Genomic DNA, 57,671 nt, shown 5'->3' with positions numbered 1-57,671 from the left:
CGTACTCGCCGAACGTGCTGATCCGCAGTTGGCCGCCGAACACCGACTGGTAGAACTCCATGGCCTCGCGAGCGTTGCCGTCGAACGTGAGGTACGGGTTGAGACGGGACGTCATCACCGGGCTCCCTTGGCTGAATGACCGGGTCACCTCAGACGCTAAGCCCATTCACCGACAAAGCAGGCCTACCGGACGATCGACACCCCGACCAGGGGAACAACATTGCGCCGTTCCGGGAACAGAATCACCCGAGAGGAGGCGCGGTGTGGCGGTGAAGCAGTCCAGGTCGTCGTGAGTGGCCCTGTCCCGCCGGGCGGCCATGCGTTGGGATTGACCTGCTCCCGTCGACGTGCGGGGCGCCGGGGAACGGCTTCCTCTGCTGTCGGAAGGCCTTGATGACTATGCCGCGCTCACGCCCGTTCGCCCAGGTCGACGTGTTCTCCGCGACCCCGTACCTCGGCAATCCGGTTGCCGTCGTCCTCGACGGCACGGATCTGACCGACGAGGAGATGCAGCGCCTGGCACGCTGGACGAATCTGTCCGAGACCACGTTCGTTCTGCCCCCTACCAGGCCGGAGGCGGACTACCGGCTGCGGATCTTCACCCCTGGAAGCGAACTGCCGTTCGCCGGGCACCCCACCCTCGGGTCCGCGCGCGCGTGGTTGGACGACGGCGGCACACCGCGACATGCCGACCGTATCGTGCAGGAGTGCGCCGCTGGCTTGATCAGCGTGCGCCGCGGCGACGGCATCCTGTCCTTCGCCGCCCCGCCGCTCGTCCGCGACGGCGCGCTCGACGAAGAGTTCGTCGACCAGATCGTCGCCGCGTTCGGCATCACGCGTGACCGTGTCCTCGCCCACCAGTGGGTCGACAACGGACCCGGCTGGGCTGTGGTCCAGTTGCCCACGGCGGAGGAGGTCCTGGCTCTCGAACCCGACCTGGCCCTCATCCCGACCGCGATGGTCGGCGCGATCGGGGCCTACCCCGACGGGTCCGAGCACGCCTTCGAACTGCGCACCTTCGCCCCCGGTGGCGGTGTGGCCGAGGACCCCGTGTGCGGCAGCATGAACGCCTCGGTCGGGCAGTGGCTCACCGCCACCGGCGGCGCGGCCCCCACCTACCGAGTCTCCCAGGGCAAGCGCGTGGGCCGGGCCGGGACCGTCGAGATCACCGCCGACGCGGACGGCACACTCTGGGTCGGCGGCGCTGCCACCAGCTACATCCGCGGCACCATCACCCTCTGACCTACCGAGGGTCTGTGGCGACCGGGCTGGTCACCGCCACTCGTCACACGAGCAGGACCGGATCCTCGGCGTCGATGACGTCCTGCTGTTCCGCACGGCACCCACGGGCCGACCGGGGGTGTGGTCGGCCGCGACCGAGGCCCTGCTCGCGAGCGCGCACGATCGCCTGCCCACGGTCGCTCACGCCGAGCTTGACCAGCACGTTCGAGAGGTGGTTGCGTACCGTCTTCGGACTGAGCGCCAACCGCTGCGCGATCGCGCGGTGGTCCAGCCCGCACGCCACGTGGTCGAGGACCTCCCGCTCCCGCTCGGTGAGCTGCGGGAAGGGCGGCACGGTGCCGGTTCCCCGGGTCAGGAAGCCGACCGTGCGCGCTCCCACCTCCGGCCCGAGCAGCATCTCGCCGCCCGCGACGGCCGCACCGCCCGCTCCACCTGCGTCGGCGACGCTCCCTTGAGGAGGTAGCCGGACGCGCCGGCCCGCAACGCGCCGAAGAGCGAGTCGTCGTCGAACATCGTGATCACGAGCACGGCGACGCCCGGGTGCCGGGGGGCGCCCGCACCCGACCGGCGTGGCGGGTGCGGGCGCCCCGGCGTCAACCGTTCTGCCCGTCCACCCTCAGCTCCGCTCGAAGACCAGCGCTCCGCCGATCCAGGTCTGCGCGACGGTGAGGGCGGCCAGATCCGTCGGCTCGGTCTCCAACGGGTCTGCCGACAGGATGACGAAATCGGCGAACTTGCCCACCTCGAGCGAGCCGATCCGGTCCTCCCAGCCGATCGAGAACGCCGCCCACTCGGTGTACATCCGCAGCGCCTCCTCGACCGAGACCGCCTCCTGGGCGGCCAGCACGTCGCCGTCGTTGGTACGCCGGGTGACGGCGGCCCGCATCGCCGGGAACGGGTGGTGCTGGTCCTCGGTGATGCCGATCGCGTCGGAGTTGCCCGGAATCGGCAAGCCGTGGTCGATCAGCGTGCGGAACGGCATCACGGTCCCGATCCGGTCGGTGCCCAGGTGCGCGACGTATCCGGCCGCGGTGGTCATGAGGAAGGCCGGCTGCGGAACGGGGATGACTCCGGCGGCTGCCAGCCGCTTGATCCGTTCGTCCGTCATGAACATGTTGCCCGCGTGTTCGATGCGGTGCCGGGCGACGCCGTGCCGTTCGACCGGCAGGGCCAACGCGCCGTCGAGAGCCTGGTCCAGGGCACGGTCGCCGATCGCGTGCATGGCGATCTGGAGTCCGGCGTCATCGGCGGTGGCGACCAGGGCGGCGACCTCCCCGTCGGTGAACGCGAGCTCGCCGCGGTAGCCGGGCTGGCCGGGGTAGTCCTCGTGGAGGGCGGCCGCCCCGGCGGTGAGCCCGCCGTCGAGGAAGACCTTGAAACCGGCCATCGCGAGATGGTCCGGGTCGAGGGCGTCGATACGGTCCCTGGTACGGCCGGTGCGCACGTCCTCGGCCGACACCACAGCCTCCAGCTTCGGGTACACCGCGGCGCGCAGCACCAGGTCACCGTCGGCGGCGACGGAGGCGATCGCTTCCAGCCCCGCGCGGTGCAGGGGGATGTCGCCGACGGTGGTGACGCCGACGGCGAGGTAGCGGTCCTGCACCCGCTTGATCGCCGCCGCGAGCTCCTCGACCGGCGGCTGCGGGCCGCCGAGCGGCTCGAACATGTCGTAGGTGCGGCCGGTGGCGACGCCGGTGGCCGGGTCACGCTCGATCCGGCCACCGGGCGCGTCCGGGGTGTCGTCGTCGACACCCAGCAGCTCCAGCCCCCGCGAGTTGAAGACGTTGAGGTGGTAGCTCGCCCGGTACATCACCGGGTGGGTGGAGCTGACCCGGTCCAGGTCGTGTCGATCGGGATAGCGCCCCTCGGCGAGCTTGAGGTTCTGGTAGTGCTCACCCTGACCGAGGATCCACTCGCCGGCGGGCGTGGAGCCGGCGCGCTCCGCGAGCACGGAGACGATCCCCTCGACGCTCGACACCCGGGACGAGCGGCAGTCGACGGCGAGTTCCCAGGAGTAGGCGAGCAGCTCCAGGTGGGAGTGGCAGTCGACCAGTCCGGGGATCACCACCGCGCCGGCCAGGTCGACGACCCGCGCCTCTCCGGCCCCGGCGAGGATCTCCTCCGTCGTCCCGATCGCCACGATCCGGCCGTCCTCGGCGCGGAACGCCTCCGCGACGGTTCCGGTCCGGTCCATGGTGCGGACGCGGCCGCCGACGAAGCACACGGTCTCTGTTGGCACTGCTCTACCTCTTTCCGGGCAGGGTTGTGAAGCCGCCGTCGTGGGGGAGGTCGACGGTGGCGGTCAGGAAGCGCGTCAGCGGGCGGACGGCATCTGCAGGGTCTTGGTCTCCAGGTACTCCTCGACGCCGAGCCGCCCCCGCTCCCGTCCGAGGCCGCTGCTGCGCATGCCACCGAACGGCAGGGCCGGCTCGCTGACCAGCGGAGCGTTGACGCCGACCGAGCCCGCCCTGAGCTTCCGGGCGACCGCGGTCGCGGCGGCCTGGTCACCGCCGAACACGTACGCCGCGAGGCCGTACTCGGTCGCGTTGGCCAACCGGACAGCCTCGTCGACGTCGACGCAGCGGACGACGCTGAGCACCGGGCCGAAGAACTCCTCGCCGAGCACGGCGGGCTGGCTCTTTCCCTCGGCGGTCAGCAGCGTCGGCGCCAGGAACGCGCTCGCCTCGTTCTCGACCGTCCGGACACCGCCCGCGACGACGGTCGCACCGTCCGCAACGGCCTCGGCCACCTGCGCCTCGATCCGTCCCACGGCCGCGTGGTCGATGAGCGGGCCCATCGTGGTCGCCGGGTCGCGCGGGTCGCCGAGGACGATCCGGTCGACCGCCGCGGTGAGTTCGGCGACCAGATCGCCGGCGTTCGACTCGACGACGTACACCCGGTTGACGGCCACGCACGCCTGGCCGGAGTTGAGGAACCGGGCCCGGACCAGGTCATGGGCGGTCCGGACGACGTCCGCGTCGGGCAGCACCACGGCGGCGGCGTTGCCGCCCAGCTCGAGAAGGACCCGCTTGATCGACGACGCGGCCTTGCGCATGACGAGTTCGCCCACCCGGCGCGACCCGGTGAGGCTGACGCACGCGACCTCGGGGGAGTCCAGCAGGGCGTCGCTGACCCGCTGCGGATCGCCGGCCACGACGACGTTCAGGACACCGGAGGGGAGACCCGCCTCCTCGAAGCAGCGGGCGATGGCGAGCGCGGTGAGCGGTGTCTGCGGGGCCGGTTTCAGCACGACCGTGCAGCCGGCCGCGACCGCGGCGCCGACCTTGCAGGCCACCATGAACGCCGGGAAGTTCCACGGCGTGATCGCCAGGACCACCCCGATCGGCTCGTGCAGCACGAGGGCGTCGCGTCCGGGCGCGACGTCGGACCATGCCTCGCCGGGCAGACGCAGTGTCTCGTGGCTGAACCACTCGAAGAAGCGGACCGTGTTGCGGGCCTCGCCGACCGCCTCGGCCAGCGGCTTGCCGGTCTCCGCGCTGATCAGCTCACCGAGCGCCTCGACCCGCTCCCCGAGCAGGTCGGTCGCTCGGCTCAGGATCTCGAAACGCTGCCAGCCGGTCGCCGACGACCACCCGTCGAGGGCGGCCGCCGCCGCAGCGACCGCCGCGGTGGCCTGGTCGGCGTCGGCGTCGGCGACCGCGCAGATCGTGGCCCCGGTGGCCGGGTCGTGGACCTCGAACGTGTCCGGGGAGGTCACCCAGGTGCCGTCGATCCACGAGCCCGGACGGTCGCCCACGAGCCGTGCGACCAGATCGGCCGGCCGGCTGCTCATCGGGTGTCCCCGGCGCAGCAGGCGGCGTACTCGGCCTCGTCGACCTCTCCGGTCCACTCGACGTCGCCGAAGTGGAGCACCAGCTGGACCAGCTGGGCGGACGCGGTGGCACCATGCCAGTGCTCGACCCCGGGCTCGGTCCAGACGACGTCGCCCGGACGCATCACCACCACCTCGCCGCCGCGCTCCTGGATCCAGCCCTCACCGGAGACGGTGTAGAGCATCTGGCCGCCCGGGTGCCGGTGCCAGTGCGTGCGCGACCCGGGCGCGAAGAACATGTTGAGGGCGCGGGTCCCGTCCTCGGCCAGGACGATGTCCGACCAGACCTGTCCGGTGGTGGTCGCCGACCGCATGGCCGACACCCGGTCCGCGGGAATGCCTCGTCCGATGATCATCGTGCTCCTCTGGTTCGTGGGGTCGGGTCAGTCGGTGGCACGGCGGACGTCGGCCAGCACGCGGTCGCTCGCGTTGTAGCCGGTGACGCCGCTCATGAAGTTGCCCGGCCAGTTGCCGACGCCGGTCAGGTAGAGCCCCTCGACCGGGGTCCGGTAGTCGGCGCAGCCCGGGATCGGGCGCGAGTCGAAGATGTGTCCGGGCACGATGTCGCCGTGGGCGCCGTTCCCCTCGACGAGGGCGAACTCGCGTTCGAGGTCCAGTGGCGAGTAGACGTGCACGCCGGCCAGGATCTCGGGCAGGTTCGGGATGTGCTGCTCCAACGTGCTGACCACGGCCTTGCCCAGGTCGTCGCGCTGCTCGTCCCAGGTGCCCTCGGCCAGGTGGTACGGGACTCCTCGGACGCTGATGCTCACGAAGTGGCATCCCGGTGGGGTCAGCGAGGGGTCGTGCGCCGAGTCGATCATCGCGGTGACGGTGGGTCGCCTGCTCCAGCGCCCGAGCACCGCCTCGTTGTAGGCGTTCTGGAGCACGTCGATGCTGGCCGCGATCCGGAAGTTGGTGCCGAGGAAGAGCCGGTTCTCCTCCTCGTCCCGCGCGGCGGCGAACCGTGGGGTGCCGTCGAGCGCGAGGTGGACCTTGGCGGAGGTGCCCTTCATGCTGACCGCCCTGGCGAGGTCGTACAGCTCCTCGCCGATGTCCTCGGGTCCGACCAACTCGGTCAGGGTCAGCTTTGGGTTCGCGTTGGAGACGACCCGGGGGGCGCGGAACTCACGCCCGTCGCGCAGGGCGACACCGACGACCCGCTGGTCCTCGCAGAGGATGCGCTCGACCTCCGCGCCGGTGAGGATCGTGGCTCCGTGGGCGCGGGCGGATTCCGCCATCGCGCCGGTCACGGCACCGATGCCGCCCAGCGGCGCGGCGTTGCGCATCATCAGCTCGTTGTCGTCGTGGCTGCCGACACTGCGGAGCGACTCCTCCCACAGCGGTCGCTGAAGCAGCAGGTAGCCGCTGCCCGGGGTACGCGGGCCGACGAAGTTGGTGGCGACCGCGGTGCCGGCGAAGAACGCCTGCAGTTGCGGCGACGAGAGGCGCTCCTCGAGGATGTCCGCGACCGGACCGAACATGATCGACTCGAAGTCGCGGCGCTGGCGCGGGGTGGTGAAGCGCGCGGCCACCTCGGCGAACGACGGCGGCGGGTCGTAGAAGGAGACCTTCATCTGCCGGGCCACGGAGGCGTACAGACTGATGACCGAGGCGTAGCCTTCGAGGTCCGCCTCCCCGTGCGCGAACTGCTCCATGGTCGCCCGGCGCTTCGCCCGGTCCGGCCAGGCCGGCAGGGCCCGGCCGTCCTCGAAGAGGGTCAGGGATCCGAGCGGCGGGTGGGCGAAGCGGAGTCCGTGCTTCTCCAGCTCGAGTTCCCGCGCGATGCGCGGATCCAGGCTGTGGCTGGCGTTGGCCACGCTGCTCCCGCGGTAACCCGGGAAGATCTCCTCGGTGACGCAGGTGCCACCCACGATGTCGCGGCGTTCCAGGGCAAGCACCCTCAACCCCGCCCGAGCCAGGTACCCGGTGGCCACCAGGCCGCTGTGCCCGGTCCCGACGACGATCACGTCGTACGCCTGCTCCATCCGCTTCCTCTCGTTCCGTCGCCGTTGCGGGGTCAGCCCAGCGGACTGATGCGTCGAGCCGAGATGCGCCATCCCGCGTCGGTGCGGGTCACGGTGTCGCGATAGATCGCGGCGGTCACCGCCCCTCCGGCCCGCAGGGCGAGCGCCTTGCTGAGACATTCCGCGGTGTCGTCGTCGACGCCGTCCACCACCACGTTCGTGATGTGGTGACTGACCGCGGGCGTCGCGATCGCCTTGAAGGCCGCGATCACCTCGTCGAGCCCGCTGGCCGTGAGACGGCCCGGGTTGTCGAAGGAGACCCCGGGCGCGAACACCTCTCCGAGCCGGTCGTAGTCGTGGGCGTCGAGGACGTAGGCGACCCGGTTGAGGAGGTCCTCGATCGCTCGGGCATCGGCCGGGTTCACGGGTTGGTGGGTCACTGGACTCCTTCACGTATTCCGTACAGTGGAAGTCTGACTTCCGTACCATAGGATGCCCTCGAATCTGAACCCGGTCAAGCGCCACCAGGGCATCCGCGAGAGCGGTCGGAAGCAGACCCCGAAGGAGACCTCGAATGACCATGCGCGAGCCGGCCCGTGTCGACCGGACCTGGGTCGACGAGGCGATCCGCCGCGTCGAGGCCGACGCCAACCGCAGTTCCGACACCCACCTGCTGACGTTCGACCTGCCCGGTCGGCACGGCATCGACCTCTACCTGAAGGACGAGTCCTCGCACCCGACCGGGAGCCTGAAGCACCGGCTCGCCCGCTCGCTCTTCCTGTACGCGCTGTGCAACGGCTGGATCGGCCCGACCACGACGGTGGTCGAGGCGTCCAGCGGCTCGACCGCGGTCTCCGAGGCATACTTCGCCCGCCTGCTGGACCTGCCGTTCATCGCCGTCGTCCCGGCCGCGACCAGCCCGGCCAAGGTCGAGCTCATCGAGTGGCACGGCGGGCGCTGCCAGGTGGTGGACCATCCGGGGCAGGTGTACGACGAGGCGCGACGTCTCGCCGCCGAGTTGGGCGGCCACTACCTCGACCAGTTCACCTACGCCGAGCGGGCCACCGACTGGCGCGGCAACAACAACATCGCCGAGTCGATCTTCGAGCAGATGTCCGGCGAGGCGCACCCGGTGCCGGCCTGGATCGTGGCCAGCGCCGGGACCGGGGGAACGGTGGCGACCATCGGGCGCTACCTGCGTTACCGGCGGCACCCCACCCGACTGCTGGTGTCGGATCCCGAGAACTCCGTCTTCCTCGACGCCTGGCGTCTCGGTGATCGGGAACTGCGGTCGCCCGAGGGCTCCCGCATCGAGGGGATCGGCCGACCACGGGTCGAGCCGTCCTTCGTGCCCGAGGTGATCGACGAGATGGTCCGCGTGCCGGACGCGGCGTCGGTCGCGACGATGCTCTGGACCTCCCGCCGCCTGGGCCGCCGGGTCGGACCCTCGACCGGAACGAGCATGTGGGCGACCCTCCAGCTCGTCGCCGACCTGGAGCGCGCCGGCCAGCGGGGCAGCGTGGTGAGCCTGCTCTGCGACGCCGGCGAACGTTACGCCTCGACGTACTACGACGCGTCCTGGCGCGCGGACCAGGGCATCGACGTGGCGCCGTACGTCGCCGTACTCGACGAGTACGAGCGCTCGGGGTCGCTCGCCGGCGTCTTCGCCGGAAAGCCCGGCTGCGGCTCTTGACAGCCTGCCGCCCCGGCCACCAGCATCTGCAATGGAAGTCACACTTCCATTGTGCGGAAGCTTAATCCGAGGTGGTCCAGTCACTCAACCGGCCGCGATGACCAAGAAGGAACCGTTATGCGAACATATCTCGACGTGACCAGGGGCCGACGTCTGGTCGGTGCCGTGCTGGCGACGGTCGTCGTGGCTGTGGGCAGTCTCACGGCCTGCTCGGAGGCCGGTGGCGAGAAGGGGTCGATCACGTACGCCGGCTTCGGCGGCACCTACGAGGAGGCCGTCAAGGCGGCGCTCTTCGACCCGTACTCGAAAGACACCGACGTCAAGGTTCTCTACGACAGCAGCGGCTCCGACGTCGCCAAGTTGGTGCAGATGTCCAAGTCCGGCTCGATGAACCTCGACCTGATCGACGCCGAGGACTCCTCGCTCGCCCAGTTCATGGCCGCCGACATCCTGCAGCCGATCGACACCAAGGGCCTCGAGGGCTTCGCCGACCCGAGTGCGGTCACCGAGTACTCGGTGCCGTGGTACACGTTCTCGCGGAACCTGTTCTGGAACAAGGACGAGGTGTCCGGTGGCCTCGACTCCTGGGCCGACCTGTTCGACACGAAGCAGATCCCCGGCAAGCGCGGCCTGGTGGCGCTGCCCTGGGGGATCCTCGAGGGCGCCCTGATCGCCGACGGCGTCCCGGTCGACCAGCTCTACCCGCTCGACCTCGACCGCGCCTTCGCCAAACTCGAGACCATCCGCAAGGACACCGTCTTCTTCCCGTCCAACGGTGACCTGCAGAACGCCATCTCGCAGGGCGAGATCGCGCTGGGCTACGGGAACCTCGCGCGGATCAAGAGCATCGCCGAGAGCGGAGCGGTGCCGTTGGACTACACCTGGGAGGGCGCCGTCCTCTCCGTCCAGCAGCTCGTCATTCCCAAGGGAGCTCCGGGCCAGCCGGACGCCTTCGAGGCGATCAAGTACTCGCTGAAGCCCGAGGTCCAGAAGGCGATGATGGAGAAGCTCGGGTACACGCCGTCGCTGAAGTCGGCGCTCGACGGTCTCGACGCCGAGACCCGCGCCGACCTCCCCGGCACCCAGGAGACGGCCAGCGACGAGACCTTCCGCATCGACGTCGACTGGTGGGCCAAGAACGGCGCGGACGTGCTCAAGCGCTGGCAGGACTGGCAGAACGCGTGACCACCACTCGGACGTCACCGGACCTGGCGGGGCCGGCCTCCCGTACCACGGGGGGCCGGCGCCGCCCGCGCGGCTGGGACCTGAGCGGGGTCCCCGCAGCCGTGGTCGTGGCCCTGGTCTTCGTGCTTCCGGTCGCGATCCTCTGCCTGCGCAGCGTGACCGAACCGACCTTCGGCCTGGAGAACTTCACCCGACTCCTCGGCCACTCCGGCTACCGCGACAGCATCGTGCGGACGATCCTGATCTCCGCGGTCGCGACGTTCCTGGCGCTGCTCTTCGGCTACCCGATCGCCTACCAGATGGTGCACGGCGGCAAGTGGCTGCGCACCTTCCTGACGGTGGCGATCATGGCGCCGTACCTGACCTCGATCCTGCTGCGGTCGTTCTCCTGGCTGGTGATCCTCGGCCGCCAGGGCCCGGTCAACAAGCTGGTCGAGCAGTTCGGGCTGGAGCCGATCAGCATGGTCTTCACGCCGATCGCGGTGGTCGTCAGCCTTTCCCACTACCTGCTGCCGCTGATGATCCTGCCCCTGGCCGCCACCATGCGCTCGCTCGGCGACTCGCGGACGCGCGCCGCGACCAGTCTGGGCGCCGGGCCGGCCCAGGCGTTCGTCCGGATCTACCTGCCGTTGACCAAGCCCGGCATCCAGGCGGGAACGGTCCTGTGCTTCGTCTACGGCATCGGCGCGTTCGTGATCCCCGCGCTCCTCGGCGGCTCCGAGGGCAGCATGCTCGGCTCGCTGATCCACAGTGCGATCAAGCAGAGCGGCGACTACGGCCTCGCCTCGGCCGCCGCTCTCGTGCTCGGCGCCCTGGTCCTGGCCATCGTCCTCATCTTCCAGCGGCTGACCGGGATGTCGACGACCGAGCTCGCCGGGCGATCCGGCACCGCGGCCATCCGCTCCGCCAAGACCAGGCGCGGCGGCGGGCACGTGCTCAAGCTCGCCGGACGCGCGGCCGGCGTACTCGACCGCCTCGGCGTCACCCGCAGCAACCGACTGCCGAAGGTGCTGGCCGCCGTCCTCGGTGCCCTCGTGCTGGCGCCGCAGTTCATCGTCATCCCGATCTCGCTCGCCTCCACCAAGGCGCTGGTCTTCCCGCCGGTCGGGTACTCGACCCGGTGGTACACGGAGTTCTTCACCGCGAGTTGGCTCGATCCGCTCGCGGTCAGCGTCCGGATCGCGTTCTTCGTGACCGTCATCGCCGGAGTGCTCGGGACGCTCGCCGCGATGGGCGTCGTCCGGGGAACGGTCCGCAGGTGGGGAACGCTGACCTCGACGCTGATGATGCTGCCGCTGCTGTTCCCGACGGTGGTCGCCGCTGCCGGTTTCTACGTGGAGTTCGAGCGGATCGGGCTCGTCGACACCGAGCTGGGGATCGTCCTGGCCCACGTGACGCTGGCCCTGCCGTTCGTGTTCAGCGTGGTCAGCGCGGGACTCCGCTCGCTCAGCCCGGTCTACGAGCGCGCCGCGTCCAGCCTGGGTGCCAGCCGGACGGTCCAGCTCCGCCGGATCGTGCTGCCGCTGATCGCCCCGTCCATCGCGACCGCCGCCCTCTTCGCGTTCCTGACCTCGTTCGACGAGTCGACGGTCGCTATCTTCCTCTCCGGCGTCCACGTCAAGACGCTTCCCAAGCGGATCTTCGAAGCGCTCTCCCTGGAGACCAACCCGACCGTGGCGGTGATCTCCGTCTTCGTCATGGCCTGCGCCGCCGTCATCTGGCTCGGCTATGTGCTGTTCCGCCGCCTCACCCAGACTTCGAGGAGCAACCCGTGACCGTCAGCCAGGGCGCGATCCACTTCGACAACGTCCGCAAGGAGTACGGCGACCACGTCGCCGTCGACGACCTCACCCTCACAATCGAGCCGGGTGAGTTCTTCACCGTGCTCGGCCCGTCCGGTTCGGGGAAGACCACCACCCTGATGATGCTGGCCGGTTTCACCGAGCCGACCTCGGGGGCCATCCGCGTCGACGGCACCGACATCGCGCATGTGCCGAGCGACAAGCGCAACATCGGGGTCGTCTTCCAGGACTACGCGCTCTTCCCGCACATGTCGGTCCGCGACAACCTCGCGTTCCCGCTGGAGATGCGGAAGGAGCCGCGCGAGGTCATCGCCGAGCGGGTGCAGCGGGCGCTCGATCTCGTCGACATGTCCGCCGCGGCGGACCGGCTGCCCGACCAGCTCTCCGGGGGGCAGAAACAGCGGATCGCAGTGGCGCGGGCGGTCGTGTTCGACCCGGCGTTCCTGCTCATGGACGAGCCGCTGGGCGCCCTCGACCGCAAGTTGCGACAGCGTCTCCAGGTCGAGCTCCGGCAGCTCCAGCAGGCGTTGCAGGTGACGATGGTCTACGTCACCCACGACCAGGAGGAGGCGATGTCGATGTCCGACCGCGTCGCCCTGATGAACCACGGCCGGATCGAGCAGATGGGGACGCCACGGGAGCTGTACGAGCACCCCCGGTCGGCCTTCGTCGCGGACTTCCTCGGCACCAACAACATGCTCGCGGTCCGTCCCGAGGCCCCGGGCCGACTGAGTGTCGAGAACGGCGGACTGCTGTCCCTCGACGACGCCAGGAGCGTGCCCGCCGACGCCGCCGTGGCTGCGGTGCGTCCGGAGCGGATCGCGCTGACGGACACCGCAGCCGCCCCACCTCCCGGGTTCGACCACTGCACCGGGAAGGTGACGCATCGTCTGTACCTCGGCTCGCACACGATGTACACCGTCCACTCTGAGACACTCGGCCCGGTGCGCGTACAGATGCAGCACGATGACGGCGAGCACCCCTACCGCACGGGCGAGACGGTCGGCATGATCTGGCGGACACGTGATGTGAACGTCTTCGGCTCCACGGCCGAACGATGAAGGAGGCCCCGGTGACCGAGCTGGAATGCGAGCCGACGGAGCAGCGTGGCGTCAGGTCAGTGATCCGTGCGCTCAACCTGCTCTCCGCGGCCGCTCGCGGGAGCCGGACCCTCACCGAGCTCGCTGGCGCGGCCGGTGTCAGCCTGAGCACCGCATCGCGGCTCCTGGCCACCCTGAAGATGGCTGACTTCCTGCAACAGGACGAGGACGGCCAGTTCGTGCCCGGGCCCCAGCTGACCACGCTGCTGTACGCCAGCGACCAGTGGTCGGGGATCCGCAAGCTCGCCGGAGAAGCCGCCTCCAGCCTCCGGGACGAGCTCGACGAGACCGTGGCGTTCTTCGTCCGCGCCGGGAACGACCGGGTTTGCATCGAGTCGGCCGAGTCCGGCAGGCTCGTGCGGAGGGTCTGTCACCCCGGCGAGCGCGGGCCGGTGTACCTGGGCGCCGCAGGTAAGGCCCTCATCGCCTTCAGCGACGCCGAGCACGGCTACCTCGGTCTGCCGCCCGGCACCGACGAGTTCACGACGGAGTCCGGGGCCGTGCGCACCCTGGCCGATCTGCGCGCCGAATGCGCCACCATCCGGGAACAGGGGATGGGCTACAGCGGTCGCGAGTCGACCGAGGAATCGTGGGCGGTCGCGGCACCGGTCTTCCGGGGCGACGTCCTTCTCGGCGTCCTCGCCGTGGTCGTCCCGATGACCCGGTCGGACGAGCAGTACGTCGCGAAGGTCCAGGCGGCCCTGCGGCGAGCGGCGGCCGCCGCCAGCCGCTGAGCCCCCTGGGCGGCCACCGCCACCTGCGCCCGGAGCCGCCGGGTCCTCGATCGGGTCGCCGGACCCGGCGCGGCTGTCCACACCCGACAATTCCGAGGAGTTCAGTCGCTCATGCCCGGACGCATTCTGCCTGGACCCGATCAGCGCGGCCTCTTCGTCGGTGGCCGTTGGCGCGAGGCGGAGGAGGGAGCCACCTTCACGGTGCGCGACCCGGCCGACGGGTCCGTCCTCGCCTCGGTCGCGGACGGCTCGGTCAAGGATGCGGTCGAGGCTCTCGATGCCGCCGTCGCCGCCCAGAAGGACTGGGCGGCGAGTGCGCCACGTGACCGTGGGGAGATCCTGCGCCGGGCGTTCGACCTGATCCGGGGCCGGACGGACGAACTGGCCGAGCTGATGAGCCTGGAGATGGGCAAGACCATCGCTGAGGCCAGGGGCGAGATCGCCTACGGCAACGAGTTTCTCCGGTGGTTCTCCGAAGAGGCGGTCCGCATCCACGGCCGGTGGATGCACGCCCCCGACGGAGCCAGTCGCCTGCTCACCGTCCGCAAACCGATCGGCCCCTGCCTCCTCATCACGCCGTGGAACTTCCCGATGGCGATGGGGACGCGCAAGATCGGTCCGGCGATCGCCGCCGGCTGCACGATGGTGGTCAAGCCGGCCGAGCTCACGCCCCTCACGATGCTGGCGTTGGCGGACATCCTCCACGAAGCCGGGCTGCCACCAGGTGTCCTGAACGTCGTGCCGACCTCCCGTGCCGCGGCGATGAGCGAGGCGCTGATGGCGGACCCGCGACTGCGCAAGGTGTCCTTCACCGGGTCCACCCCGGTCGGACGGCATCTCGTCCGTCAGTCGGCCGACCAGTTGCAGCGGTTGAGCATGGAGCTCGGCGGCAACGCTCCGTTCCTCGTCTTCGCCGACGCCGACGTCGATGCCGCGGTCGACGGCGCGATGCTCGCCAAGATGCGCAACATGGGCGAGGCCTGCACGGCCGCGAACCGCTTCCTGGTCCACACGGACGTGGCTGGCGAGTTCGCCGAGAAACTGGCCGACCGGATGGGCCGGCTGGTCGTCGGTCGTGGTCAGGACCCGGGTGTCGACGTCGGACCGCTGATCGACGAGCGCGCCGTCGACTCCGTCCACCGGCTCGTCACCGACGCCGTCCGCGACGGGGCGCGCCTCGTGGTCGGTGGCTCCGCTCCGGAGCGGCCGGGCTACTTCTACCACCCCACGGTGCTGCTCGACGTTCCGCAGGACTCGGAGATCAACAGCCAGGAGATCTTCGGACCCGTCGCCCCGGTCAGCGTCTTCACCACCGAGGAGGAGGCGGTACGCCGTGCCAACACGACCGAGTACGGCCTGGCCGCCTACGTCTTCACCCGGGACCTCGCCCGGACGGTCCGGTTGGCGGAGTCGCTGGAGTACGGCATGGTCGGCGTCAACACCGGGCTGATCTCGAACCCGGCCGCACCGTTCGGTGGCATGAAGGCCTCGGGATTCGGCCGGGAGGGCGGCTTCGAAGGAATCGAGGAGTACCTGGAGACCACCTACGTGGCACTGCCCGCCACCGTGCGACACGGTGGTTGACCGTCGTCGGTGTTGGTCGACTGACATAACCCGGGCGGGCCCGTGCGGCCGGGCCCTCGTCCCGACCGTCTCACCGGGGTCGGTGCGACGACGTCCACCCCTGCTGGTGCAGCCGTTCGATGCCGTCCAGCAGCAGGTCCAGCGCGAACTCGAACTCGAACTGGTCGTCGCAGCCCTGCCCCACGACCGACGCGTCGTCGTGGGACGCCGCCGTGGCGATCTCCGCAAGGTGCGGGAACCGGGCCGCGGCCTCCGGTGGTAGGCCCGTCGGCGGGTCTGCGCTGGTCGTGCCGGACCGGCCGGCGCGCCGGGCGGGGTCGAACAGTTCCTGGCTGAAGCCCAGGATCCGGCTGCCCATCGCGTGCATCACGTGGTGGGCGAGGTTGGCGGAGAACCCACCGGCCCGGAACGTCCCGACCATCGAGTCGAGGTAGGCGAGGACGGCCGGGGTCGCCATGTTCCGCGACTCGATCGCGAGCGGCGCCCAGGGGTGGCGCAGCAGCATCTGCCGCGCCGAGAGGACGCGCCTGCGGACCGTGGTTTTCCAGTCGGCGTCCGGCACCGACGGGCCGATCTCGCTTACGACCACGTCGATCATGCCGTCGAGCAGTTCGTCCTTGTTGGCCACGTGCTTGTAGAGGGCCATCGGCACGACGCCCAGGTCCTGGGCGAGGTTACGCATGCTGAGCGACTCGATGCCGGCCTCGTCGGCGAGCGCGACGGCGGCGCGCAGGATGCGGTCCCTGCTCAGCGGCGTCCGGCGCAGCGTCTCGGCCTGCTCAGCCATCTCAATCCCCGTCTTCCGGCAGCGGTGGAAAAAACCATAACCGCGTTGACAGGTGTACGCCGTACACCTACCGTCATTCCATGATGGTGTACGCCGTACACCTGAGGGAGGGAACGATGAAGGCGATCGTCCAGGACCGATACGGTCCGCCGGAGACGCTCACGCTCGCGGACGTCGACACGCCGATGCCGGCCGCCGGCGAGGTGCTCGTGCGGGTCGAGGCCGCCGCGCTCAACGCGTACGACTGGCATGCCATGCGCGGCGATCCGCGGATGGCGCGGTTGGCCATGGGGCGATCGAAGCCCCGCGCGCGGATCCGGGGCCGTGACTTCGCCGGCCGGGTCGAGGCCGTTGGCGCCCAGGTGCGAGAGGTGCGCCCGGGTGACGCCGTCTTCGGCGACCTCGGCGACGCCAACGGCGCGTTCGCGGAGTACGTCTGCGTGCCCGAGACCCTGGTCGCGCCGAAGCCGGCGAACCTGACGCCGCAGCAGGCGGCCGCCCTGCCGCTGGCCGGTGTCACCGCGCTCATGGGCCTGCGCGACGTCGGGCAGGTCGAGCCCGGCCACCGCGTCCTCGTCAACGGCGCCTCCGGCGGCGTCGGCACCCTGGCCGTCCAGCTGGCCAAGGCGCTCGGCGCGACCGTGACCGCGGTGTGCAGCACCCGCAACGTCGACCTGGTCCGCTCCCTCGGCGCCGACCACGTCGTCGACTACACCCGCGACGACTTCAGCCACGACGCCCACCGCCACGACGTCGTGTTCGACCTGGTCGGCAACCGCTCGCTCACCGCGCTCCGGCGGGCGCTGACCCCGACCGGCACGCTGGTGCTCTCCGGCGGCGGCGTGTACCGGGGTGGCAGTCTCGTCGGACCGGTCTGGCTTCTCACGCGCGGGCAGCTGCTGGCGCCCTTCATCCGACACCGCATCGTCACGCTCACGGCGGCACCCGGCCGACAGCACCTCGACACGCTCCGCAGCCACGCCGAGGCCGGCCGCCTCACCCCGGTCATCGACCGGACCTATCCGCTGCACGAGGTGCCCGAAGCCATCCGGTACCTCGAAGGTGAACACGCGCGGGCGAAAGTGGTGATCACCATCTGACCTGCCGCCCAGGACCTCGGTGGCACCGGCCTGGAGGGCGAGCCACCACCAGCAGGGCCGAATGCCGGCTGAGGGGGTTGTTCCTGGGCCCTCCGCGGCGCCTCGTTCAGTACATCATCGGATGTACTATCTGCGGTGTGGAGACGTTGACGTACGGGCAGGTGCTGGCCCGCTTCGGCCATGCCCTGTCGGATCCGACCCGGGCACGGTTGCTGCTGGCCCTGCGCGACGGGCCGGGATACCCGGCGGAACTGGCCGAACTGCTGGGCACGACCCGGCAGAACCTGTCGAACCATCTGTCCTGTCTGCGCGGCTGCGGCCTGGTGGTCGCCGCGCCGGAGGGCCGGCGGACCCGGTACGAACTGGCCGACGCGCGCCTGGCGCACGCCCTCGGTGACCTGCTGGGCCTGGTGCTGGCGGTCGACCCGGCCGCGTGCCCGGTCTCCGACGAGAAGGGCTGCTGCTGATGGCCCTGCCGCTGATCGACCTGACCCCGCCGGGACCGTCACCGGCACGGCGCGCGGTGCTCGCCCGCCGGGTGCAACTGCTGGTCGCCGCGACGATCACCTACAACGTCGTCGAAGCGGTGGTGGCCATCACCGCCGGCACGATCGCGTCGTCGACCGCGCTGATCGGCTTCGGGCTGGACTCGGTGATCGAGGTGTCGTCGGCGGCGGCGGTGGCGTGGCAGTTCGCCGGCCGCGACCCGGAGTCCCGGGAGAAGGCGGCGCTGCGCGTCATCGCGCTCTCGTTCTTCGCCCTCGCCGCGTACGTGACGGTGGAGTCGGTGCGGGCCCTCATCGGCGGCGCCGAGGCCGAACACTCCAGCATCGGCATGATCCTGGCCGCGCTGTCCCTGACGATCATGCCGGTGCTGTCGTACGCGCAGCGCCGCGCCGGCCGGGAACTCGGTTCACGCTCGGCCGTCGCGGACTCCAAGCAGACCCTGCTGTGCACCTACCTGTCCGCCGTCCTCCTCGTCGGCCTGGCGCTGAACAGCCTGTTCGGCTGGTCCTGGGCCGACCCGGTCGCCGCGCTGGTCATCGCCGCCGTCGCGGTCAAGGAAGGCCGCGAGGCGTGGCGCGGCGACGTCTGCTGCACGCCCGGGCTCACCCCGGCCGCTGCGGCGCCCGGCAGCCGCACGGACGGCTGCCCGGACAACTGCTGCGCTGACGAGGGTCCGCGATGACCGCCGGCCTGGCACTCGCCCTGTATCTGCTGGGTCTGGTGCTGGCGTTCGGTTGGCGCACCCTGGCGCAGTGGCGATCCACCGGCGACACCGGGCTGCGGCTGGACGCCGGCCCGGCCGGGTCGGTCGGTTGGTGGGCCAAGCTTCTGTTCCTCGCCGCGTTGTCGCTCAACGCGGCCGGCCCCGCCGCCGGTCTCGCCGGCCTGGCCCCGCTCGACGCGCTCGACCACGGCTGGCTGCGAGCCGCCGGACTGGCGCTGGCCGCCGTCGGCGTCGCGGCGACCCTCGCCGCGCAACTCTCCATGGGCGCCTCCTGGCGAATCGGCGTCGACCCGCACGAGCGCACCGCCCTGGTCACCACCGGCGCGTTCGCGCTGGCACGCAACCCCATCTTCACCGCGATGGCCGTCACCAGCCTCGGCCTGGCCGCGATGGTTCCCAACCCGATCTCGCTGGCCGCCACCGCGGTCCTCGTCGCGTCGGTACAGACGCAAGTCCGCGCGGTCGAGGAGCCCTACCTCATCCGCGCCCACGGTGCCGCCTACCGCGCGTATGCGGCCCGGACCGGACGGTTCCTACCCGGTCTCGGTCGCCTCGCCACCCCGGCCACCAGGGCGGTCACGACGCAGTAGGTCGTGATCGTGGTGGGTTCCCGGCACCCACCAGCGCCGGTCGGCCGCAAACCGGCTGTCCGGGCCTGCTCCGCCGACGGGACGGCCAGGTCCGGGTCGAAGGTGTGCGGGGTACGTCGGCGCAAAAACTTGATTCATTCCAGAAGAGTGCTAGGTTCGGCATATGACGTCCGACTTCGAGACCCAGCTACGGGCGGTCTCGTTGCGCGTGACCAAGCCCCGGTTGGCGGTGCTCGCCGCGCTGCGCGACCACCCGCACGTCGACACCGACACGGTGATCGCGCTGGTGCGGGCAGACCAGCCCACGGTCTCCCACCAGGCGGTGTACGACATACTGCGGGCGCTCACCGACGCCGGTCTGGTGCGGCGCATCCAGCCGGCCGGGGCGACCGCCCGGTACGAGTCCCGGGTGGGGGACAACCACCACCATGTCGTCTGCCGCTCCTGCGGCGCGATCGCCGACGTCGACTGCGCCGTCGGCCATGCTCCCTGTCTCACCGCCTCCGAGGACCACGGCTTCGTGGTCGACGAGGCGGAGGTCGTCTACTGGGGCACCTGCCCCGACTGCGCGACCGAACGCACCTCCCAGTGATCTGCCAGCGGAAGGAAGTAGATGAGCGACACCCAGAACAACGTCCCATCCAGCGCGCAGGGCGTTGACAAGAAGGCGGCGGCCGGCTGCCCGGTCGCGCACGACTCCGTGACCGCGCACGGCAGCGAGAGCGAGAACCCGGCGATCGACTCGCCGACCCCGAAGACCGGCGGTCGTCCGCGCACCAACCGGGACTGGTGGCCCAACCAGCTCGACCTCTCGGTGTTGCACGCCCACTCGTCCAAGGCCAACCCGCTGGGGGAGAACTTCAGCTACGCCAAGGAGCTCGCCAAGCTCGACGTCGAGGCCCTCAAGCGGGACATCGTCGAGGTCCTCACCACCTCGCAGGACTGGTGGCCGGCCGACTTCGGTCACTACGGCGGCCTGATGATCCGGATGAGCTGGCACGCTGCGGGCACCTACCGCATCGAGGACGGTCGCGGCGGCGCCGGTGACGGTGGTCAGCGGTTCGCCCCGCTGAACAGCTGGCCGGACAACGCGAACCTCGACAAGGCCCGCCGGCTGCTGTGGCCGGTCAAGCAGAAGTACGGCCAGAAGATCTCCTGGGCCGACCTGCTCGTGCTCGCCGGCAACGTCGCCCTGGAGTCGATGGGCTTCAAGACCTTCGGCTTCGGCTTCGGCCGGGAGGACGTCTGGGAGCCCGAGGAGATCTTCTGGGGTCCGGAGGACACCTGGCTCGGCGACGAGCGCTACGCCTCCGAGAAGGAGATGGTGGCCGGCGTCGGGGCGACCGAGATGGGCCTCATCTACGTCAACCCCGAGGGCCCCCGCGGTAACGCGGACCCGCTCGCGGCGGCGCACTTCATCCGGGAGACCTTCGCCCGGATGGCGATGAACGACGAGGAGACCGTCGCCCTCATCGCCGGTGGCCACACCTTCGGCAAGACCCACGGCGCCGGCGTCGCCGACGACCACGTGGGCCCCGAGCCCGAGGCCGCCCCGCTGGAGGCGCAGGGCCTGGGCTGGCTGAGCACCCACGGCAGCGGCAAGGGCGGGGACACGATCACCAGCGGTCTCGAGGTGACCTGGACCGACCGGCCGACGCAGTGGAGCAACCGCTTCTTCGAGATCCTCTTCGGCTACGAGTGGGAGCTCACCACGAGCCCCGGCGGCGCGAAGCAGTGGGTCGCGAAGGACGCCGAGGCGATCATCCCGGACGCCCACGACCCGTCGAAGAAGCACAAGCCGACGATGCTCACGACCGACCTGTCGCTGCGCGTCGACCCGGCGTACGAGAAGATCTCGCGCCGCTTCCTGGAGAACCCCGACGAGTTCGCGCTGGCCTTCGCCAAGGCGTGGTACAAGCTGCTGCACCGCGACATGGGTCCGGTCAGCCGCTTCCTCGGACCGTGGGTCCCCGAGGCGCAGCTGTGGCAGGACCCGGTGCCGGCCGTCGACCACGAGCTCGTGGGCGACGCCGACGTCGCCGCCCTCAAGGCGAAGGTCCTCCAGGCCGGCCTCACCACCGCCCAGCTGGTCTCCACCGCCTGGGCCTCGGCCGCCAGCTACCGGTCCACCGACAAGCGCGGCGGTGCCAACGGCGCACGGATCCGTCTCGAACCGCAGCGCAGCTGGGAGGTCAACCAGCCCGAGCAGCTCGCGACGGTCCTGGAGACCCTCGAGGGCATCCAGCGGGAGTTCAACGACGCAGGTGGCGCGAAGATCTCCCTCGCCGACCTGATCGTGCTGGCCGGCTCGGCCGCCGTCGAGAAGGCGGCGCGCGACGCGGGCGTCGAGGTGACCGTGCCGTTCCGGCCGGGTCGCACCGACGCCTCCCAGGAGCAGACCGACGTCGAGTCCTTCAAGGTCATGGAGCCGCGCGCCGACGGGTTCCGCAACTACCTGCGTCCGGGTGAGAAGACCCAGCCGGAGGTGCTGCTCCTCGACCGTGCCTACATGCTCAACCTGACCGCGCCCGAGATGACCGTCCTCGTCGGCGGTCTGCGGGCCCTCGGAAACAACGTCGGCGGCACGCGGCACGGCGTCCTCACCGACCGGCCCGGCGTGCTCACCAACGACTTCTTCGCCAACCTGCTCTCCCCGGGCACCCGGTGGAAGGCGTCGGAGTCCGACGAGCACGTGTACGAGATCCGGGACCTGGCCACCGACGAGGTGAAGTGGACCGCCACCGCGGTCGACCTCATCTTCGGCTCCAACTCCCAGCTGCGGGCCCTCGCGGAGGTCTACGCCAGCGAGGACGCGCGCGAGAAGTTCGTGGCCGACTTCGTCGCGGCCTGGACCAAGGTCATGGAACTCGACCGGTTCGACCTCGCCTGATCCAGCTGTGAACGACGGGCCCCGGCCGATCCACCAGCGATCGGCCGGGGCCCGTCCGTCAGCATTACACGCACCCTGTCCGCAATGTGGTTGCTGATCTACGTGCGACCCCCTACCGTCCTTCTCGGCACCTCCCGGTGCGTAGGCAACGGTTACTTCTGCTCTCAACGGGGAGCCGCGGGTTCGAATCCCGCCGCCGCTTCGGCGGTGTCGACCAGAGGCCCAGGTCACCTTGGCCCGCAAGGGCCAATCGCCGTCGCCGATCCGGTCTCGGGAGGCGCCGCCACGCCGCATACCCGGTGCGATGGACACGGCTACTTCTCTGGCAAGGGGCTCTCGAAGCCCTGCGGTTCGAACCCGCTGACGCCGTGTCCGCCCCTGACCTCGGGTGTGCGGCGTGACCGGTTCCGGGGGTCGATATCGTCTTGCCGCTCGGATACCCCGTGCGTAGGCTGTTGCCGCGTTTCCCGGTGCGAAGGTGACGGTTCCTTCTTCCACAAGCCCGTCGCCGTTGTCGGTCTCGGGAAGCGTCCACGCCGCACACCCGGTGCGCAGACGACGGATACTTCTAATCTATGGGTCGGGGGTTCGAATCCCCTCCAGCCTGAGTGGCTGGTAGCTCAGTGGCAGAGCAATAGGCATTTCCGTCGTCGACCCTCGATCTCGGGTGTGCGGCGTGTTCGTCGTCTCCGCCCACGATCACAGGATGACAAACCCGGTTGCCCGGCCGTCGTGGCCGCAGCTAGCGTCGTACCCGCACTTCCCGGTGCGAAGGTGACGGTTACATCTTGGAGAGGCGTCACGGCCTCGGTGAAGAGCCTGTCCGTCACCGGATTCCGATCTCGGGAGGCGCGACCACACCGCATACCCGGTGCGCAGGCAACGGTTACTTCAGGGATCCGCGGGTTGGGGGTTCGAGTCCCCCGAATGCCTTCGGGCTGATAGCTCAAGCGGACAGAGCAGCGGACATAGTCCGTCGCCGACTTCTGATCTCGGGTATGCGGTGTGGTGGCGTCTCCCCGTCTTCACCGACATGGGGGCGTGATGGCCAAGTTCAACCTCAAGCTGCGCCGGAACCGGCACGTGACCGCCGAGGCCGTGACCGCCGAGGGCGCGCCGGGTTTCCTCCGCGAGCCGCGAGCCGAGCTGTTCCTGCTGGCCGTGTCGAACATGGTCGGTGAGGACACCTTCTACGAGGGCGCCGCCGATCGGGACACCCGATTCCGTGAGCTGATCGCCGCCGTCGCGGTCGCCGACCCCGAGTGGTTCAGCCGGTTCGTGTCGTGGCTGCGTACTGGCGCGATGCTGCGGTCGGCCTCGGTGGTGGCGGCCCTGGAGGGGGCCCGTGCACAGGTCGCAGCCGGTATTCCGGGTTCGCGGGCCATCGTGGACGCGGCGTTGCAGCGTGCCGACGAGCCGGGTGAGGCGCTGGCGTACTGGTTGGGGCGTCACGGCCGGGCGCTGCCGAAGCCGGTCAAGCGGGGCGTCGCCGATGCCGTCGTGCGGCTGTACCACGAGCGCAGCCTGCTCAAGTACGACTCCGACAGCAACGCGGTGCGGTTCGGTGACGTCATCGACCTGACCCACCCGACGGCGAAGGACGAGCGGCAGGGTGACCTGTTCCGGCACGCACTGGACCGGCGCCACCAGCGCGACAACCCGCTACCGGCGTCGCTGACGGTGCTGGCGGCCCGGGCCGAGCTGATGGCCTTCCCGGTCGAGCAGCGCCGGCAGGTCACCGACCCGGGGGTGCTGGGCGCGGCCGGTATGACGTGGGAGGCCCTCGCGGGCTGGCGGCAGACCGCGATGGACGCTGCGGCGTGGGAGGCGATCATCCCGACCATGGGCTACCTGGCGTTGCTGCGCAACCTGCGCAACTTCGACCAGGCCGGGGTCAGCGACGCCGTCGCCGAGACGATCGCGGCGAAGTTGTCCGACCCGGACCAGGTGGCGAGGTCGCGTGTGCTGCCGATGCGCTTCCTGTCGGCGTACAACGCGGCACCGAGCCTGCGGTGGGCGTACCCGCTGGAGAAGGCGTTGCAGCACGCGCTGGCGAACGTGCCCGCCCTGGACGCGCGGACCCTGATCCTGATCGACACCTCGGGGTCGATGAACAGCGGGTTCAGCAAGGACGGCACGCTGCGCTGCTGGGACGCGGCCACCGTGTTCGGCCTCGCGCTGGCCGCCCGAGCCCAGGACGCGACGGTGGTGTCGTTCTCCAACGCCACCAAGGTGTTCCCGGCGGTGGCGGGGGAGTCGGTGCTGGCGGCCGTGCGCCGGTTCAAGGACGGCGGCTACTTCTACGGCGGCGGCACCCAGACCGAGAAGGCGGTCCGGGCGCACTACGACCGGCACGACCGGGTGGTCATCCTCACCGACGAGCAGGCGCACTGGCACGGTTCGGCGGACGTGGCGGCGGCGGTGCCCGCGCAGGTCCCGGTGTACACCTGGAACCTGGCCGGATACCGGGTCGGGCACACGCCGACGGTCGGCAACCGGCACACGTTCGGCGGTCTGTCCGACGCCGCGTTCGCGATGATCCCGCTCATCGAGGCCGGGTCCCGCGACCAGTGGCCGTTCTGACGTCCGGGTGGTAGCAGGGGTCCCCTGCTACCACCTGAGCACCCCGGGCCGGAACGCGGTCCGGCCCCGCCCGGTCGGAACCAGGCGGGGCCGGACTTCGTCAGCCGACGCCAGGCGTCAGCAGCCGGTGGCGGACAGGTTGAAGTCCTCCACCGTCGGTGCGCTGGTGTTGAGCTTCGTCTGGCGGGTCTGCGGCTTCCACCCGTCCTTCGCGACGATCAACGTCAGCGGGTTGTTCCGCCGGTCCATCCAGTAGGCGTACTTGCCGGCACCGTCGGTCTGGAACGTGTACGACGACGCCCACGAGTCCACCTGCACGGTCGCTCCCGCGAGCGGCGCGGTGGCGCCCTGGCAGCTCGTGCCGGTGACGGTACCCGTCAGCTTGGCCCAGGTGGTCGGCGGCTGCACCACCAGGGTCACGCCGACCTCGGGCACGGTGTAGGGGGTGTTCTCCCCGATCGTGACCGCTGCGGAGTACGTCCCCGGCTGGTCGACGTTCGCGGCCAGCCCGACGGTGACCGTGACCGCCTCGCCGGGGGCGAGGGTCGCCTCCGTCTTGTCGATCGTCATCCAGCTGACGTCGGCGGCAGCCGCGGAGCAGCCCTCGAAGCCGGGTAGCGCCTCGCTGTCCGGGGTGGCCGTGAAGCTGCCCGAGGAGCCGCCCACCTTGTAGAACCCGCACGCCGCGCCGCCCCGGTACCGGGCGGTGTTGGCGTTCGGCAGCGCCGACCAGGCGTTACCGGCCGGGTCGTAGGAGAAGCCGGCGTTGGTGATCGCGCCGTCCTGCGAGCCGCCGACGACGATCAGCTTGCCGTTCGCGGTCGCGTACGCGCTGGCCCAGCTCGTGGCCGGCGCGTCGGCGATCGCGGTCCAGCTGGCGCTGCCCGGGTTGAGGGCGTAGCTGGCCTTCTGCGGGTTCGTGCCGTCGTTGCCGCCGGTGCAGTACACCACCCCGTCGATCCCGCCGCAGGAGGCGAAGGCGACCGACTTCGGGTAGTCGGGCAGCGCCGCCCAGCTGTTGCTGGCCGGGTCGTAGGCGACGACGTCGTTCGACATCGGCGTGCAGCTGGCGGTGGTGCAACCACCGATCGCCAGCAGCTTGCCACCGACCACCGCCTGCCCGGCGGCCGACCGCGGCGCCGGGTTGTCGGCCAGCTCCGACCAGGCGTTCGCCGCCGGGTCGTACGACCAGGTGGCGGCGTCCGGGCCGGAGGGGCCCCAGCCGCCGGTGGCGATGATCTTCCCACCGACGACGCCCACCGTCATGGCGTTGCGCGCCTCGGGCAGGTCGGCGATCGCCGTCCAGGCCTGGGTGGCCGGGTCGTAGACGTAGTTCTTCGCCGACGAGGCCGATCCGTTGCCGCCGCCGATCGAGTACACCTTGCCGCCGAGGGTGACCACCGCGTTGTCCATGACGTTGCTCGGGTAGTCGGCGATGTCCGTCCACGGCGCGGCCTGCGGACCGGTCGCCGCCGGCATCACCCCGGTGCCCATCGTCGACTTCGCCGCGAACGACGTCGGGGCGTTGAGGCGGACCCGCTGGGCGCCGGTCGAGCCGAGGATCTGCTGCTGGCTGATCCGCGAACCGTCGGCGCGCAGCAGCTCGAAGCCCTTGTCCTGCTCACCGAAGGTGACGTCGACCGGCGCGCCGCCGGTGTTGGTCACGGTGAAGGACTTGGTGGTCTTGCCGGTGGGCATCCGCAGCGTGGCGGAGACCGCGGCCGGCTTCACCGACAGCCGGCCGGCGGCGAGCTGGAAGTTCGCGGCGGTGGCCCAGTCGGCCTCGACGTCGATCGACTTCGCCTGGTTGACGTAGCCGGAGGCCTTGGCCGTGAACCGGTGGGCGCCGGTCAGCGACGAGAACATCCAGTAGAAGCCGTCCGCGAGCTCGGTGTCGTCCGGCGTCGCCACGGTGGTGGCGGTCTCCGCCGGCCGGTCGTTGCTGGTGACGGTGGCACCGTTGACGTAGCCGTTGTTGTTCTTGTCGCGGACGTGGCCGAGCACCAGGCCACCGTTGACCGGCTGGCAGACGATCTGGCTGCCGATCAGCACGTTGTCGACCTGCCACCACCAGTCGTAGGAGCCGACGTGGTAGTGGAACCGGACCTGGACCTGCGACTGGCCGGCGGCCTGCGGGATCGCCACCTCGGTGAGCTTCGGCCCCCGGACGTCCGCCGTCTGCCGGAGCACGTTCGTCCAGGTGGCACCGCCGTCGATGCTGAGGTCGACGTCGGCGTTCTCACCACCGAGGTGGTTGAAGTCCTGGTTGAAGCGGATGACCGGCGCGGCGACGTCGGTGAGGTCGACGATCGGGCTGACCAGCGAGGTGTTCTGCTGCTTGCCGCTGCCGTACTCGTCGCTGTCGATGATGGCGAAGCTGCCCGTGCCACCGGTCAGGTTGCGGCGGGCACCCGGGTCGTTGAACTGCCAGACGAACCCGCTGTTGATGTGGTCGACCACCGTCCAGCCGGCCGGCGTCGTGGTGCCGTCGAAGGTCTCGTACACACCGTCGGAGCCGTTGCGGTACCCGGGCGCGAGCGAGCAGGAGTCGCTCTTGACCGGTACGTCGACGTTGGCGACGACGTTGGCCGAGCCGACCACGACGTCCTTGGTCACGGTCTGGTAGCCCGGGTACTGGGCCTCCACCGTCAGCTTGTACGTTGCCCCGGCCGGCAGGGTGAGGCTGTAGCGGCCGTTCGCGGGCGTGGTGTAGTCGGAGACGCCACCGGCGCCGGCCACGGTCACCTTCGCGTAGAGCGGCCAGCCGTGGCCGGAGCCGTCGCTGACCCGGCCGCTCACCGTGACGCTGGGGACCGGGGTGAGTGCCACGTCGACCGTGGTGGTCGCACCGGTGGTGACCGTCGCCGGGGCGGTCTTGCTGCCGTAGCCGTACGCCGTCACGGCGACCTGGTAGTCACCGGCCGGGAGCAGCGAGGAGTACGTGCCGTCGGCGCCGGTGACCAGAGTACGGTCGGCCGGACCGGTCAGGGCGACGGTGGCGCCCGCGAGCGGCTCGCCGGTGGCCGCGTTGGTCACGGTGCCGGCGAGGGTGCCGGTGTCACCGATCGGTGCGGCGTTGAGCAGGGCCAGCGCGTCCAGCCGCCCCTCGCCGAACACGTTGTTGTCGTCGTCGGTGCCGCCGCACTGGCTGGCCGGCGCGTCGACCGCCGACCCGTCGAGCAGCGCGCGGGTCGCCGGGATGTCGCCGACCAGCGCCGGTGCCGCCGACCACAGCAGCGCGATCACGCCCGCCAGGTGCGGCGCGGCCATCGAGGTGCCGTTGTAGCTGGCGTAGCCGTTACCCGGGATGCTCGACCGGACGTTGACGCCCGGGGCCGCGATGTTCGGCTTGATCTCGCCATCCTGTCCGGCGCCCCGGCTCGAGAAGCTGGCGATGTTGTTGTTCACGTCGTACGCGCCGACGGAGTAGTTGGCGGTCCGGCTACCCGGCGATCCGCTGGTCTGGCAGGCCGAGCCGCTGTTCCCGTTGGACCAGGTGCCGAAGATTCCCGACGCCGCCCAGGCCAGCGTCACGTCCTCCATGAACGGGTCGTTGGAGGGCAGGCGCGTTCCCCAGGAGTTGTTGATGATGTTCGGCCGCTTGCTCGCGTCCGGGTTCTGACCGTTGAGGTCGGTCGGCTCGAGCATCCACTCACCGGAGGTGACGAGCGCCGCGTCGCTGGGGCAGCAGCCGTTCGCCGCGATCCAGGTGACCTCGGGCGCGACGCCGATCTGGTTGGCGCCGGCCTCGCCCGCCATCGTGCCCATCGTGTGCGTGCCGTGGCCGTCGGTGTCGCAGGGGGCGGTGGCGCACTCCCCGGCCGCGTCGAACCAGTTGTAGTTGTGGTCGAACGTGCCGTCGCCGTTGTTGCCCCGGTAGGAGCCCACCAGCGCCGGGTGGTCGAACTGCACGCCGGTGTCGATATTGGCGACCGTGATGCCGGCGCCCTTCACTCCGTACTCGGACCAGACGTCGTCGGCATTGACGTTGGCGATGCCCCACTCGACCGCGTTGACGGTCTTCTGGTCGGCACCGTCGGTCCGCTTGGGCACCTCGTAGACGACCGGGGCGTACAGTCCCTCGACCTCACCGTGCGCGGCGATGTCCTGCGCCATGTTCGACGAGCCGCTGCTCACCTTGATGGCGTTGCTCGCCCAGAAGGTCTCGTACTTGACGCCGGCCTTGTCGAGCTTGGCGCGGACCTTCGCCTGGCTCTCCGCGGCCGTCTTCTTGAGCGCCGCCGCGACCGCGGTGCCGCGCTCGTTCCAGTCCTTGATCGCGCTGGCCTTGCTCAGGTCCGCGCGTGGTCCGAACCGGATCCAGAAGTCCGTCTCTTCCTTGGCCTCGAACGCCTTGGTAAGCTCGGAACGGACTTTGTCCTTCACAGAGGACAAATCACCGGGCGCGGCCAGCGCGCCGGATCCGGTCGCGGCCAGCCCTGACACGGTGAGCACCAGCGCCGCACCGGCGCTGACCAGCGATCGCCCGAGGCGTCGCGGGTTTGTACGTTTTGACATGCGTGCTTTCTCCTAGAGAGAACGATCCTGAGTTGATCGAGCCATGGTGGAGAGAGCAAAGAGGGTCCCCCTGGCTATGAGCAGGGACGGACGGCCCTCCGTGCCCGGGCACTTTGCGGATCTACGCCAGCGGCCCCGGGACTGACACTAGGATCAAGATGATCGCCGATCAATATTTTGCGCGGCAAAACCTTAGGAGATCTTTAAGGGCATCGTCGGCTGTCTAGCGGCAAAACGCCCATGTCCCTGGAGCAGTTAGCCCACCCGTCCCGCTTACCTGCGCACGCCGTCCGGCACCACGTCATGACCGCCGTGAATCGGCGACAGGCTGCGGGAAGGCCGGGGCCGACGAGTGGACCCGGGCTCAGCCCGTTGACGGACGGAGCGCGTCGACCGCCCGACCCATGCGGGTGACGGCGTCGGTGAGGATCGCGGGCGAGGTGGCGAAGTTGAGTCGCACGAAGCCGGTCCCGCCGGTGCCGAAGACGTGCCCCGAGCTGAGGGCGACCCGCGCGCGGTCGAGGAACATCCTCGCCGGCCCGGCGAGATCACTGACCACACCCGGTGCGCCGGCCGGCTGCTCGGTGGCGATGCCCAGCCGGGCGCAGTCCAGCCAGGCGAGGTAGGTGCCCTCGGGACGGTGGTATCCGACCGTGGGGAGATGCTGCGCCACCAGCGTCTCCAGCAGCGTGCGGTTGGCGTCGAGGCCGTCGAGCAGGAAATCGAGCCACGGCCCGCCGGCGTCGAAGGCGGCGGTGTGCGCGATGACGCCCAGGTGGCTGGGCCCGTGGCTGACCTCTTCCGGCATGCGCTCCAGGTCGGTGGCGGCCTGCGGCCCGGCGACCGCGAGCGCCGCCTTGAGGCCGGCGAGGTTCCATGCCTTGGAGGCGGAGGTCAGGGCGAACGCGTTCTCGGCACCGGGCACCGTGAGGTACGGGGTGAAGCGCGCCCCGGGGAGCACCAGGGGGGCGTGGATCTCGTCGGAGATCACCCGCAGGCCGTGCCGGTCGGCCAGCTCGGCGACGGCCGCGAGCTCGTCGCGGCGGTGGACGACGCCCGTCGGGTTGTGCGGGTTGCACATCAGGAACGCCGGCCGGCGGCCGCAGGCGCGGGCCCGACGGAAGGCGTCGTCGAGAGCGGCGTGGTCCATCCGCAGGTCGGGTCCGAGTGGGGCCTCGATCACCTGCCGGTCGGCGTGGCTGACGAAGGCGTAGAACGGCGGGTAGACGGGGGAGCAGACCACCACCGCGTCGCCGGGGTCGGTGACGAGCCGGAGCACCTCGACGATGCCCATCATCACGTCGGGCACGACCGTGGTGTGGTCGACGCGGAAGTCGTGCCAGCCCCAACGGCGGGCGGCGAACCCAGCAAGCGCCTCGGCGTACGCCGTCCCGTGTGCGTAGCCGGTGTCACCGAGGTCGATCGCGCGGCGGAGCGCGTCGGCCACCGGCGCGGCGAGCGGAACGTCCTGCTCCGCGACCCAGAGGGGGAGCACGTCGGACGGGTGGGCACGCCACTTCACGCTGGTGCGCTGCCGGAGTTCGTCCAGCGTCAGCGAGGTGAGCGGATTCGGGTTCGCGGCGCCGTCGGCGGAAGGCCGTGCCATGCAAGCCACCCTAGTACGACAGCGACCACGGCCGTTCCCGCCGGGCGGCCCCTGCGGCCCGCACCTCGAACTCTCGGGGCTCGGCGGTCACCCACGCCAGCCTGTCGTTCCCGCCAGGGCGGTCCTTGACCATTGGTCTATACCAGTATTAGCCTGCGCCGTATCTGCCCGGAGGTGCGGGCGGCCTCTGGATACCGAGCGCACGCCCGCCAGCCTGCGTCGCGGTCACCGACTCGATAAGGAGAAGGGCTGATGGCTACTAGACGAAGTACGAATCGATGGACACGTGTGGCTGCACTCCTGGTGGTGTGTCTCGCAGCCGGGGGAGCCGTCCAGGCGCCGGTTGCGGCAGTGGCGCCGGCTTCACCCCCGGCTACGGGTGGGCCGTCAGGTGGAGACGCCATGCCGGACGGGCCGGTCGGCGGTCGACCGGACCAGCCGGCGTTCCCGGACGGATACGTCCAGCGCGTCCAGGCGGCCCTACGGCAGGGGACCGACACGTGGGGCGAGCAGCTCATGGCGCTGCCCGGCGGCCCGACGATGGCGAACATGCAGGATCTTCTCGTGCCGGCCAGCCACGGCGACGACTTCTGGCACGACACCCGGTGGAACAACCTTCCACTGACGTACCCGATGCCGGACCTCAAGAACTTCAGCGCGCAGCGGGACTTCAGCTTCCACTTCACCGACGGTAGCCAGATCAACTCGGACTTCGCCGACGGGCGGACCCGGCAGTGGGTCAAGTTCTACGTCGGCGACGGGGCCGAACTCTACGGGTCGGCCGAGACCAGGCTCGACGAGCCGACGCTCGCCGACGGCTACCAGCCCGTGCTGCAGAACCGCTACACCGACCGCCAGGGACGGATCTACGAACGGGAGTCCTTCGTCACGCGGTTCTCCGACTCCGCGCGGCTCATGAGCATGGTCCGCTTCACCGTCCGGCCGGGGAACTCCGGCCAGACGTCGGCCAAACTCCGCGTCAACCTGAACGGCATGTACGTCGCCGGGGCCGTGGCTACCGGAAACAACCTCAAGGTGGGCGACAAGCTCGCCCTCGCCCACAGCGGCCAGGCGGCGTGGAGCGCACCGGACCTGACCTACACCCTCGACCTCAGCGGAGGCCCGGCGGAGGTCCACCTGCTCCTGATGAACCAGCCCCAGGCGCTCGGGACGGTCGTCATGGACAAGAGCGGATACGACACCAAACGGGCACAGATGATCGCCTACTGGAAGGGCCAGCTCGACACCGGGAGCGGGGTGCAGATTCCGGAGAAGTACGCCGCCGACGCCATGCGGTCCATGCTGCTGACCAACCTCGTCATGGGTTACAACCTCACGATCGGCAACGGCTACGAGTTGCCCGACGACCCGAAGTTCGCGTGGATCCCCGAGGTGGTGGCCACGGTGGGGTCGCTCGGCGACTTCGGCTACGCGCCGCGCACCCGGCAGACGATGGACGAGTTCCTCGTCCGGGGGCAGTACCTCGACGGGTTCACGACCTGGGAGCGGGGCATCAAGCTCCAGGCAGCCGCACGGTACGTCCTCCAGACCGGCGACTCCGCGCTCATCACCACTCACCTTGCCGACTTCAAGGCGTGGTTCGCCGACATCGCGAAGCAGCGGACCAACGACCCCAACGGGCTGCTCGCCAAGACGAGCCTCTACTCCGACAACAGCACCAAGGCCCATGGCATCCACCACCAGTCCGACGTGTGGCGGGGCCTGCGTGACATGGGCGTCGTGCTGCGCCTCATCGGCCGCCCCGGCGACGCAGCGGCCTTCACCGCACAGGCCGACGGGCTGCGCGCCGCGACCCTCGACGCGATCAACCGGAGCAAGACGCAGTTGCCCGACGGCTCGATCTTCGTGCCCATCGCGCTGCTCGATCCCAACGACTTCGACCCGGCGGGGATGATCACGGACTCGCAGCACGGCAGCTACTGGAACCTCATCATGCCGTATGCGCTGGGCAGCGGCCTGATCGATCCCGACAGCACTCTCGGGAAGGGCCTGACGGCCTTCCTCAACAACCACGGCGGCCTGTTCCTCGGGCTGACCCGGTTCAACCTCTCCGGTGAGCCGGTCGAAGCGTGCCAGACGCGCCCTGCCGGCCCGTGGCCCGCAGCGGACGGTTACCGGTCGAGCGGCGTCGACCAGCAGTACGGCTGGTCCTACCTCAAGTACCTCGACCAGATCGGTGACGCCGATCGGATCGGGTTGACGTTCTACGGCATGCTCGCCCAGGGCTTCACCCGCAACACCTTCATCGGGGGCGAGGGCGAAACCGTCGCGCCGTGCCCGATGGAGTACTACCGCTCCCAGTTCCGGGCACCCCTGTCACCGAACAACGCCACGTACCTGAAGGCGCTGCGGGGGATGCTCGTCAACGAGACCCTCGACGCCGCAGGTGTGCCGACCGAGCTCGACCTGGCCCCGGCGACGCCCAAGCCGTGGCTGTCCGACGGCCAGACGGTCGGGGTCACCAAGCTGCCGACCCTGTTCGGTCCGGTGACATACTCGATCACCTCGACGGTTGCCCGGGGCACGGTCGAAGCCACGATCACGCCACCACCCGCTGCGGCGGGACGGCCCGAACTCCAGCGGGTCAAGCTGCACCTCCGACTGCCCGCGGGCTACCGACTGGACGGTGCGACGGCCAACGGCCGGGCGGTGGCCGTCCAGGACGATGTCGTGACCGTCCCGACCACCGGGACGACGACCGTTCGCGCGACCGTGACGCCGGTTCCGGTGGCCCCGGTGTCCAGGGCACAGATCGTCGCGGCGGACCTGGCGACCATGGTGGCGCCAGGGGCGACGGCCGACCTCGGGATGCTCGTCGAGATGTCCGGGACCGGTGTCGTCAAGGGCCGGATCTCGGTGGACCTGCCGAACGGATGGACGGCACGGTCCGGGCAGACCCCGTTCGCCCGCAACGCCAAGAGCGGGCTCACCTGGCAGAATGTCCGCGCACGCGTCTCGGTCCCGGCTGACGCGGCACCGGGTGACTACCGGATCACCATGACCGCACGCCCGGACGGCGGGCAGCCGAGGGCGTTCACCAAGACCGTGACGGTGGCCCGGCCGACTTCCGGCACCTACTCGGACCTGGTACGGGCCGACGGCGCCGTCGGCTACTGGCGGCTCGACGACAGCGGGACGACAGCGCTCGACAGGTCCGGGCGCGGCAACGACGGGGTCGTTCGGGGAACCGTGGTCCAGGGCCAGCCGGGACCGCTGGCCGATGAGAACAGCCGGTCGATGAGCCTTGAGGGCGGCTACATCGAGGTACCCGACTCGCCGAGCCTGAGCCTGACCGGTCCCTATGCCCTGGAGGCGTGGGTCTACGTCCGGGAGGGCGGCGACCAGGGCGTACTGGAGAAGTACGATCCGCCCGCGCGTAACGGGTATCTCCTGCGCCTGGGCGCGAAGAACCGGCCGGCGGCGATGAACCTCTCCGACACCCTGTCCACCACCGGTCCGGCCGATGCCCCCGTGCTGCAGTGGGGTTGGCACCACCTGGTGTCCGTCTTCGACGGTTCGACGCTCAAGATCTATCTCGACGGCACCGAGCGCGCGTCCGTGCCGATGAGCAGGATGCCGGCCGACGGGGCTGCCTCGCTGAAGATCGGGGCACGAGGGGACGACGCGGGGAACCCCTTCGGCGGGTGGTTGTCCGAGGTCGCCGTCTACGATCGCGCGCTCACCCCGGACCAGGTGAAGGCCCACTACGTCAAGGGCGTGACGGTCGTGAGCCGATGAGATCCGGCGGTCCGCCGACCTCGGGCGTGCCCTCGTAGAGGGCTTCCCCTTCGTGTCCTCGACCGCCGAGGCCCAGAGCTCGGCTGCGGCAGGCACGGGGCCCATGATCGTTCTGCGACCATGGGCCCCGTGCCGTCTCGTCGGCGTCCCACGATGCCGACAGATGCACCATCGGCGACGACGCGGCACGGATCGCCCCCGTCGTCGTCACCCGGACGGAGGGACCACCGGAGCGGTCAGGCGGCGGCGGCTCCGTGACAGGAGCAGGCCGACGGCGACCAGGGCGACGCCGACGCCGGCGGCGTACCCGGGGAGGTCGACGGGAATGCCCAGGTGGACGGTGATGCCGAGGATGCGGGACAGGCCCCAGGGCAGCAGCACCAGCTGGTCGTTCCACACCGTCAGCGCGCGCTCCAGGCCGACCGCCGCGACCAGGCCGGACAGCACGCCGAGCGGGACGCCCGCAGCGGTCACGGTCAGCCCGACGGCGCTGCGGCGCCGCAGACCGTACCGGTCCCGCAGGACCACGGCGGTGGCCACGAACAGCCAGCAGAACGCCGCGAAGGCGACGGTGACGTACACCGTGCGCGGGGTCGGCTCGGTCCAGAAGGCGAACCAGTACCTCCCCGGTCCGCGTCCGGCGAGCGCCGTCAGCAGCAGCACGCTGCGCAGCAACGCGACGCCGCCGACCACGGCCCACAGGTGGAACGGGTCCCGCCGGCCGACGACGAGGCGTGCGACGAGGGCGAACAGCGCCCACCCGCCGAGCGTGACCAGCAGGTGCGCCGGGGCGGCGAACCAGGTGAGGACGAGCCGGCTCGCCACCAGCACCACGGCCGGGACCAGCCACACCAGCACCCGGTCCACCCGGGACGCGGGCGTCGGCAGCGCGGCGACCCGCCAGGGTCGGACCGCGCCGAGCAGCAGCCCCCGCGCGGCGGCGCCGCCGACGCCGCGCCCGCGCAGACCGAGCAGCACCACCAGCAGGATCGACCCGAGCAGCACCCGGGCCGCCCAGGCCATCGCCGGGTCCCGGTCCGCGCGCGCCGCCCCGAGGTCGGCGGCGGTGAAGTTGTACGCCGGCAGGTCCAGGTCGGTGCCGTGACGCTGCCGGTGCACGTCGCGTGCAGCGCGGTACGCCGTCCCGGCCGACCGCCAGTCGTCGTACGCGGCCGGGGAGCCGGTGTCCAGCCACTGCGCGTGCCGCAGCACCATGGTCCGGTAGGCGCCCAGGGTCTCGAACAGGTTCACCTGGTAGTCGAGCGTCCTGGTGAAGTGCCCGCGCAGCCCGGCGTCCCGCCAGGTCGCCGGATCCGTCGCGGCGACCAGGTCGCGCATGCGTCGGGCCAGCGCGACGGCCTGCCCGCCCTCGTCGACCGCCTCGTCCACGCGACCGCCGGTCACCGCGTAGACGCTGCCGAGCGCGGCGGAGTCGCCGGTCGGGATGTCCCACTCGAAGATCCACATCATCGGAGGCGGTTCCAGCCCGAGCGCCCGCACCGACCGGTCGGCGTAGGGCCCGAGGTAGAGGCCCTTGGTGACGGCCGGCCGGGACAGCGCCATGGCCTGGCCGATCGCGGCGACGGTGGCCGGGTCGGCGGAGAACGTGCGGTACGCCCAGTCCGCCGTGACCTGCGCCGGGTCGACGTCCGGGTCCCAGGCCAGCCGGCCGACGGCGTACGTGTTGAGGTCGTACAGCTGCCAGAATCCGGCGCGCAGGTGGAGCGACATGGGCCCGGCGCGCAGCGGGCCGCCGTCCTGGGTCCAGTTCCAGACGCCCTCGACCTTCGGGTTGGCGGCGAGGAACGCGCGTAACGCCTGGCGGTGCAGCGGGCCGAGGTCGTTGGGCAGCGAACCGAACCCCTCGAACTCGCGCCGGGCCTGGAACTCCACGATGCGACGGTGCCCACCGGCCAGCAGGGTGGTGTTCAGCGGCAGGTGGCTGTAGAAGTCGCCGAGGGTGTACTTGGTGGACACGACCAGGTGGGAGTCGTCGAACCCGCCCAGCACCTGCGCGTACGACTCCGGGTTGGTGTGCAGGTCACCGACGGCGCCGACGCCCACCGTCCAGGTGCGGAAGACGACCTCCCGGCCCGCCTCGCCCGCGGTGTCCAGCAGCGCCCGCAGCATCGCGCGCACGGACGCCTCCGTGGTGACCACGAGCTTCGACGAGTAGTCCCAGCCGTCCTCGGCGTACACCTCGCCGCCCTCACCGACGCGGACCATCAGGCCGTCGACGAACGGCATGCTCTCGAACAGCTCGGCCAGCCCGGCCTGGTAGACCGCCCACAACCGGGGATCGGCCACGTCGAGGCCGCCGACGGTCCTCGTCAGGTACGCCTCCAACGGAGGCGACACCGCGAGCATGTCGGTGAGCAGGAAGACCTTCACGCCCATCTCCTCGGCGTACCGGAAGACCGGGCCGAACGCCGCGACCATCGCGTTCGCGCGGTCGACGTGCGGGTCGCCCGGCCGGTAGACCGCCCGCCCGTCGCCGACCTTCGCGAAGGTGACGTACTCCAGGAAGCCGGGCACGACGATCCCGTTGTAGCCCTGCGCCACCGAGTGGTCGACGAACTGCCGGAACTGGGCGTCGATGCGGGCCACCGCGCCGGCGTCCACCCACGGCGCCTGCGGGAGCAGCGCCTGCCCGACCACGTCGGTGTTCAGGTTGTAGTCGTCGCCGGCGGCGAAGGCGGCCGGGTCGGGCTCGCGGCCCACCGAGCCCGCGTCGGTCAGCCGCAGGCCGAGCCGGGGCGTGACCACCCGGCCGGCGTCGGCGGCGGGCAGCGGCTCGGCGCCGGAGCGGATCCGGTCGGCGAGCCGGTACAACCCGGCCGAGACGCCCGCGACGTCGCCCCCCTCGACGGCCAGCTCGGTCCCCCGGACGGCGAGCCGGTACGACTCCGGCGACCCGGCCGGGCCGGCGAGCACGGTCGCCCGCAGAGTGGTCACCGCCGACAGCGCCGCGCCGGTCCGACGGGGGCCGGTCGCCGGTCCGGCCGTTGCCGGCGCGCCCGGGGCGGTCCCGGAGGTGACCGGGCGCGACGCGGCCGGGGTGACGACCGGGCGGGGCAGGCCACGGGAGACGAGCGCGTCGGCGACGGCGGTCGCGGCCTTCAGCGTGCGCGGCTCGTCGGGTACGACGAGGGACGCCAACGGCGGTGCCGGCGCGGCCACCCGTGGCGGCGCGGCGGTGACCTCCTCGCGCGGCACGGCGGCGGGGGAGTGGCTCAGCCCGAGCGTGTCACCGACGCCCCAGGCCACCCCCGCGCCGAGCGCCAACAGGACGACGGCGGCGACAAGCAGCGGGTACGGCCTCCGGACCCGGGCAACGTGAGCCACACTCGCATCGTAGTGCCACTGTGGACCCGGATCCGATGGCCCGCCGTCAGCGGGCGTCGCCCGGCCCGGCCAGCAGTTCGGCCAGGTGCAGCGACGGCCGGCGACGAAGGTCGGCGATCTGGGTACGACAGGAGAAACCGTCGGCCAGCACGACCGCGTCCGGGTGGGCGTCGAGGGCCGGCAGCAGGTTCTGCTCGGCAACCCGGACGGACACCTCGTAGTGGCCCCGCTCGACCCCGAAGTTGCCGGCGAGTCCGCAGCACCCGGCCACCGTGGTCACGGTGGCCCCGGTCCGTTCGAGGAGGGCACGGTCCGCGGACCAGCCGAGAACGGCGTGGTGGTGACAGTGCGGTTGCGCCACCACGACGGTGCCGGTCAGGTCGGGCGGGCTCCAGCCGTCGACGGTCGCGAGCAGCTCGGAGACGGTCCTGGTGGCCGCCGCCACGGCGCGGGCGTCGGCCGCGCGGTCGGTGCCGGCCAGCAGCTCGACCGCGTCGGAGCGCAGGACCGCCGTGCAGGACGGCTCGACGCCCACCACCGGCACACCCGCCCGTGCCGCGACGGCGAGCTCGGCGACGGTCCGGCCCAGGACGCGCCGGGCGGAGTCGAGCTGACCGGTGCTGATCCAGGTCAACCCGCAGCACACCTGCGTCGCCGGCAGTCTTGGCTCGAAGCCGGCCGTCCGGAGCAGTCGGACCACCGCCTCGGCCACCACCGGCGAGAACGAGTTGGTGAAGGTGTCGACGAAGACCATAACCGGTCTGCCGGTGCCGGCGGTGGGGGTCACCCGCGCTTCCCACCAGCTCCGGAACGGCGTGTGCGCGAAGGCCGGAAGCGATCGTCGGCGGTCGACGCCCGCGAGGGCCGGTGCCAGCCGACGCAGCAGCGGAAGGCGCAGGGCGAGGTTCGCCATCCTCGGGACGTGGCCGGCCAGCCGGCTCCACCGGGGCAGCCAGCCCAGGGTGTAGTGCGAGAGCGGACGCGGCCTGCCCCGGTACCTCTGGTGCAGGGCCTCCGACTTGTACGTCGCCATGTCGATGCCGGTCGGGCAGTCGGACGCGCAGCCCTTGCAGGCCAGGCAGAGGTCGAGGGAGTCGGCGACCGCCGGGTCCCGCCAGTCGACGGCACCCCGGACGACGTCCTGCAGCACCCGGGCCCGACCACGGGTGGAGTCCTTCTCCTCCCGGGTCGCCAGGTACGACGGGCACATCACCCCGCCGGCCGCCGAGTTGTCCGCCCGGCACTTTCCGACTCCGGTGCACCGGTGCACCGCCTGGGCGAGATCCCCGTCGTCGTCGGAGTACGCGAAGGCCAGCCGCGAGCGGTACGGCACCACCGCCGCGACCCGCACGTCGGCGTCGAACGGGTCGGGGTCGACCAGCACTCCGGGATTGAGCAGATTGTCGGGGTCGAACGCGTGCTTGATCTGGCCGAAGAGCGCGATGGCGTCGCTCGAGTACATCTTCGGCAGCAGCTCCCCACGGGCCCGACCGTCCCCGTGTTCTCCGGAGAGCGAGCCGCCGTACTCGGCGACCAGTTCGGCGGCGGAGACGAGGAACCGGCGCAGCAGCCGTAGGCCGTCCGGCCGGTCGAGCGGGTAGTCGAGACGGACGTGCATGCAGCCGTCGGCGAAGTGGCCGTACGGTGCCGAGGTCATGCCGTAGGAGGTGACCAGCTCGTCGAAGCGGGCCAGGTAGGAGCCGAGCTGCTCCGGCGGGACCGCCGCGTCCTCCCACCCCGGCCAGGCCGGACGGCCGGACGGGGCCCGACCGGCGAGACCGGCACCGTCCTCGCGGATCCGCCACAGTCGCGCCGCGGTGGCGGGATCGTCGACCAGGATCGACTCGACGCCCAGTCCGGCCCGGATGAGCGCGCGGGCGCGGTCGAGCACCTCCCCCCGGTCGTCCCCCGCGATCTCGACGAACAGCCAGGCACGGCCCCGGGGTAACGGCGGGACGGCGGCGTCGCCCCGACACGACCGCAGCACCGCGACGAGTCGCTCGTCCATGCCCTCGCAGGCGGTCGGCCCGAAGGCCTTGACCGTGGGGGCGGCCGCACCGGCGCGGACGATGTCCTCGAAGCCGATCGCGACGAGGACGCGGTGGTCGGGATCCTCGACCAGACGGACGGTCGCCTCGGTGACGACGGCGAGGGTGCCCTCGGATCCGACCAGGGCCTGGTTCAGGTCGAAGCGTTCCGGCAGCAGATGCTGCACCGCGTAGCCGCTGACCTGTCGGCCGAACCGGTCGAACTCGGTGCGGGCGGTGGCGAGGTGGCGCCCCATCACCTGCCGGAGGGAGGCCAGCAGCCCCGCCGGGCCGTGGGCGACCGGAGTGCCGTCGTCGTCGTGCCAGGTCACGAGGAACTCGCCGGACGCCAGCAGCTGCGTCATACCCCGGACGTTGTCCGAGGTCCGGCCGTACCCGAGCGCGCGGTTGCCGCACGCGTTGTTGCCGATCATCCCGCCGATCGTGCACCGGGTGTGACTCGACGGGTCGGGGCCGAAGCGGACTCCGTACGGCAGCACGGCCTTCTGCAGGGCGGCGTGGACCGTGCCGGGCTGTACGACCGCGGTGCGGGCCCCGGGGTCGATGCTCAGCACCCGGTTCATGTGGCGGCTGAAGTCGAGCACGATGCCCCGTCCGACCGCGTTGCCGGCGATGGAGGTGCCCGCTCCCCGCGAGGTCACCGGGACGCCCGCCGCGCGGGCGATCTCCAGAGTGGCCGCGACCTCGTCCGCCGCACGTGGTCGGACCACGGCCATCGGCGGGATGCGGTAGAGCGAGGCGTCGGTGGAGTACATGGCTCTGGTTCCCGTGTCGTCTCGTACCTCGAGCCCGGCGCGGCGCAGTTCTCCGACCAGGTCGGTCGAGCGGGATGGATTGCGCGTCACATGTAACATGTTACTCATGCCTGACCTGTCCCTGAGCCTGCCGCCGAACCTCTCGGACCGGGTGGCCGAGGCCGTACGCGACGGAATCAGGTCCCGACGCTTCGTGCCCTCCGAGCTGTACTCCGTGTACCAGCTCGCGGAACTGCTCGGCGTGTCGCGCAGCCCGGTGCGGGAGGCGCTGCTCAGGCTGGCCGAGACGGGATTGGTGCAGTTCGAACGCAACCGTGGCTTCCGCGTGGTCCTGCCCGACCCTCGCGACGTGGCCGAGATCTTCGCGGTCCGTCTCGCCCTGGAGCCGCCGGCGGCGCGACGGGCAGCCGGTGCCGGCCTGGACGTCGCCGACACTCTGGACGCCCTCGACGCCGCCCTGCGCCGTGACGACGAGCGCGCCTTCTGGGCGGCTGATCGGATGCTCCACGACCGGATCCTGCGGGGAGCCGGCAACCGACGCGCAGCCGACATCGTCGCCGCACTCCGCGCGACGACCGAACTGCTCGCGCCCCCCACCTCGCCCGAAGGCCGATCGCTGCACCAGATCCGGGACGAGCACGAACCGGTGATCGCGGCGATCACCCGGGGCGATGCGGCCGCCGCCGAGGCGGCGATGCGCCGACACCTCGTCGACACCGGCCGACTCCTCGTCGCCCAGGTCGCCGGTCTGCCGCCCGACGCGCCGGCGGTGGCGGAGATCTGGGAGGCTGTCGTGGAGTGACGCCGGCGTGCGCGGGAGCAGGGACAACTGCTCACGGAACGCCGCCCGGTGTGGAGGCGCCCCGCGTCCGCGCGAGGTCCCGGCGGGCGGCGTTGCGGTAGCGCAGCACCTGGACCGCGCCGAGCGCCCAGAGGACGTACTGCGTGGCGAACGCCCACCGGAAGGCGGTCAGGTCCGGGGCGGCCCGGCCCGCCGGGGTGGCCAGGTCGAGCACCACACCGACGGCCAGCACCAGCACGATCGAGGCGACGAACCCCCCGACGTTGACGACACCGGTGGCGCTGCCGATCCGGTTGACCGGGTTGAAGCTGCGCGCGTAGTCGAACCCGATCATGGAGCCCGGTCCGTTGACCGCCAGCACCAACACCAGCGTGACCAGCAGCCAGGCCGGCGCGCGTCCCGGCCAGGCGAGCACGACGCCCCAGACCACGGCGGTGGCGCCGGTGATCGCGAAGACCAGCGCCGACCGGTGGAACGGGTGCCGGGCGCAGAGGTGCGCGACCACCGGCCCGGTCACCAGCATGGCGGCGGTCATCAGGGTGAGCAGCGACGCCGCCGTGGTCGGGCTGAGTCCCTGTCCCTGAACCAGGAACGGATACCCCCAGAGCAGGCCGAACACGGCGCCGGAGAACTGGGTGACGAAGTGCGTCCAGAGCCCCAGCCGGGTCCCCGGGTGGGCCCACGCGTCGGCGAGTTTCCGACGGACGTCGATGAGGGCGGGCGCCGGAACGGTCGCGACCTCCCCGCCCGGGGCGTCCCGGACGGTGACGACGATCATCATCAGCACCGTCGACCCCACCGCCGCCGCGGTGAGGAACGCGGGGGTCCAGCCCGCCCGGTGCAGCAGGGCCACCAGCGGTACGGCGCCGAGAATCGCCCCGAGCTGACCGAGTGTGCCGGTGAGCTGGGTCATCATCGGGTAACGCCGTCCCGGGAACCACAGCGACACGATCCGCAGCACGCTGATGAAGGTCATCGCGTCGCCGAGCCCGATCAGCATCCGGGCGGCGACCGCGAGGGGCACGTCGGTGGCGAGGGCGAAGCACAGCTGACCGGCGACCATCAGCGCGCCGCCGGCGATCAGCAGCCGGCGTGACCCGAACCGGTCGAGCAGTACGCCGACCGGGACCTGCATCACCGCGTACACGGCGAGCTGGGCGACGGAGAAGGTGGCCAGCGCCGAGGCGTTGATGTCGAAGCGGTGCGCCGCGTCGACGCCGGTGACGCCGAGCGAGCTGCGATGGAACACGGCGGCCACGTACGCGGCCACCGCCACGCCCCAGACCACGCCGGCCGCCGACCGGCGTGGGGCGCCCGGCGCGGGCAGCGTCGTCACCGCGCCACCCGCCGGGGCCGGACCCGCTCGGCGGCCGAGGGCGTGGCCGTCCGGCACGGCGGCGAGGGACGCGTCATGCAACCATGGTGAGCCCGCCCTGTCGTGGCACCGCCGCGCCCCGTCCCGCAGGTGGCGTGGGCCACGGCTCGACCAGCCGGTCCGCCCGGCGGACAGGGGTACAGGTCAGCGCGGACGCAGGGTCAGCGGCGGGCACAGGGTCAGTGCCGGCGCAGGGCCAGCAGTCCGTCGAGCGTGACGGTGAAACCGGGCGCGAACGGCGGGCCGAAACCGCCGAGCAGCTCGGCCAGCCAGCGGGCCTCGTCGGGCGCGGCCCGTTCCAACCGCATCCGGCGCATCCGCACCGGGGCGGCACGCAGTCGCCGCAGCGCGCCGGTGGTCGCGTCGAGGGTCGGCAGCCACAGCAGCCGCAACCGCGGCCGGTACTCCTGGCGCCCGCCGATCCCCTCGTAGTCGTCGATCAGGTCGCCGCAGCCGTAGAGGACCAGCCGGTCGCGGTACACCTCCACCGGTCGCGGGTGGTGTGACGAGTGGCCGTGCACCACGTCCACGCCGGCGTCGATCAGCCGGTGGGCGAAGTCGACGTGTCCGGGCGGCACGTCGTACCCCCAGTTGGTGCCCCAGTGCACGGAGACCAGCACCCGGTCGCCCGGCCCGGCCACGGCGGTGATCCGCCCGGCCAGCGCGTCCGCCGAGGCGACCGAGATCTCCGGCAGGTACGCCACCCCGGGCGCGCTGGCGGTGGCCGCCCAGGACGGGAGCACGCCGGCCGACGGCGCGGCCACCGACCAGACGAGCAGGTCGCGGCCCTGGCCGAGCGGCACCCGGGCGGGTCCGCCGGCCGACGCCGCGTCCCGGCCCGCGCCAGCGGTGGCGATGCCGGCGCCGGACAAGGCGTCGAGGGTGTCGGTGAGCCCCAGCGGGCCGAAGTCGAGGACGTGGTTGTTGGCCAACGCGCAGGCGTCGAGCCGGGCCACGGTCAGGCAGGCCAGGTTCCCCGGGTGCATCCGGTAGTGGATGGCCTTGGCCGGTGCGTGCGCGCCCCGGGCGGTCACTGCGGTCTCCAGGTTGACCACCCGTACGTCCGGCCCGAGTTCGTCGAGCAGGGCGAGCGCCTCGCCCCAGGGCCAGGCCGGGGGTGCCGGGCACGGGATCGGCCCGTTGGCGGTTCGGGCGAGGTCGACGTAGTCGCGGGCGTCGTGTACCGCCCGTTCGCGCAGCTCGGGAGGGCCGGGTGCGGGCAGGATCGCGTCCACACCCCGGCCGGTCATCACGTCGCCACCGAGGAAGAGGGTCAGGTCGGACATCCGGCGGCTTTCCCCGTCGCGCGGCCGGCTCACCTGCCGACGACCGTGCGTGCCGCCGTCGCAGAACCCGACGGAAGCTGACAGAGCACCAGGGCTCGGCGTACCTCGCGGGTGCCGTTCGCGTCGCCGATCTGCTCGGAGAGAGCGAGTGCCAGGTGCAGGTCGTCGCGGGCCGCCCGCCGCTGCCCGGTGGCGCGGTGGACCTCCGCCCGTACGGTGAGCACCCGCGATTCCGCCTCACGGTTGCCGGTGGCGCGGGCAGCGGTGAGGGCCTTACCGAGCCACCCGTACGCCTGCCGGCACTCGCCTCTGCGGGCATAGACCTGACCCATGGTCAGCATGGTGATGCCGACGCCGAGTTCGTCGCCGAGTTCCCGTCGCAACCGCAGGCTCTCCCGCAGGTGGACCAGCGCGCTGCCGGTCTGGCCGAGTTGCAGCAGCACGTCGGCGAGGTTGTTCAGGGTGAGCCCCACCCGCCGTCGGTCACCGCCCCGGCGGTGCATCTCCAGCGCCCGGAGGAAGCCGGCCCGGGCCTCGTCGAGGCGGCCGGCGGCGGCCAGCAGGACACCGAGATGGTCCAGGGTCACCGCCACCTCGTAGTTGTCCCCGTCGGCCTCCCGCAGTGCGAGGGCCACCAGAAGCCCGTCGACCGCCTGCCCGGTCTCGCCCAGCCGGGACTGGGCCACCGCGACGTAGGTCAGCGAGGCTGCCTCGTCCGGACGGCTGCCCAGCCGCCGGGCACACCGCAACGCACCCCCGGCCACCTCCCGGAGTTCGCGGTAGTAACCCCGCATCGGCAGGAACGGGTAGAGCTCCGCGCACAACCGGACCGCGAACAGGTCCCCCTCAGGCGTGCCGTCCTGCGCCGCCACCCGTGCCGCGGCGACGAGGTTGTCCCGCTCCGTCTCCAGCCACTCCAGGGCCTCCCGCTGGTGGGCGAAGGTCACGGTGGCGGGCGCTTCGACGAACCCGTCCGGCAGCCGATGGGGGACGGGCCGGATCTGGTCCCGGGCGCGTCGTGCGGTGTCGAGGAAGTAGCAGCGTGCAGCGTGCAGCGCGGCCACCCGCGCCGCCGGATCACGACGGCCGCGCTCCATCGCGAAGATCCGTACGAGGTCGTGGAGGCGGTAGCGGTCCATCCCGCACGCCTCGACGAGCCCGGCGTCCGCGAGCCGGTCCAACGCCGCACGCGCCGCACGCGCCGTGGCCCCGGTCAGTACCCGGGCCAGGTCGAGACCGAGCACCGGCGAGCAGATCATGCCCCAGCGGTCGAACAGGTCCAGGGATTCGAGCCCGCCGGGCCGTTCGGCGAGAACGTCGCAGGTGACCGCGAGGCTCGCCCGCACGGCCAGGTCGTCACAGCTCAACTCGTCGAGTCGGTACTGCTCGTCGGAGAGCCGGGCAACCATGGCGGCGAGGGTCCACTCCGGGTGGCTGGCGAGCCGGGCGCCGACGATCCGCAGCGCGAGCGGAAGGTGGCCGCACAACGCGGCCAGCGCCTCGGCCTCCGGTGGGGACTCCGTGAACCGGTCCGGGCCCGCGTGCCGAGCGAGCAGCGTCACCGAGTCGTCGGGACCGAGTTCGCCGATGGCGAGGTGGGTGACGTCCAGCGTCGGCAACGTCGTCCGGCTCGTCACGATCACCGTGGCGTTGCTCAGGATCGACAACAGCCGTCGCACCTGACCGGCGTCGACCACGTTGTCCAGCACCACCAGCACCCGGCGCTCGCCGGCCCGCACCCGCAGCTCGGCCGCCTCCGCGCCGGACGTACCGCCGGACAGGTCACCACCGAGCGCGCGGAGCAGGCTGCCGATCGCCTCCTCGACCGTCATCGGGGCCAGGCCGGGACTGCTGCCGCACAGGTCGAGGTAGAGCTGTCCACCCGGACACGACGGGGCCAGCCGGGTGGCGATGGCGCCGGCCAGGGCCGACTTGCCCACCCCCGCCGGTCCGTGCAGCACCATCATGTCCGCCCTGCTGAGCTGGGCCTCGACCTGGGCCAGCAGGCATTCCCGGCCGACCAGGACGACGGACGGCGGCAGGGTGGACGGCGCCCCCGCCGACGACGCGTCACCGACCCCGGGCAACGGACGGCGAGCCGGCCCCGACGCCGCGTCGAGCAACTCGCGTTCGATCTCCCGGAGGACCTGCCCAGCCCGCCGGCCGACCTCGCCGAGCAGCGCGGCGTCCGCCGCGGTCAGGGCCGCCATGGCCTCGGCCCGGTCGCCCGACCGGATCAGAGCCTGGACCAGTCCCTCCCAGGCGGACTCGCGCGCCGGCTGGTCGGCGAGCAGCGAGCGTAGGGCGGCGACCGCCGCCTGATGCCGGCCGGCGTCGACGCACGCCCTGGCGTACCGCTCGACCGCCATCCACCGGCTCTCGTCGAGTGCGTCGAGGCTGTGGCCGAGTGCGCCGTGGCGGGGCAGTCCCTCCGCGGCCTCGCCGTACCACCGGCGAAGCGCGGTGGCGAGCAGGTCCGCGCACTGCTCCGGATGGGTCGCACGGCCAGCGCCGAGGGCGTCCTTCAGGTCGGCTTCGAACCGGTGGAGGTCCAGCTCGCCCGGTTCGACCACCACCATGTAACCGGAGTTCACCCAGGTCAGCCGGTCACGGTAGGGCCCGAGCGCCGTCCGCAACCGGGTCACGTAGGTCCTCAGGTTGGCCTGCGCCGACGGTGGGGGATCGGCCCACAGACCGCTCAGAAGCCGGTCGGCGGACACCCGCCGCCCTCGGCCGAGGAGCAACGCGGCCAGCAGGAGTCGAGGCCGACCGCCCGGCAGTGCGACGTGGTCACCGTCGATGCGCAGGGTCACCGGTCCCAACAGGCCGAACTCGATCGTCATACCCGCGAACCTCCCACGATCCCTGGAGATCCGATCGCCATCCATCCATGGATGCGGTGAGCCTAGACGTTCGGTCTCCCGCCGGGAGGTGCTGGGTCCGGCTCCGCACCTCCCGCCGGCGGGTGCGTGCGCGCCGGCGGGAGGGCGTCGGGTGTCGGCCGGCCGGTCAGCGTCGGACCCGGTCAGCCGGTGCGGGCAGGGGGGTGACGCCAGCCGTCAGTAGTTGACGTAGGCGGTGACGGCGCGGTGATCGGAGTACGCGCCGCCCGTCATCGACTCGGTGATGGTGGCGACGTTGCTGAAGCCGTTGCCGCTCTTGACCAGCAGGAAGTCGATTCGCCGACTGTTGAGGGTGTCGTAGGCCGAGGAGCAGTTGCGGCTGCCGCACTTCTCGGCGATCGGGTCGCGGTACCCGTACCCCTTGCCGTCGTTCCACCAGCCCGCGTCGTCGGGCTCGGCGTTCATGTCACCCGCGACGATCTTGAGGTCGCCGCCGAGGCGGCCCATCGCCTCGTCGGCCTCCTTGATGTTCTCGTCCGCGCACTTGGGCGCGTGCCAGGTGTTGGTGGGCCAGTGGATCGAGGCCACCGAGACATCCTGGTCGGCGACCCTGTCATGCAACCGGATGGCGATGTTGTGGACCCGGTCCTGGCTGCTCCTGGTGGGTTCCAGGTTCCGGCACGGGCCGGTACCCGCGTCGTAGTCCTCGGGGGCGTCGGACCGCCATCGGGTGGCGGCCTCGTAGGTGAACCGGTCGGAGCGGTAGATGACCGCGTTGGTCTGCTGGTTCTTCATCTTGCCGCAGGTGCTGGTGTAGCCCATCGAGCCGGGGTTCGCGATTGCGATCTGTCCGGCATAGGTTCCGGGCAGCTCGTCGGAGAGACGCTGGGTCAGGGTGTTGAGCTGCGTCTGGTTCGAGATCTGCTGCACGGTGAAGATGTCCGGGCTCAGCGGCCGGCCCTTGAGGTAGGTGATCAGCCGATCCCAGATGAAGCCGTCGGCGCAGGAGGCCGGCAGCCAGTTCTCGATGTTGTTGTTGTAGACCACCAGATGGTTCGGCGAGGTGTTCACGGCGGCCTGTGCCGTGGTGGTGCTGGTGAGGCCGACCACCGCGGTCGTCAGCACCGTGGTGAAGACGGCGACGGCACCGCGTACGACGCGGCTGGTACGAATGGACAACTCTCCTCCTGAGCGCACTGAACTGCCGGTGTCGAATCGCAGCGTCCCGTCAGAGCGTCCGCTGGTATTCCTCCCAGGTCCGCTTGGGGCTGACTGCGGGACCGTCGTCGGGACCACGGTTCGCCAGTCCGTTGCGGCCGAGGTAGTAGTCGCCGGCCTGGTTCTGCGCACCCGTCGACTGATCGGTGTCGGCGAGCGCGATGGCGTGGATGTGGTAGCCCCAGTCCCCCTGGCTCGGGGTACGCAGCCAGGCGGCGAAGCCCACCGTACGCAGCCGGCGGAGGATGTCGGTCCGGGTGGCCGAGGAGAGGCCGCTGACCGACAGGTCGAGCGCGCCGCCGCCGTCGTGGGTGCCGGCGGATGCGCCGACCCCGGTGTTGTACGACCCCTGCGTGATGCTGAGCTGGCGGCCGAGCAGGCGTTCGGCCTCGAACAGCATCGCTCTGGTCCGGGTGTTGACGCGCACGCCGCGCAGACTCACGACGGTGCCGGGCGAGATGGCTCGGACGACGGTGTAGCGCCCCTCGCCGAGCGACCGTAGTGACGACGGACCGGGCAGCCCGGTCGCGTCGAGGCCGGTGTAGCCGAGGGACCGTTGGTAGGCGGCGTAGGCGGCGACCGTGCTCGTGCCGAAGTGTCCGTCCACGTAGGTGGCGGACAGGAGGCCCCGGGCCTGGAGGGCGCGCTCCACCAGCAGGACACTGTTCTTGGCGCCCTCGGTCAGGGCGGTGTCGGGCCGGCGGGGGTCGACCTGCGCCGCCTTGATCAGCGCCTCCATGTTGACCTCGGGCAGCGCGGCGGCCGCCGGGCGGGCCAACGGCCCGGCGGTTGCCACGGCGGCGCCGGCGGCGACGAGCAGACTTCTTCTCGTGATCACAAGTTCTCCGTGAGGTGAGCGATGTGGACGGTCAGCAGCGCGGAACGCCACGTGGGCGCTGCGAGTGCCGGCGCGCCCGGGGTGGCGGTCCGCCGACCGCGACGAGGAGCGTGACCGCGAGCAGGCGCGTGGGACGTTCCTCGACCGACCTCCTGTCGAAAGCCATGGCGATTCTTCGGCCGGATAGCCGGAGGTCGCTTTCGCCCGACTATCGGGGCGCGCGGAAGGGCAGTCAAGACGCTCGTCGATAATGGGCGCCGAATGTGCCGGGAATGTGCGCGGGCCGTGGTCACGAGGCACGACACGCCGGCCGTCCTCTAAGTAGAGTTCGTCGTCCCACAGGAACACCGCGACGGCCACCAGGTCGGGTCCGCGCCGCCGGTAGACCTCGGGCAGCCGCAGGGTGAAGCAGTGCCGCATCGGTTGACCGGTACGCGGGGAGCGGGGCCAGGTCCGGACATCGATGCCGGGTCCGGCGTCGTCGGCCGGCGGGGTGCGTGATGCCCCCGTCCACCCGGACGGGGGCATCGTCGCATCCGGCGGGGCCGTTGCCGACGGGGTCGTGACCGCATCCCCGGGGACACGGAGAACGGAACCGGCGGCAACGGCCCCGCGACGTCAGGCCCGCCCGGTGTTGACGTAGACCCTGTTGTCCAGTCCACGGACGAACAGGTGCAGCTCGCCGTCGTAGACGTTGGCGGCCGGGCCGCTCGGGGTCGGGCGGTTGCCGGACAGCTCGGTCCAGCGGTTGAAGGTGGTGCCGTCGGAGGCGATGGTGAACAGCTGGTCGTTGCCGCCCCGGGCGAACAGGCGCAGCAGGCCGTCGTAACTGGCCAGGCCGAGCGGGCTGGCGGTCCAGCCGTTACCGGTCACCGGGATCCAGCCGGTCCAGGCCCCGGCGGTGTACGTGTTGAGGTAGATCAGGTTGTTGACGGCGCGTACGGCCAGGCGCAGCGTGCCGTTGTACTCGGTCACGGCGGGCGCGTCGGGGGTGCTGCCGTTGCCGGGCAGCACGTTCCAGCCGGACCAGCCGGTGGCGCTGTGGACGTTCTCGACGAGCTTGTCGTTACCGGCCCGCACGATCAGGTGCAGCTCGCCGTTGACGACGGCGGCGGTGGGGGCGCTCGGGGTGGTGCCGCCGCCGGGCACCTCGGCCCAGCCGGACCACGCCGTGCCGGTGGACGTGTTGACGTAGATGCGGCCGGCGGAGTCCCGCACGAAGAGATACAGCATGTTGTTGTGGACGGTGACCGTCGGCGCGCTGGGGGTGGTGCGGCCGCCCGGCACCGGTGACCAGCCCGACCACTGGGTGCCCGTGCGGACGTTGTGGATGATCTGGCCGTCGCCCCGACGGGCGAAGAGGTGCTCGGCGCCGGCGAAGGTCGTCACCGCCGGGCCCGAGGCGACAAGTTGCCCGCCGGGCACCTCGTTCCAGCCCTGCCAGTAGCGGGTCAGGCTGACACCGAAGGTGTGCAGGATCGGCCGGATCGGCTGGAAGTACGACCGGTCGTCATCGTCGCCGCACAACAGTTCGGTGCCGCCGGAGTGGATGCCCTGGGCCTGGTCGCCGGCGACGTACGGGGCACCGGAGTCGCCCGGCTCGGAGCAGGCGTCGGTCATCGTCAGGCCGGTCATCACCTTGTCCGGCTCGCCGTTTTTGCCGTGGTAGATGACGGTGACGTTCTTGGCCAGGATGGTCCCGCACTGCACGCCGGTCGTGACGCCGCTACGGCAGACCGTGGTGCCCTCGGAGGCGGGTTCGTCGCCGTTGACGGGGCCGAGGCCGAGCACCTCGGCGGTCGGGCGCCAGTCGGTGTAGGTGCGTACCCAGGCCATGTCGACGTACGGGTAGGAGTAGCCGCCCCAGACGCCCAGCGGCCGGCCATCCGCGGTGAGCGCCCCAGGAGGCGTCTCGAGCGCGCAGTGCCCGGCGGTGAGGAACCCGGCGTCACCGGTGAGGTTCTCCGTCACCGCGAACCCGGTCGAGCAGCCGGCGGTCCCGCCGATCAGGTAACCGTGGCCGGCGCCCAGCCGGTCCGACTCCGGTTGCGGACGCCCGGCGGCCTCGACGACGCGCACCGTGCCCTTCGGCGTCCCGTTGTTCTCGGCGAACCGCCGGGCCGGCCCGGATCCACCGGGCAGCGCCTGCACCACCAGTGTCCGCCCGTCCACGTCGGCGTACCAGCCGGTCACCTCGTCCGGCACGCTGGCGGCACGGTCCAGCCGGACCTTCATCCCCTCCAGCGCCGCGCCGTCCGGCACCGGCTGTGCCGCCGCCGGCGCGCCCACCAGCATCGTGCCCGCGACGCTCAACGCCGCCAGCCACCCCACGACAATCCTCCGCACCCAAGGCCTCCTCGTCAAAACGCGCCGGGTGGTGACCCGGCGCCTGGCAATGAAAACCTCTCGACTGTGGCGGTGGACAGATCTTGTCGGGTTCCCGTCCCGACCAGCTCGGTCCGGGACGGTAATCCGGGGCGGGGTGTCACCCGTTGCCGGTACGTTTGCCGGCATGTCGCCGACCGAGACGGATCTGCTGCCCGAGACGCGGCGCGCGCTGCGTCACCTGCTCGCCACCCGTCAGGTGCAGGGGCGGGTGCCCTCGATCGTCGCCGCCGTGGTGCGCGACGGCCGTCCGGTGTGGATGGACGGTCGGGGGAGCGTGGACGGTGGCCCGCCGGACGGCGACACCCAGTACCGGATCGGCTCGGTGACCAAGACCTTCGTGGCGCTGCTGGTCCTGCGCCTGCGCGACGAGGGGCGGCTCGCCCTGACCGATCCGCTGGCCGAGCACCTGCCCGGCACCGTGGTGGGCGAGGCCACCGTCGGCGCTCTGCTGGCGCACACCGCCGGGCTGGTCGCCGAGCCGCCCGGTCCGTGGTGGGAGCGGACCCCGGGCGCGCTGCGACCGGACCTGGCCGACGTGCTCGGCAGCGACCCGCAGGTGCATCCGGCCGGGCAGCGCCACCACTACTCCAACCCCGGTTACGCGCTGCTCGGCGCGCTCGTCGAGCGGATGCGTGGCGAGCAGTGGGGCGAGGTGCTGCGGCGCGAGGTGCTGGAGCCGCTCGGGATGACCCGTACCACCCCGCTGCCGGTCGCGCCGCACGCTACCGGCTGGGCGGTCCACCCCTGGGCCGACGTGCTGCTGCCGGAGCCTGCCGTGGACACGGGTCGGATGGCGCCGGCCGGGCAGCTCTGGTCCACGGCGGCGGACCTGGCCCGGTTCGCCGCCTTCCTCACCGACGGCGACGAGCGGGTGCTGCATCCGGACACTCTGGCGGAGATGCGTGCCCCGGCCTGCCCTCCGGAGGCGACCGGCTGGGACAGCGGCTACGGACTCGGCACCCAGTTGCTGCGCCGGGACGGCCGACTGCTGGCCGGCCACACCGGCTCGATGCCGGGCTTCGTCGCCACCGTCTGGGTCAGCGCCGACGACGGTCTGGGCACCGTCGTGCTGGGTAACGTGACCGCCGGCCTCGCCGCCGGTGCTGTCGCCGCCGACCTGCTGCGGACGGTCGCCGAGCGGGAGCCGCGGATCCCGGAGCCGTGGCGTCCGCTGCCCGCGGTCGATCCGGAGCTGCTGGACCTCGCCGGCCCGTGGTACTGGGGACCCGCCCCCTACCTGCTGCGACCGCTCGCCGACGGCTTCCTGGAACTGACCTCGATGTCCGGCGGCGGGCGCGGCACCCGGCTGCGCCCCACCGGCGACGGCCGGTGGGAGGGGATCAACGGCTACTTCGCCGGCGAGCGATTGCTGGTGGAACGGGACGCCGCAGGCGCGGTGAGCCACCTCGACCTCGGCACCTTCGTCTTCACCCGGCAGCCCTACGACCCGGCGGCGCCGGTGCCCGGCGGTGTCGACCCGGCCGGTTGGCGGGCCGGTCGAGGTCCGGACGACCGGTAGGTCACACGGCGGTGAGCAGCGCGTCGAGCGGCCGAGGCAGGACGTCCCGGCCGACTGCCGCCTCGACGAGCAGCCGTGCGTAGCGCAGCTTGCGACGCGAGCCGCTGCCCAGGAACCGCCGCATCTGCGCATCGGGCTGCCGGCCGCGCCAGGCGGGCTGGTTCTGCATCGAACGGAACGACCCGAGGTCGCCCTGCGAGTCGAAGAGCGCCTCGACCTCCGCGGTGCCCAGGGCGCGGATCAGCTCGTCCTCCAGATCGTCGACGCAGACGAAGAACCCGAGGTGTTCCATGTCGGCGCGGGTGGGGGTCGAGCCGACCTGGGCGGTGAGACCGCGCCGGAACAGCTCCTCCTCACGCAGGTCGCAGAGGCCGGCAAGCCGTACCCCGGCGCCCAGCGGGCCCAACCTCGTCAGGAAGCGACCGATCGCGTGTGCCCCGCCGATCGGCACGACCACGACCCGCTCCGCCGCGAGATCCCGGCCACGGCCCACGGCGGCTGTCTCCAGGGCGATCTGGTCGCTGATCCCCTCGACGAGCACCACGGCCACCGCGTCGTCGACCTTTGTCAGAGCGCGGGCCGTCGCCCGGGTCGGGGCGTCGGGGCCACTGACGTAGCCGTCGATGTCGGCTCGTTGAGTCGTGGCCATGGCCGCCATCATCGGTGATACCCATGTTCGTCGACCAGGGATTTACCGTGGCCCATCCCACCGACAGGCCCCGCACCCGCGCCGCCGGGCGATGTCGGTGGGCGGTTGTAACCTGTGCGCGTGCGGGAAATGGCTCTCTGGAGCAACCTCGATGGCTGACGCCGACGACGTCCGTCGCCTGGCGCGGGCACTGCCTCACGTGGTCGAGATCGACAGTGACGGCTTCGACTTCCGGGTCGCCGACAAGGGGTTCGTCTGGTCCTACCCCGAACGCAGACCCGGTGCGTCGCGCCTCATCCGCACCGACATCGCGGTGCTGTACGTCGGCGACGAAGCGGAGAAGCAGGCACTGCTCCTCGGGGAGCCTGAGGTCTTCTTCACGACGCCCGCGTACGACGGGCTGCCCCTGGTCATGGTGCTGCTGGCGCGGGTGGACGTCGACCGCCTGGAGGAACTCGTCACCGACGCGTGGCACATGCGTGCCCCGGACTCGCTCGTCGGCGACCTCGACGTCGGCACGGGTGTGCTGAGCCCGGGGTAAATCGTGACCACCGCCGTCCGCCCGCCGGCTACCATCCGTGGCGATGGCGGAGTTCGTGCACATCACCCGGGCAGGGGCGGCTCGACGCATGCAGCGATCGGGAATCGCGGCGCGCAGCGCTGGGCACGACGGTGGACGGGGCGTGTACTGCATGCCGGTGCTGCCGTCGTTCACTCTCACCTATCAGTGGGTGCGTGAGCTGCGGCGCTGGCACTCGGGCGTACTCGTCGCGGTGCATCTGCGGCTGTCCGACGACGAGCGGGTGACCGTCGGGCACTACGGTGCCCCACCGCGTGCGGTCACCGCCGCACAGGCGGTCGCGGCGGTGCGCGAACGCGACGACCCGCGCGGCTGGGAGGTGTTCGTGCCCCGCGCGGTCACCACCGCCGAGGTACACCGGATCCGTGACGTCCCGCAGGGAGTCGGTTGGCGGTACCTGCCGGGAGCTCACGGACGGCGGCCCTGCCCATGCCCAGCCTGTCTGCCGCGTGGGGCCCGGAACGTGGCCAGGCTGCGCCGCCGGTTCCCGTACGACGAGCCGCCCGGGCCGAAGGGTGAACTGATGGCTCAGCTGCGGACGGCAACCACCGCCGACGAGATCATCGACGTGCTGTGGGAACTGGGCCGTGGCCGGCGCGGTGGCGCCGAGGAACTGGCGTACCTGGCAGACCATCCCGATCCGCGCGTACGCGACACCCTCGGCAGCGCCCTGCGTGCTTACCGGGGTCGTGAGGCGCGCCGGCTCCGCGCGCGTCTACAGCTCACCGACGCGTCGGCGTCAACTCCGGAGAGCTGCTGACCGACGCGTCTGTCTGCGGCGGTAACGGTCGGACCGAAATCTACCTCCAGAACGTCACGGCCCTGGCCACCGTCGTTGGCTGAGGCTAAAACCGAACAAACATTGCCGAAAGAGGCAAAATGAGCAGCATGGGCCAAGGGGGTGCTGCGTCCGGCCATGGTGCCGCCACAACCCCGCCCGAGAAGCCAGGCGGGGCGTTGTTGATCGCCGTAGCCGCGGCGATTGGCGGTTTCCTCTTCGGTTACGACACGGCGGTGGTCAACGGCGCCGTGGATGCGATACAAGCCAGGTTCGACCTGTCCGCGCTGGTCTTGGGGGCGGCGGTTTCCACCGCGTTGCTCGGCGGTGCGGTCGGCGCGTGGTTCGCGGGTCCACTGGCGGATCGGATCGGTCGGGTGCGGGTCATGCTCATCACCGCGATCGTGTTCGCGGTCAGTGCCGTCGGCTCGGCGTTGGCGGTGGGTCCGGTCAGCCTCACCGCTTGGCGGTCCACTGCCGGCATGGCGGTCGGGGCGGCCAGCGTGATCGTGCCCGCCTACATCGCGGAGATCGCTCCTGCGGAGAAGCGAGGCCGATTCGGCTCGCTGCAGCAACTGGCCATCGTGACCGGTATCTTCGCCGCGCTGCTTGCCGACTACGCCTTGGCGGCCTCGGCCGGCGGTGCCGGTAACGACGTTCCGTGGGGTGGTGAGGCATGGCGGTGGATGTTCGCCTCGGCCGCGGTTCCTGCCGCGCTCTACGTCGTGCTGGCGCTGCGGTTGCCCGAGTCTCCGCGCTATCTGGTTCGGCGCCGGCGCAGTGAGCAGGCCCGTGCGGTACTGGAACGGTATGTCGGTGACGGTGTGCGGCTTGCCGAGATCGACCGATCACTGGCCGGCACGAAGGAGACGGTAGCCCTGTCCGACCTGCGCGGCGCTTCTGATCGTGACCGGCGCTTCGGGCTGTTGCCGATCGTCTGGACCGGAATCGTCCTGGCGGCCCTTCAGCAGCTTGTCGGCATCAACGTCATCTTCTACTACTCCACCACACTCTGGCGCGCCGTCGGCTTCACCGAGAACGAGGCCCTGGTGACAAGCGTGATCACGAGTGTCATCAACATTGCCGGTACCCTCCTCGCGATCGCCCTCATCGACCGGGTCGGCCGTAAGCCGTTGCTCACTGTCGGCGCTTCCGGCATGGTCGTCACCCTGGCGACCCTCGCCTGGTGTTTCAGCCGTGCCTCCGGTACCGGGGAAAACCTCACCCTCCCTCCCGGTGTGGGCGTCGCCGCTCTTCTCGCGGCCAACCTCTACGTGGTGTTCTTCGCGGCAAGTTGGGGACCGACGTTGTGGGTGCTGCTTGGCGAGATGTTCAACAACCGAATCCGTGTCACCGCAGTCGCGGTCGCAGGGGCCGCGCAGTGGATCGCCAACTGGTTGGTGACCATCTCCTTTCCGAGCCTCGCCCACGTCAGCCTCCCCCTCGTCTACGGCATGTACACCGCCTTCGCGGGCCTCGCCCTCGTCTTCGTTCGACGCTTCGTCCGTGAAACCAGGGGGCGGGAGTTGGAGGCGATGTAGCGGCTTGATCCACAACTGGTGTCCCTCCTCGTCAACCGCCACGCATTGATACATTTGCATGTCTCGGTCCTTTCGTGTATGAAGGCTGCAAGCACGTCTGGTGCTGGTTCCTGGGGAGGAGCGACGATGAAGAAGACCCTGCGCCGCCTGCGAACGGCGGCGGTCGCGCTCAGCGCCTGCACACTCGGGCTGAGCCTGCTGTCGATGCCCGCCGCCGAGGCGGCCTCGGTGCAGCCTCTCGCACCGCAGTCCGAGCGGGCACCCGAATCGGAGCAGTTCTCGGCCGAGGGCGTCACCACGGTCGGTGAACTCCGCACCGTCGACGGCTCGCTGTCCTACGCCCGGGACGGCCGGACGCAGATCATCCGGCATCCCGGCGCGTCGTACGTCAAGGTGCACTTCAGCTCGTTGCGACTGGCTCAGGGCGACTACGTGACCGTGTCGAGCCCCGACGGCCGGGAGAGCTACCGGTACGACCGCAACCTCGACCGGGCCACCGGCTCGGACTACACCACCGACGGCCAACCGGGCTTCTGGGCGATGTCGGTGGAGGGTGACACCGCGGTGGTGACGCTGCACAGCAGCCGCCCCGGCCGGGGCGGCGCCGCGACCATCGACCGGTTCTGGCGCGGCTACGACCACGCGGAGATCAAGCAGTACAACTTCTCCACGCAGTCCGTGTGCAGCACCGACGCCCGCCGCGACGTGGTCTGCTACCAGAACAGCCACCCCACCGAGTACGCCCGCGGCCGGGCGGTGGCGCGGCTGCTGATGAGCGGCGGTGGCATGTGCACCGCCTGGCGGGTCGGCAACACCAACCGCCTGCTGACCAACAAGCACTGCTTCTCGACGCAGTCCGCCGTCAGCGCCAGCGAGACGCAGTTCAACTACCAGTGCGCCACCTGCGGCGGCTCGAACCCCGGCGCCGGCACCAAGGTGAGCGGTGCCACCCTCTACAAGGTGAGCAGCGGCGGTTCCGGCGAGCTCGACTACGCCCTGTACTCGGTGAACAACTTCGCCAGCATCCAGGGTTTCGGCACGCTGTACCTCGCGACGACCGCCACCACCACCGGTACGCGGATGTACATCCCCGGGCACGGTGACGGCAGCCCGAAGCGACTGTCGATCTTCGAGGACACCCAGAACGGCACGAACTGCACCGTCAGAAACGCCAACTACAACACCTGGAACATCAGCTACAGCTGTGACACCTCCGGCGGCAACTCGGGCTCGCCGGTGCTGAACGGCAGCCACCGGGTCATCGCCCTGCACCACCTCGGCGGTTGCCCGTCGAACCAGGGCGCGAAGGCGCACCTGATCTACAACGAGATCGCCAGCCTGATCGACAACAACGGCTGACCACCGCTGACCACGGGCCGGCCGGGGGGCGGGGGGCCCCCCCCCCCCCCGCGGGGGGGGGGGGCGCGCACTGACCCACGAATACAGGGGGCGGGGGGTGTGTGTCAACCCCCGTGATATAGCCAAGAGGGCGGCGGGGGAATATAC

General features: G+C 71.2%; 40 protein-coding genes (1 of these 40 running past the window's edge). 21 read left to right on the top strand and 19 right to left on the bottom strand.

Going from position 1 to position 57,671, the window contains the following annotated elements; translation table 11 throughout:
* Window positions 1-115, bottom strand: partial view of a VOC family protein gene (locus tag ACIBJE_RS26885; RefSeq protein ID WP_396753002.1) — the 5' portion only. 296 nt of this gene lie to the left of the window's left edge; the window shows 115 of its 411 coding nt (coding positions 1-115); it begins with the start codon at window positions 113-115; its stop codon lies beyond the left edge, outside the window.
* A 278-nt stretch (window positions 116-393) separates the two neighbouring features.
* On the opposite strand from ACIBJE_RS26885, the gene ACIBJE_RS26880 reads away from it, so the two are divergent.
* Entirely contained in the window at window positions 394-1,242 is an 849-nt protein-coding gene (locus ACIBJE_RS26880) for a PhzF family phenazine biosynthesis protein (RefSeq protein WP_396753000.1), read from the top strand.
* Between the two features lie 43 nt (window positions 1,243-1,285).
* Here ACIBJE_RS26880 and ACIBJE_RS26875 read toward each other — a convergent pair whose 3' ends face one another.
* The 6 genes from ACIBJE_RS26875 to ACIBJE_RS26850 all read right to left on the bottom strand — a co-directional run bounded on the left by ACIBJE_RS26875 (window position 1,286) and on the right by ACIBJE_RS26850 (window position 7,478).
* The gene (locus ACIBJE_RS26875) at window positions 1,286-1,639 is read right to left on the bottom strand and encodes a LuxR C-terminal-related transcriptional regulator (protein ID WP_396752998.1); all 354 of its coding nucleotides are present in this window, start codon (window positions 1,637-1,639) and stop codon (window positions 1,286-1,288) included.
* 219 nt (window positions 1,640-1,858) lie between these two features.
* Window positions 1,859-3,481, bottom strand: a complete 1,623-nt coding sequence (locus ACIBJE_RS26870; protein ID WP_396752997.1) for an amidohydrolase — start codon at window positions 3,479-3,481, stop codon at window positions 1,859-1,861.
* Window positions 3,482-3,556: 75 nt separating this feature from the next.
* A complete protein-coding gene (locus ACIBJE_RS26865) occupies window positions 3,557-5,035 on the bottom strand; it encodes an aldehyde dehydrogenase family protein (RefSeq protein WP_396752995.1) in 1,479 nt (492 codons plus the stop codon).
* Entirely contained in the window at window positions 5,032-5,430 is a 399-nt protein-coding gene (locus ACIBJE_RS26860) for a cupin domain-containing protein (RefSeq protein ID WP_396752993.1), read from the bottom strand. The genes ACIBJE_RS26865 and ACIBJE_RS26860 overlap by 4 nt, the downstream gene beginning before the upstream one ends.
* 27 nt (window positions 5,431-5,457) lie before the next feature.
* Window positions 5,458-7,059, bottom strand: a complete 1,602-nt coding sequence (locus tag ACIBJE_RS26855) for a phytoene desaturase family protein (RefSeq protein ID WP_396752991.1) — start codon at window positions 7,057-7,059, stop codon at window positions 5,458-5,460.
* A gap of 32 nt (window positions 7,060-7,091) precedes the next feature.
* Window positions 7,092-7,478 (bottom strand): nuclear transport factor 2 family protein, encoded by a 387-nt coding sequence (locus tag ACIBJE_RS26850; protein WP_396752989.1) that lies wholly within the window; start codon window positions 7,476-7,478, stop codon window positions 7,092-7,094.
* Between the two features lie 134 nt (window positions 7,479-7,612).
* On the opposite strand from ACIBJE_RS26850, the gene ACIBJE_RS26845 reads away from it, so the two are divergent.
* The 6 genes from ACIBJE_RS26845 to ACIBJE_RS26820 all read left to right on the top strand — a co-directional run bounded on the left by ACIBJE_RS26845 (window position 7,613) and on the right by ACIBJE_RS26820 (window position 15,136).
* Window positions 7,613-8,731 (top strand): PLP-dependent cysteine synthase family protein, encoded by a 1,119-nt coding sequence (locus tag ACIBJE_RS26845; RefSeq protein ID WP_396752987.1) that lies wholly within the window; start codon window positions 7,613-7,615, stop codon window positions 8,729-8,731.
* Window positions 8,732-8,848: 117 nt separating this feature from the next.
* Window positions 8,849-9,916, top strand: a complete 1,068-nt coding sequence (locus ACIBJE_RS26840) for an ABC transporter substrate-binding protein (protein ID WP_396752985.1) — start codon at window positions 8,849-8,851, stop codon at window positions 9,914-9,916.
* Window positions 9,913-11,691 carry an ABC transporter permease subunit gene (locus ACIBJE_RS26835; protein ID WP_396752983.1) on the top strand — a complete coding sequence of 593 codons (1,779 nt, stop codon included), beginning with the start codon at window positions 9,913-9,915 and terminating at the stop codon, window positions 11,689-11,691. Before ACIBJE_RS26840 ends, ACIBJE_RS26835 begins: the two co-directional genes overlap by 4 nt.
* Window positions 11,688-12,779: an ABC transporter ATP-binding protein gene (locus ACIBJE_RS26830; RefSeq protein WP_396752981.1), complete on the top strand. Its 1,092-nt coding sequence runs from the start codon at window positions 11,688-11,690 to the stop codon at window positions 12,777-12,779. The genes ACIBJE_RS26835 and ACIBJE_RS26830 overlap by 4 nt, the downstream gene beginning before the upstream one ends.
* An 11-nt stretch (window positions 12,780-12,790) precedes the next feature.
* Complete coding sequence (locus ACIBJE_RS26825; protein ID WP_396752979.1) at window positions 12,791-13,552, top strand: IclR family transcriptional regulator; 762 nt, start codon at window positions 12,791-12,793, stop codon at window positions 13,550-13,552.
* Window positions 13,553-13,663: 111 nt separating this feature from the next.
* Window positions 13,664-15,136: an NAD-dependent succinate-semialdehyde dehydrogenase gene (locus ACIBJE_RS26820; protein ID WP_396752977.1), complete on the top strand. Its 1,473-nt coding sequence runs from the start codon at window positions 13,664-13,666 to the stop codon at window positions 15,134-15,136.
* A 70-nt stretch (window positions 15,137-15,206) separates the two neighbouring features.
* Here the strand turns inward: ACIBJE_RS26820 and ACIBJE_RS26815 are convergent, their stop codons facing one another.
* Window positions 15,207-15,923 carry a TetR/AcrR family transcriptional regulator gene (locus ACIBJE_RS26815; RefSeq protein WP_396752975.1) on the bottom strand — a complete coding sequence of 239 codons (717 nt, stop codon included), beginning with the start codon at window positions 15,921-15,923 and terminating at the stop codon, window positions 15,207-15,209.
* Between the two features lie 116 nt (window positions 15,924-16,039).
* Between ACIBJE_RS26815 and ACIBJE_RS26810 the strand changes: the two genes are divergently transcribed.
* From ACIBJE_RS26810 to ACIBJE_RS26780, 7 genes are all read left to right on the top strand, one after another.
* On the top strand, window positions 16,040-17,023 hold the full coding sequence (locus ACIBJE_RS26810) for an NAD(P)-dependent alcohol dehydrogenase (protein WP_396753072.1): 984 nt from the start codon (window positions 16,040-16,042) through the stop codon (window positions 17,021-17,023).
* Between the two features lie 137 nt (window positions 17,024-17,160).
* Window positions 17,161-17,490 (top strand): ArsR/SmtB family transcription factor, encoded by a 330-nt coding sequence (locus tag ACIBJE_RS26805; protein WP_396752973.1) that lies wholly within the window; start codon window positions 17,161-17,163, stop codon window positions 17,488-17,490.
* On the top strand, window positions 17,490-18,212 hold the full coding sequence (locus ACIBJE_RS26800) for a cation transporter (protein WP_396752971.1): 723 nt from the start codon (window positions 17,490-17,492) through the stop codon (window positions 18,210-18,212). Before ACIBJE_RS26805 ends, ACIBJE_RS26800 begins: the two co-directional genes overlap by 1 nt.
* Window positions 18,209-18,844 (top strand): methyltransferase family protein, encoded by a 636-nt coding sequence (locus ACIBJE_RS26795; protein WP_396752969.1) that lies wholly within the window; start codon window positions 18,209-18,211, stop codon window positions 18,842-18,844. Before ACIBJE_RS26800 ends, ACIBJE_RS26795 begins: the two co-directional genes overlap by 4 nt.
* 163 nt (window positions 18,845-19,007) lie before the next feature.
* Complete coding sequence (locus ACIBJE_RS26790; RefSeq protein WP_396752967.1) at window positions 19,008-19,436, top strand: Fur family transcriptional regulator; 429 nt, start codon at window positions 19,008-19,010, stop codon at window positions 19,434-19,436.
* Between the two features lie 21 nt (window positions 19,437-19,457).
* Window positions 19,458-21,734, top strand: coding sequence for a catalase/peroxidase HPI (gene katG / locus ACIBJE_RS26785; RefSeq protein WP_396752965.1), 2,277 nt, complete (start codon window positions 19,458-19,460; stop codon window positions 21,732-21,734).
* 1,044 nt (window positions 21,735-22,778) lie between these two features.
* Window positions 22,779-24,317, top strand: coding sequence for a TROVE domain-containing protein (locus ACIBJE_RS26780; protein ID WP_396752963.1), 1,539 nt, complete (start codon window positions 22,779-22,781; stop codon window positions 24,315-24,317).
* A gap of 117 nt (window positions 24,318-24,434) precedes the next feature.
* Here ACIBJE_RS26780 and ACIBJE_RS26775 read toward each other — a convergent pair whose 3' ends face one another.
* Together ACIBJE_RS26775 and ACIBJE_RS26770 are read right to left on the bottom strand one after the other, a co-directional pair.
* Window positions 24,435-28,835 carry a S8 family serine peptidase gene (locus ACIBJE_RS26775; protein WP_396752961.1) on the bottom strand — a complete coding sequence of 1,467 codons (4,401 nt, stop codon included), beginning with the start codon at window positions 28,833-28,835 and terminating at the stop codon, window positions 24,435-24,437.
* 364 nt (window positions 28,836-29,199) lie between these two features.
* Window positions 29,200-30,441, bottom strand: coding sequence for a MalY/PatB family protein (locus tag ACIBJE_RS26770; RefSeq protein WP_396752959.1), 1,242 nt, complete (start codon window positions 30,439-30,441; stop codon window positions 29,200-29,202).
* A 402-nt stretch (window positions 30,442-30,843) separates the two neighbouring features.
* Between ACIBJE_RS26770 and ACIBJE_RS26765 the strand changes: the two genes are divergently transcribed.
* Window positions 30,844-34,200 carry a LamG-like jellyroll fold domain-containing protein gene (locus tag ACIBJE_RS26765; protein ID WP_396752957.1) on the top strand — a complete coding sequence of 1,119 codons (3,357 nt, stop codon included), beginning with the start codon at window positions 30,844-30,846 and terminating at the stop codon, window positions 34,198-34,200.
* Window positions 34,201-34,407: 207 nt separating this feature from the next.
* Here ACIBJE_RS26765 and ACIBJE_RS26760 read toward each other — a convergent pair whose 3' ends face one another.
* Both ACIBJE_RS26760 and ACIBJE_RS26755 read right to left on the bottom strand, forming a co-directional pair.
* Window positions 34,408-37,545, bottom strand: a complete 3,138-nt coding sequence (locus ACIBJE_RS26760) for a hypothetical protein (protein WP_396752955.1) — start codon at window positions 37,543-37,545, stop codon at window positions 34,408-34,410.
* 46 nt (window positions 37,546-37,591) lie between these two features.
* Entirely contained in the window at window positions 37,592-40,447 is a 2,856-nt protein-coding gene (locus tag ACIBJE_RS26755; protein WP_396752953.1) for an FAD-binding and (Fe-S)-binding domain-containing protein, read from the bottom strand.
* Window positions 40,448-40,454: 7 nt separating this feature from the next.
* Here ACIBJE_RS26755 and ACIBJE_RS26750 point away from each other — a divergent pair, with 7 nt between their 5' ends.
* A complete protein-coding gene (locus ACIBJE_RS26750; RefSeq protein WP_396752951.1) occupies window positions 40,455-41,150 on the top strand; it encodes a GntR family transcriptional regulator in 696 nt (231 codons plus the stop codon).
* Between the two features lie 31 nt (window positions 41,151-41,181).
* Here the strand turns inward: ACIBJE_RS26750 and ACIBJE_RS26745 are convergent, their stop codons facing one another.
* From ACIBJE_RS26745 to ACIBJE_RS26720, 6 genes are all read right to left on the bottom strand, one after another.
* Window positions 41,182-42,486, bottom strand: coding sequence for a nitrate/nitrite transporter (locus ACIBJE_RS26745; protein ID WP_396752949.1), 1,305 nt, complete (start codon window positions 42,484-42,486; stop codon window positions 41,182-41,184).
* A 218-nt stretch (window positions 42,487-42,704) separates the two neighbouring features.
* The gene (locus ACIBJE_RS26740; RefSeq protein WP_396752947.1) at window positions 42,705-43,811 is read right to left on the bottom strand and encodes a CapA family protein; all 1,107 of its coding nucleotides are present in this window, start codon (window positions 43,809-43,811) and stop codon (window positions 42,705-42,707) included.
* Window positions 43,812-43,840: 29 nt separating this feature from the next.
* Window positions 43,841-46,654, bottom strand: a complete 2,814-nt coding sequence (locus tag ACIBJE_RS26735; RefSeq protein WP_396752945.1) for a BTAD domain-containing putative transcriptional regulator — start codon at window positions 46,652-46,654, stop codon at window positions 43,841-43,843.
* A 216-nt stretch (window positions 46,655-46,870) separates the two neighbouring features.
* The gene (locus tag ACIBJE_RS26730) at window positions 46,871-47,833 is read right to left on the bottom strand and encodes a hypothetical protein (RefSeq protein WP_396752943.1); all 963 of its coding nucleotides are present in this window, start codon (window positions 47,831-47,833) and stop codon (window positions 46,871-46,873) included.
* A gap of 49 nt (window positions 47,834-47,882) precedes the next feature.
* Window positions 47,883-48,710: a peptidoglycan-binding protein gene (locus ACIBJE_RS26725; protein WP_396752941.1), complete on the bottom strand. Its 828-nt coding sequence runs from the start codon at window positions 48,708-48,710 to the stop codon at window positions 47,883-47,885.
* A 618-nt stretch (window positions 48,711-49,328) separates the two neighbouring features.
* The gene (locus tag ACIBJE_RS26720) at window positions 49,329-51,056 is read right to left on the bottom strand and encodes a trypsin-like serine protease (protein WP_396752939.1); all 1,728 of its coding nucleotides are present in this window, start codon (window positions 51,054-51,056) and stop codon (window positions 49,329-49,331) included.
* 166 nt (window positions 51,057-51,222) lie between these two features.
* On the opposite strand from ACIBJE_RS26720, the gene ACIBJE_RS26715 reads away from it, so the two are divergent.
* Window positions 51,223-52,617, top strand: a complete 1,395-nt coding sequence (locus tag ACIBJE_RS26715) for a serine hydrolase domain-containing protein (protein WP_396752937.1) — start codon at window positions 51,223-51,225, stop codon at window positions 52,615-52,617.
* Between the two features lies 1 nt (window position 52,618).
* Here the strand turns inward: ACIBJE_RS26715 and ACIBJE_RS26710 are convergent, their stop codons facing one another.
* Window positions 52,619-53,266, bottom strand: coding sequence for a TOPRIM nucleotidyl transferase/hydrolase domain-containing protein (locus ACIBJE_RS26710; RefSeq protein WP_396752935.1), 648 nt, complete (start codon window positions 53,264-53,266; stop codon window positions 52,619-52,621).
* A gap of 151 nt (window positions 53,267-53,417) precedes the next feature.
* On the opposite strand from ACIBJE_RS26710, the gene ACIBJE_RS26705 reads away from it, so the two are divergent.
* The 4 genes from ACIBJE_RS26705 to ACIBJE_RS26690 all read left to right on the top strand — a co-directional run bounded on the left by ACIBJE_RS26705 (window position 53,418) and on the right by ACIBJE_RS26690 (window position 57,524).
* A complete protein-coding gene (locus ACIBJE_RS26705; protein WP_396752933.1) occupies window positions 53,418-53,807 on the top strand; it encodes an MmcQ/YjbR family DNA-binding protein in 390 nt (129 codons plus the stop codon).
* Window positions 53,808-53,850: 43 nt separating this feature from the next.
* Complete coding sequence (locus tag ACIBJE_RS26700; RefSeq protein ID WP_396752931.1) at window positions 53,851-54,606, top strand: HEAT repeat domain-containing protein; 756 nt, start codon at window positions 53,851-53,853, stop codon at window positions 54,604-54,606.
* Window positions 54,607-54,725: 119 nt separating this feature from the next.
* Window positions 54,726-56,165 carry a sugar porter family MFS transporter gene (locus tag ACIBJE_RS26695; RefSeq protein WP_396752929.1) on the top strand — a complete coding sequence of 480 codons (1,440 nt, stop codon included), beginning with the start codon at window positions 54,726-54,728 and terminating at the stop codon, window positions 56,163-56,165.
* A gap of 126 nt (window positions 56,166-56,291) precedes the next feature.
* A complete protein-coding gene (locus ACIBJE_RS26690) occupies window positions 56,292-57,524 on the top strand; it encodes a trypsin-like serine peptidase (protein ID WP_396752927.1) in 1,233 nt (410 codons plus the stop codon).
* The last annotated feature ends 147 nt before the right edge of the window (window positions 57,525-57,671 follow it).

Source organism: Micromonospora sp. NPDC050187 (genome assembly GCF_044459745.1).
Classification (GTDB): Bacteria; Actinomycetota; Actinomycetes; order Mycobacteriales; family Micromonosporaceae; genus Micromonospora.
This window is presented reverse-complemented; position numbering and strand designations above follow the sequence as displayed.

Bases quoted from the DNA above. Each gene is read 5' to 3' on its own strand.
- ACIBJE_RS26880 (WP_396753000.1), top strand. From the start codon at position 394: ATGACTATGCCGCGCTCACGCCCGTTCGCCCAGGTCGACGTGTTCTCC.
- ACIBJE_RS26875 (WP_396752998.1), bottom strand. From the start codon at position 1,639: ATGCTGCTCGGGCCGGAGGTGGGAGCGCGCACGGTCGGCTTCCTGACC.
- ACIBJE_RS26865 (WP_396752995.1), bottom strand. From the start codon at position 5,035: ATGAGCAGCCGGCCGGCCGATCTGGTCGCACGGCTCGTGGGCGACCGT.
- ACIBJE_RS26860 (WP_396752993.1), bottom strand. From the start codon at position 5,430: ATGATCATCGGACGAGGCATTCCCGCGGACCGGGTGTCGGCCATGCGG.
- ACIBJE_RS26855 (WP_396752991.1), bottom strand. From the start codon at position 7,059: ATGGAGCAGGCGTACGACGTGATCGTCGTCGGGACCGGGCACAGCGGC.
- ACIBJE_RS26845 (WP_396752987.1), top strand. From the start codon at position 7,613: ATGACCATGCGCGAGCCGGCCCGTGTCGACCGGACCTGGGTCGACGAG.
- ACIBJE_RS26840 (WP_396752985.1), top strand. From the start codon at position 8,849: ATGCGAACATATCTCGACGTGACCAGGGGCCGACGTCTGGTCGGTGCC.
- ACIBJE_RS26820 (WP_396752977.1), top strand. From the start codon at position 13,664: ATGCCCGGACGCATTCTGCCTGGACCCGATCAGCGCGGCCTCTTCGTC.
- ACIBJE_RS26815 (WP_396752975.1), bottom strand. From the start codon at position 15,923: ATGGCTGAGCAGGCCGAGACGCTGCGCCGGACGCCGCTGAGCAGGGAC.
- ACIBJE_RS26810 (WP_396753072.1), top strand. From the start codon at position 16,040: ATGAAGGCGATCGTCCAGGACCGATACGGTCCGCCGGAGACGCTCACG.
- ACIBJE_RS26800 (WP_396752971.1), top strand. From the start codon at position 17,490: ATGGCCCTGCCGCTGATCGACCTGACCCCGCCGGGACCGTCACCGGCA.
- ACIBJE_RS26795 (WP_396752969.1), top strand. From the start codon at position 18,209: ATGACCGCCGGCCTGGCACTCGCCCTGTATCTGCTGGGTCTGGTGCTG.
- ACIBJE_RS26790 (WP_396752967.1), top strand. From the start codon at position 19,008: ATGACGTCCGACTTCGAGACCCAGCTACGGGCGGTCTCGTTGCGCGTG.
- katG (WP_396752965.1), top strand. From the start codon at position 19,458: ATGAGCGACACCCAGAACAACGTCCCATCCAGCGCGCAGGGCGTTGAC.
- ACIBJE_RS26780 (WP_396752963.1), top strand. From the start codon at position 22,779: ATGGCCAAGTTCAACCTCAAGCTGCGCCGGAACCGGCACGTGACCGCC.
- ACIBJE_RS26775 (WP_396752961.1), bottom strand. From the start codon at position 28,835: ATGTCAAAACGTACAAACCCGCGACGCCTCGGGCGATCGCTGGTCAGC.
- ACIBJE_RS26770 (WP_396752959.1), bottom strand. From the start codon at position 30,441: ATGGCACGGCCTTCCGCCGACGGCGCCGCGAACCCGAATCCGCTCACC.
- ACIBJE_RS26765 (WP_396752957.1), top strand. From the start codon at position 30,844: ATGCCGGACGGGCCGGTCGGCGGTCGACCGGACCAGCCGGCGTTCCCG.
- ACIBJE_RS26755 (WP_396752953.1), bottom strand. From the start codon at position 40,447: ATGTTACATGTGACGCGCAATCCATCCCGCTCGACCGACCTGGTCGGA.
- ACIBJE_RS26750 (WP_396752951.1), top strand. From the start codon at position 40,455: ATGCCTGACCTGTCCCTGAGCCTGCCGCCGAACCTCTCGGACCGGGTG.
- ACIBJE_RS26740 (WP_396752947.1), bottom strand. From the start codon at position 43,811: ATGTCCGACCTGACCCTCTTCCTCGGTGGCGACGTGATGACCGGCCGG.
- ACIBJE_RS26735 (WP_396752945.1), bottom strand. From the start codon at position 46,654: ATGACGATCGAGTTCGGCCTGTTGGGACCGGTGACCCTGCGCATCGAC.
- ACIBJE_RS26715 (WP_396752937.1), top strand. From the start codon at position 51,223: ATGTCGCCGACCGAGACGGATCTGCTGCCCGAGACGCGGCGCGCGCTG.
- ACIBJE_RS26710 (WP_396752935.1), bottom strand. From the start codon at position 53,266: ATGGCCACGACTCAACGAGCCGACATCGACGGCTACGTCAGTGGCCCC.
- ACIBJE_RS26705 (WP_396752933.1), top strand. From the start codon at position 53,418: ATGGCTGACGCCGACGACGTCCGTCGCCTGGCGCGGGCACTGCCTCAC.
- ACIBJE_RS26700 (WP_396752931.1), top strand. From the start codon at position 53,851: ATGGCGGAGTTCGTGCACATCACCCGGGCAGGGGCGGCTCGACGCATG.
- ACIBJE_RS26695 (WP_396752929.1), top strand. From the start codon at position 54,726: ATGAGCAGCATGGGCCAAGGGGGTGCTGCGTCCGGCCATGGTGCCGCC.
- ACIBJE_RS26690 (WP_396752927.1), top strand. From the start codon at position 56,292: ATGAAGAAGACCCTGCGCCGCCTGCGAACGGCGGCGGTCGCGCTCAGC.